The 55,120-nt window shown below is 66.8% G+C and carries 58 protein-coding genes and 2 tRNA genes (1 of these 60 cut by a window edge); 30 read left to right on the top strand and 30 right to left on the bottom strand.

Translation table 11 applies throughout. The features are described from left to right. From B4L36_RS07045 to der, 7 genes are all read left to right on the top strand, one after another. A protein-coding gene (locus B4L36_RS07045) for a sarcosine oxidase subunit alpha family protein (RefSeq protein ID WP_292954406.1) crosses the window boundary here: on the top strand, positions 1–1,768 show its 3' portion. 1,160 nt of this gene lie to the left of the window's left edge; only the last 1,768 of its 2,928 coding nucleotides appear in the window; its start codon lies beyond the left edge, outside the window; it ends in the stop codon at positions 1,766–1,768. After that, positions 1,761–2,279 (top strand): sarcosine oxidase subunit gamma, encoded by a 519-nt coding sequence (locus B4L36_RS07040; protein ID WP_292954403.1) that lies wholly within the window; start codon positions 1,761–1,763, stop codon positions 2,277–2,279. Before B4L36_RS07045 ends, B4L36_RS07040 begins: the two co-directional genes overlap by 8 nt. A gap of 152 nt (positions 2,280–2,431) precedes the next feature. Then, complete coding sequence (locus B4L36_RS07035) at positions 2,432–3,031, top strand: superoxide dismutase (protein WP_292954400.1); 600 nt, start codon at positions 2,432–2,434, stop codon at positions 3,029–3,031. Positions 3,032–3,117: 86 nt separating this feature from the next. Beyond that, positions 3,118–4,128: a metallophosphoesterase gene (locus B4L36_RS07030; protein WP_292954397.1), complete on the top strand. Its 1,011-nt coding sequence runs from the start codon at positions 3,118–3,120 to the stop codon at positions 4,126–4,128. Positions 4,129–4,251: 123 nt separating this feature from the next. Beyond that, positions 4,252–4,953 (top strand): tetratricopeptide repeat protein, encoded by a 702-nt coding sequence (locus B4L36_RS07025; protein ID WP_292954394.1) that lies wholly within the window; start codon positions 4,252–4,254, stop codon positions 4,951–4,953. Between the two features lie 39 nt (positions 4,954–4,992). Next, complete coding sequence (locus B4L36_RS07020; RefSeq protein ID WP_292954391.1) at positions 4,993–6,315, top strand: PQQ-binding-like beta-propeller repeat protein; 1,323 nt, start codon at positions 4,993–4,995, stop codon at positions 6,313–6,315. Next, positions 6,312–7,796, top strand: a complete 1,485-nt coding sequence (gene der, locus B4L36_RS07015; protein ID WP_292954388.1) for a ribosome biogenesis GTPase Der — start codon at positions 6,312–6,314, stop codon at positions 7,794–7,796. The genes B4L36_RS07020 and der overlap by 4 nt, the downstream gene beginning before the upstream one ends. Before the next feature lie 2 nt (positions 7,797–7,798). Here der and B4L36_RS07010 read toward each other — a convergent pair whose 3' ends face one another. Both B4L36_RS07010 and serS read right to left on the bottom strand, forming a co-directional pair. Beyond that, a complete protein-coding gene (locus B4L36_RS07010; RefSeq protein WP_292954385.1) occupies positions 7,799–8,572 on the bottom strand; it encodes a hypothetical protein in 774 nt (257 codons plus the stop codon). An 83-nt stretch (positions 8,573–8,655) separates the two neighbouring features. Then, positions 8,656–9,948 (bottom strand): serine--tRNA ligase, encoded by a 1,293-nt coding sequence (gene serS / locus B4L36_RS07005; RefSeq protein ID WP_292954382.1) that lies wholly within the window; start codon positions 9,946–9,948, stop codon positions 8,656–8,658. Between the two features lie 217 nt (positions 9,949–10,165). Between serS and meaB the strand changes: the two genes are divergently transcribed. The 3 genes from meaB to rpmB all read left to right on the top strand — a co-directional run bounded on the left by meaB (position 10,166) and on the right by rpmB (position 12,862). Further along, complete coding sequence (meaB, locus tag B4L36_RS07000) at positions 10,166–11,140, top strand: methylmalonyl Co-A mutase-associated GTPase MeaB (RefSeq protein ID WP_292954379.1); 975 nt, start codon at positions 10,166–10,168, stop codon at positions 11,138–11,140. 67 nt (positions 11,141–11,207) lie between these two features. After that, entirely contained in the window at positions 11,208–12,254 is a 1,047-nt protein-coding gene (locus B4L36_RS06995) for a bifunctional transcriptional activator/DNA repair enzyme AdaA (RefSeq protein ID WP_292954376.1), read from the top strand. 308 nt (positions 12,255–12,562) lie between these two features. Continuing rightward, positions 12,563–12,862 (top strand): 50S ribosomal protein L28, encoded by a 300-nt coding sequence (gene rpmB, locus B4L36_RS06990; protein ID WP_292954373.1) that lies wholly within the window; start codon positions 12,563–12,565, stop codon positions 12,860–12,862. A gap of 131 nt (positions 12,863–12,993) precedes the next feature. Here the strand turns inward: rpmB and B4L36_RS06985 are convergent, their stop codons facing one another. Next, the gene (locus tag B4L36_RS06985) at positions 12,994–13,680 is read right to left on the bottom strand and encodes an arylesterase (RefSeq protein ID WP_292954370.1); all 687 of its coding nucleotides are present in this window, start codon (positions 13,678–13,680) and stop codon (positions 12,994–12,996) included. Between the two features lie 141 nt (positions 13,681–13,821). Between B4L36_RS06985 and B4L36_RS06980 the strand changes: the two genes are divergently transcribed. Both B4L36_RS06980 and mnmH read left to right on the top strand, forming a co-directional pair. Continuing rightward, on the top strand, positions 13,822–14,385 hold the full coding sequence (locus tag B4L36_RS06980; protein ID WP_292954580.1) for a L,D-transpeptidase: 564 nt from the start codon (positions 13,822–13,824) through the stop codon (positions 14,383–14,385). Between the two features lies 1 nt (position 14,386). Further along, positions 14,387–15,439, top strand: a complete 1,053-nt coding sequence (mnmH, locus tag B4L36_RS06975; protein WP_414692151.1) for a tRNA 2-selenouridine(34) synthase MnmH — start codon at positions 14,387–14,389, stop codon at positions 15,437–15,439. 104 nt (positions 15,440–15,543) lie between these two features. Here mnmH and B4L36_RS06970 read toward each other — a convergent pair whose 3' ends face one another. The 9 genes from B4L36_RS06970 to B4L36_RS06930 form a co-directional block, all read right to left on the bottom strand. Beyond that, positions 15,544–16,350 (bottom strand): purine-nucleoside phosphorylase, encoded by an 807-nt coding sequence (locus B4L36_RS06970; RefSeq protein WP_292954367.1) that lies wholly within the window; start codon positions 16,348–16,350, stop codon positions 15,544–15,546. Next, positions 16,334–17,299: an ABC transporter permease gene (locus tag B4L36_RS06965; RefSeq protein ID WP_292954575.1), complete on the bottom strand. Its 966-nt coding sequence runs from the start codon at positions 17,297–17,299 to the stop codon at positions 16,334–16,336. Before B4L36_RS06965 ends, B4L36_RS06970 begins: the two co-directional genes overlap by 17 nt. After that, positions 17,299–18,396, bottom strand: a complete 1,098-nt coding sequence (locus tag B4L36_RS06960; protein WP_292954364.1) for an ABC transporter permease — start codon at positions 18,394–18,396, stop codon at positions 17,299–17,301. Before B4L36_RS06960 ends, B4L36_RS06965 begins: the two co-directional genes overlap by 1 nt. Continuing rightward, positions 18,396–20,054 (bottom strand): ABC transporter ATP-binding protein, encoded by a 1,659-nt coding sequence (locus B4L36_RS06955; RefSeq protein WP_292954361.1) that lies wholly within the window; start codon positions 20,052–20,054, stop codon positions 18,396–18,398. Before B4L36_RS06955 ends, B4L36_RS06960 begins: the two co-directional genes overlap by 1 nt. Positions 20,055–20,062: 8 nt before the next feature. Then, positions 20,063–21,052, bottom strand: a complete 990-nt coding sequence (locus tag B4L36_RS06950; protein ID WP_292954358.1) for a BMP family lipoprotein — start codon at positions 21,050–21,052, stop codon at positions 20,063–20,065. Positions 21,053–21,132: 80 nt separating this feature from the next. Then, a complete protein-coding gene (locus tag B4L36_RS06945; protein ID WP_292954355.1) occupies positions 21,133–21,552 on the bottom strand; it encodes a GNAT family N-acetyltransferase in 420 nt (139 codons plus the stop codon). Next, on the bottom strand, positions 21,549–22,160 hold the full coding sequence (gene tsaB, locus B4L36_RS06940; protein ID WP_292954352.1) for a tRNA (adenosine(37)-N6)-threonylcarbamoyltransferase complex dimerization subunit type 1 TsaB: 612 nt from the start codon (positions 22,158–22,160) through the stop codon (positions 21,549–21,551). The genes B4L36_RS06945 and tsaB overlap by 4 nt, the downstream gene beginning before the upstream one ends. Next, positions 22,153–22,713: a NifU family protein gene (locus B4L36_RS06935; RefSeq protein WP_292954349.1), complete on the bottom strand. Its 561-nt coding sequence runs from the start codon at positions 22,711–22,713 to the stop codon at positions 22,153–22,155. Before B4L36_RS06935 ends, tsaB begins: the two co-directional genes overlap by 8 nt. A 60-nt stretch (positions 22,714–22,773) precedes the next feature. Further along, positions 22,774–23,229: a universal stress protein gene (locus tag B4L36_RS06930; protein WP_292954572.1), complete on the bottom strand. Its 456-nt coding sequence runs from the start codon at positions 23,227–23,229 to the stop codon at positions 22,774–22,776. 261 nt (positions 23,230–23,490) lie between these two features. On the opposite strand from B4L36_RS06930, the gene B4L36_RS06925 reads away from it, so the two are divergent. Beyond that, positions 23,491–24,132, top strand: a complete 642-nt coding sequence (locus tag B4L36_RS06925) for a sugar transferase (protein ID WP_414692153.1) — start codon at positions 23,491–23,493, stop codon at positions 24,130–24,132. On the opposite strand, the gene truA is transcribed toward B4L36_RS06925, so the two are convergent. The 9 genes from truA to tsaD form a co-directional block, all read right to left on the bottom strand. Beyond that, on the bottom strand, positions 24,129–24,911 hold the full coding sequence (gene truA, locus B4L36_RS06920) for a tRNA pseudouridine(38-40) synthase TruA (protein ID WP_292954343.1): 783 nt from the start codon (positions 24,909–24,911) through the stop codon (positions 24,129–24,131). The two genes, B4L36_RS06925 and truA, sit on opposite strands and share 4 nt — an antisense overlap. A gap of 6 nt (positions 24,912–24,917) precedes the next feature. After that, on the bottom strand, positions 24,918–25,874 hold the full coding sequence (locus tag B4L36_RS06915) for a 5-bromo-4-chloroindolyl phosphate hydrolysis family protein (protein WP_292954340.1): 957 nt from the start codon (positions 25,872–25,874) through the stop codon (positions 24,918–24,920). Between the two features lie 180 nt (positions 25,875–26,054). Continuing rightward, a complete protein-coding gene (lpxK, locus tag B4L36_RS06910; protein ID WP_292954337.1) occupies positions 26,055–27,038 on the bottom strand; it encodes a tetraacyldisaccharide 4'-kinase in 984 nt (327 codons plus the stop codon). After that, positions 27,035–28,252, bottom strand: coding sequence for a 3-deoxy-D-manno-octulosonic acid transferase (locus tag B4L36_RS06905; protein WP_292954334.1), 1,218 nt, complete (start codon positions 28,250–28,252; stop codon positions 27,035–27,037). The genes lpxK and B4L36_RS06905 overlap by 4 nt, the downstream gene beginning before the upstream one ends. Continuing rightward, positions 28,252–28,497 (bottom strand): DUF4170 domain-containing protein, encoded by a 246-nt coding sequence (locus tag B4L36_RS06900; RefSeq protein WP_292954331.1) that lies wholly within the window; start codon positions 28,495–28,497, stop codon positions 28,252–28,254. Before B4L36_RS06900 ends, B4L36_RS06905 begins: the two co-directional genes overlap by 1 nt. Before the next feature lie 315 nt (positions 28,498–28,812). Further along, complete coding sequence (locus B4L36_RS06895; protein WP_292954328.1) at positions 28,813–29,226, bottom strand: EVE domain-containing protein; 414 nt, start codon at positions 29,224–29,226, stop codon at positions 28,813–28,815. Then, a complete protein-coding gene (locus tag B4L36_RS06890; protein WP_414692149.1) occupies positions 29,226–29,498 on the bottom strand; it encodes a YciI family protein in 273 nt (90 codons plus the stop codon). The genes B4L36_RS06895 and B4L36_RS06890 overlap by 1 nt, the downstream gene beginning before the upstream one ends. Further along, a complete protein-coding gene (locus tag B4L36_RS06885) occupies positions 29,498–30,439 on the bottom strand; it encodes an NAD(P)H-dependent glycerol-3-phosphate dehydrogenase (protein WP_292954322.1) in 942 nt (313 codons plus the stop codon). The genes B4L36_RS06890 and B4L36_RS06885 overlap by 1 nt, the downstream gene beginning before the upstream one ends. After that, the gene (tsaD, locus tag B4L36_RS06880) at positions 30,436–31,503 is read right to left on the bottom strand and encodes a tRNA (adenosine(37)-N6)-threonylcarbamoyltransferase complex transferase subunit TsaD (protein WP_292954319.1); all 1,068 of its coding nucleotides are present in this window, start codon (positions 31,501–31,503) and stop codon (positions 30,436–30,438) included. The genes B4L36_RS06885 and tsaD overlap by 4 nt, the downstream gene beginning before the upstream one ends. 65 nt (positions 31,504–31,568) lie before the next feature. On the opposite strand from tsaD, the gene B4L36_RS06875 reads away from it, so the two are divergent. From B4L36_RS06875 to B4L36_RS06855, 5 genes are all read left to right on the top strand, one after another. Beyond that, positions 31,569–32,234, top strand: coding sequence for a uroporphyrinogen-III synthase (locus B4L36_RS06875; protein WP_292954316.1), 666 nt, complete (start codon positions 31,569–31,571; stop codon positions 32,232–32,234). A 98-nt stretch (positions 32,235–32,332) separates the two neighbouring features. Further along, positions 32,333–33,691: a COG4223 family protein gene (locus tag B4L36_RS06870; RefSeq protein WP_292954313.1), complete on the top strand. Its 1,359-nt coding sequence runs from the start codon at positions 32,333–32,335 to the stop codon at positions 33,689–33,691. A 9-nt stretch (positions 33,692–33,700) separates the two neighbouring features. Further along, positions 33,701–35,416, top strand: a complete 1,716-nt coding sequence (locus tag B4L36_RS06865) for a heme biosynthesis protein HemY (protein ID WP_292954310.1) — start codon at positions 33,701–33,703, stop codon at positions 35,414–35,416. Positions 35,417–35,503: 87 nt separating this feature from the next. After that, positions 35,504–35,579 (top strand) — tRNA-Thr (locus B4L36_RS06860). 233 nt (positions 35,580–35,812) lie between these two features. Continuing rightward, a complete protein-coding gene (locus B4L36_RS06855) occupies positions 35,813–36,457 on the top strand; it encodes a PEP-CTERM sorting domain-containing protein (protein ID WP_292954306.1) in 645 nt (214 codons plus the stop codon). 68 nt (positions 36,458–36,525) lie between these two features. Here the strand turns inward: B4L36_RS06855 and B4L36_RS06850 are convergent. The 3 genes from B4L36_RS06850 to metG all read right to left on the bottom strand — a co-directional run bounded on the left by B4L36_RS06850 (position 36,526) and on the right by metG (position 39,358). Continuing rightward, positions 36,526–36,610, bottom strand: a tRNA-Leu gene (locus B4L36_RS06850). 77 nt (positions 36,611–36,687) lie between these two features. Next, on the bottom strand, positions 36,688–37,611 hold the full coding sequence (rocF, locus tag B4L36_RS06845) for an arginase (protein WP_292954303.1): 924 nt from the start codon (positions 37,609–37,611) through the stop codon (positions 36,688–36,690). Positions 37,612–37,639: 28 nt separating this feature from the next. Beyond that, on the bottom strand, positions 37,640–39,358 hold the full coding sequence (metG, locus tag B4L36_RS06840; protein ID WP_292954300.1) for a methionine--tRNA ligase: 1,719 nt from the start codon (positions 39,356–39,358) through the stop codon (positions 37,640–37,642). A 442-nt stretch (positions 39,359–39,800) separates the two neighbouring features. Between metG and nudC the strand changes: the two genes are divergently transcribed. Next, positions 39,801–40,763, top strand: coding sequence for an NAD(+) diphosphatase (nudC, locus tag B4L36_RS06835; RefSeq protein ID WP_292954297.1), 963 nt, complete (start codon positions 39,801–39,803; stop codon positions 40,761–40,763). On the opposite strand, the gene B4L36_RS06830 is transcribed toward nudC, so the two are convergent. Then, on the bottom strand, positions 40,760–41,104 hold the full coding sequence (locus tag B4L36_RS06830; RefSeq protein ID WP_292954294.1) for an MliC family protein: 345 nt from the start codon (positions 41,102–41,104) through the stop codon (positions 40,760–40,762). The two genes, nudC and B4L36_RS06830, sit on opposite strands and share 4 nt — an antisense overlap. A 147-nt stretch (positions 41,105–41,251) precedes the next feature. Between B4L36_RS06830 and B4L36_RS06825 the strand changes: the two genes are divergently transcribed. After that, the gene (locus B4L36_RS06825; RefSeq protein ID WP_292954291.1) at positions 41,252–42,313 is read left to right on the top strand and encodes a mechanosensitive ion channel family protein; all 1,062 of its coding nucleotides are present in this window, start codon (positions 41,252–41,254) and stop codon (positions 42,311–42,313) included. A gap of 197 nt (positions 42,314–42,510) precedes the next feature. Here B4L36_RS06825 and B4L36_RS06820 read toward each other — a convergent pair whose 3' ends face one another. Further along, entirely contained in the window at positions 42,511–43,095 is a 585-nt protein-coding gene (locus B4L36_RS06820) for a GcrA family cell cycle regulator (RefSeq protein ID WP_292954288.1), read from the bottom strand. Between the two features lie 117 nt (positions 43,096–43,212). On the opposite strand from B4L36_RS06820, the gene B4L36_RS06815 reads away from it, so the two are divergent. The 4 genes from B4L36_RS06815 to argF all read left to right on the top strand — a co-directional run bounded on the left by B4L36_RS06815 (position 43,213) and on the right by argF (position 46,871). Further along, positions 43,213–44,031, top strand: a complete 819-nt coding sequence (locus tag B4L36_RS06815; protein ID WP_292954285.1) for an ABC transporter permease — start codon at positions 43,213–43,215, stop codon at positions 44,029–44,031. 156 nt (positions 44,032–44,187) lie between these two features. Beyond that, a complete protein-coding gene (locus B4L36_RS06810) occupies positions 44,188–45,357 on the top strand; it encodes an aspartate aminotransferase family protein (RefSeq protein ID WP_292954282.1) in 1,170 nt (389 codons plus the stop codon). Beyond that, complete coding sequence (locus B4L36_RS06805; protein ID WP_292954279.1) at positions 45,350–45,826, top strand: GNAT family N-acetyltransferase; 477 nt, start codon at positions 45,350–45,352, stop codon at positions 45,824–45,826. The genes B4L36_RS06810 and B4L36_RS06805 overlap by 8 nt, the downstream gene beginning before the upstream one ends. Positions 45,827–45,944: 118 nt before the next feature. Then, positions 45,945–46,871, top strand: a complete 927-nt coding sequence (gene argF, locus B4L36_RS06800) for an ornithine carbamoyltransferase (RefSeq protein WP_292954276.1) — start codon at positions 45,945–45,947, stop codon at positions 46,869–46,871. A 220-nt stretch (positions 46,872–47,091) separates the two neighbouring features. On the opposite strand, the gene B4L36_RS06795 is transcribed toward argF, so the two are convergent. Continuing rightward, positions 47,092–48,687, bottom strand: a complete 1,596-nt coding sequence (locus B4L36_RS06795; RefSeq protein WP_292954273.1) for a phosphoenolpyruvate carboxykinase — start codon at positions 48,685–48,687, stop codon at positions 47,092–47,094. Positions 48,688–48,894: 207 nt separating this feature from the next. Here B4L36_RS06795 and B4L36_RS06790 point away from each other — a divergent pair, with 207 nt between their 5' ends. The 6 genes from B4L36_RS06790 (at position 48,895) to B4L36_RS06765 (ending at position 52,133) form a co-directional block, all read left to right on the top strand. Next, on the top strand, positions 48,895–49,308 hold the full coding sequence (locus B4L36_RS06790) for an HPr kinase/phosphorylase (RefSeq protein ID WP_292954270.1): 414 nt from the start codon (positions 48,895–48,897) through the stop codon (positions 49,306–49,308). Between the two features lie 27 nt (positions 49,309–49,335). Continuing rightward, positions 49,336–50,331, top strand: coding sequence for an RNase adapter RapZ (gene rapZ / locus B4L36_RS06785; protein WP_292954267.1), 996 nt, complete (start codon positions 49,336–49,338; stop codon positions 50,329–50,331). Beyond that, entirely contained in the window at positions 50,328–50,738 is a 411-nt protein-coding gene (locus tag B4L36_RS06780; RefSeq protein ID WP_292954264.1) for a PTS sugar transporter subunit IIA, read from the top strand. The genes rapZ and B4L36_RS06780 overlap by 4 nt, the downstream gene beginning before the upstream one ends. Continuing rightward, on the top strand, positions 50,735–51,013 hold the full coding sequence (locus tag B4L36_RS06775) for an HPr family phosphocarrier protein (protein WP_292954261.1): 279 nt from the start codon (positions 50,735–50,737) through the stop codon (positions 51,011–51,013). Before B4L36_RS06780 ends, B4L36_RS06775 begins: the two co-directional genes overlap by 4 nt. Positions 51,014–51,022: 9 nt before the next feature. Then, positions 51,023–51,637 carry a TetR/AcrR family transcriptional regulator gene (locus B4L36_RS06770; RefSeq protein ID WP_292954258.1) on the top strand — a complete coding sequence of 205 codons (615 nt, stop codon included), beginning with the start codon at positions 51,023–51,025 and terminating at the stop codon, positions 51,635–51,637. 85 nt (positions 51,638–51,722) lie between these two features. Continuing rightward, entirely contained in the window at positions 51,723–52,133 is a 411-nt protein-coding gene (locus B4L36_RS06765) for a DUF2852 domain-containing protein (RefSeq protein WP_414692146.1), read from the top strand. A gap of 69 nt (positions 52,134–52,202) precedes the next feature. Here B4L36_RS06765 and betC read toward each other — a convergent pair whose 3' ends face one another. From betC to B4L36_RS06750, 3 genes are all read right to left on the bottom strand, one after another. After that, a complete protein-coding gene (gene betC / locus B4L36_RS06760; RefSeq protein WP_292954255.1) occupies positions 52,203–53,696 on the bottom strand; it encodes a choline-sulfatase in 1,494 nt (497 codons plus the stop codon). Further along, complete coding sequence (gene choX, locus B4L36_RS06755; RefSeq protein ID WP_292954252.1) at positions 53,693–54,634, bottom strand: choline ABC transporter substrate-binding protein; 942 nt, start codon at positions 54,632–54,634, stop codon at positions 53,693–53,695. The genes betC and choX overlap by 4 nt, the downstream gene beginning before the upstream one ends. An 81-nt stretch (positions 54,635–54,715) precedes the next feature. Then, positions 54,716–55,120 (bottom strand): 3-hydroxyacyl-CoA dehydrogenase family protein (locus B4L36_RS06750; RefSeq protein WP_292954249.1); only part of this gene is annotated, 405 nt, incomplete at its 5' end.

Genomic DNA, 55,120 nt, shown 5'->3' with positions numbered 1-55,120 from the left:
GGTCCTGTGCGATCAGGCGGGTGACGGCACACCGATCGGGTCGCTCGATTGCGACGTGGTCGCGATGTCAGGCGGCTGGTCGCCGGTCGTCCACCTCTACAGCCATTGCGGCGGCAAGCTGATCTGGGACGAAGGCCAGGCCATGTTCCGCCCCGATCCCGACCGTCCGCCGCTGGGTGCCGACGGTCAGGGCAATGTCACCGCCACCGGCGCCGCAAACGGCGATCTGCGCTGCGCCGGCGATCCGGAGCGCGAGGAAAGCGCCACCCTTCCGGTCTGGTGCATGCCCCAGGAGGCGCCCTACAAGCTGCGATCGAAGATGTGGCTGGATTTCCAGAACGACGTGAAGGTCAGCGACGTCGAACTGGCCGCGCGCGAAGGCTATGCCAGTGTCGAACATACCAAGCGATACACCACGCTCGGGATGGCGACGGATCAGGGTAAAGTCAGTAATATCAATGGACTTGCCGTTCTTTCCAATGCGTTGCGACAACCCGTTCCGGCAACCGGAACGACAACCTTCCGCCCGCCCTACACGCCGCTGACGCTGGCCACGATCGCCGCCGAGGCGCGGGGCGAGGCGTTTCAGCCGCTGCGCAAGACGCCGATGCATGACTGGCACCAGCGTCACGGTGCCTCGTGGGAGCCCGTCGGCCACTGGCGCCGACCCTATTGCTATCCGCAGGTGGGCGAGGACCGCCACGCCGCCGTCAACCGCGAAATCAGGATGGTGCGCGGCGGGGTGGGCACTCTCGATGCCTCGACTCTCGGGAAAATCCTTGTGAAAGGGGCGGATGCGGGCCGCTTCCTCGACATGCTCTATACCAACATGATGTCCACGCTGCCGGTCGGAAAATGCCGCTATGGCCTGATGTGCAGCGAGAACGGATTTCTCATCGACGATGGCGTCGTCGCGCGGCTGACCGAAGATAGCTGGTTGTGCCACACCACCACCGGCGGGGCCGAACGGATCCATGGTCACATGGAGGACTGGCTGCAATGCGAATGGTGGGATTGGCAGGTCCATACCGTCAATCTCACCGAACAATTCGCCCAGATTGCCGTGGCCGGCCCCAGGGCGCGCGACCTGTTGCAGCGGCTGCCCGGCAGCATCGATCTGTCGCAGGACGCACTGGCCTTCATGCAATGGACCGAGGGCGATATTGCCGGCATTCCGGCGCGCATCTATCGCATCAGCTTTTCGGGCGAATTGTCCTATGAGATCGCCGTGCCGGCCGGGCGCGGGCTGGAATTGTGGACCAAGCTGCACGAGGCCGGCCGCGATCTGGGTATCACCCCCTATGGCACCGAGGCGATGCATGTGATGCGCGCGGAAAAAGGTTTCATCATGATCGGGGACGAGACCGACGGCACCGTGATCCCGCAGGACCTGGGTCTGGACTGGGCGATCTCGAAGAAGAAGTCCGACTATATCGGCAAGCGGGCGCAGGCTCGCAGCCACATGACCGACGGCGCGCGCTGGAAACTGGTCGGGCTGGAAAGCCTTGACGGCCGGGTCATCCCGGATGGCGCCCATGCGGTGGACGAAGGCAGGAACGCGAATGGCCAGCGCAAGATGCAGGGGCGTGTAACCTCCAGCTATCATTCGCCGACGCTGGACCGCCCGATCGCGATGGCGCTGGTGCGCCATGGCCCCTCGCGGATGGGGCAGGTGCTGGAATTTCCCATGCCCTCGGGCGAGGTGATGAAGGGCCGGATCGTCGAGCCGGTCTTTTACGACAAGGAAGGGAGCCGTCTGAATGGCTGAGCCGCTTGCGAATGTGGCCCGCGTGGACGGGCTGGGCATGATCGCCATCCGCGCGGATCTGGCGCGGTCGGGCGATGCCATCGCCGAGGCCGCGGGCCTTGCGATTCCCTTGACCACGCGCATCGTCACCGATGGCGACCGCGCCCTGGGATGGATGTCGCCCGACGAATTGCTGCTGGTCCTGCCCGGCGCGGATCTGGCCTCGGCACTGACCGCGCTGAGGGATGCGTTGACCGGCGAACACGCGCTGGTCGTCGATCTGTCCGACGCGCGCGCGGTCTTCGACGTGACCGGGCCCCATGCCGGCGACGTGATCGCCAAGCTGAGCCCCGCCAACCTGGACGCGATGCCTGGCGACGGGCTGCGGCGGTCGCGGGCGGCCCAGGTGGCCGCCGCATTCTGGCGCATCGACGGCGGCTTTCGCGTCATCGGCTTTCGTTCGACCGCCGATTATCTTGGCCTGGTGCTGCGGAACGCGGCCATACCGGGAAGCGGGCTTGCGCCGCGCTGATCGGCTGTCGATCGGCGCCGGCTTTCCGCGACGATCGGGCGGGCATTTCTCAGCCTTTGCAGGAACCTGCCCGCACCCCTTGCGTTGATCCGGCGAATGCGGGACGGTGCGCCCCGACCTGCAAGCTCAACCCTTTCAGAAAGGAGAGGAAAATGGCTTTCACGCTTCCCGATCTTCCCTATTCCCACGACGCGCTGGCGGGCGCGGGCATGTCCAGAGAGACGCTGGAATACCACCACGACAAGCACCACAATGCCTATGTCGAAAAGCTGAACGAACTGATTGCCGGTTCCGAATGGGAGGGCAAGTCGCTTGAGGAGATCGTCAAGGGCACCTATCAGAAGGGTGCCGTGGCGCAGAACGGCATCTTCAACAATGCCAGCCAGCATTGGAATCACAGCCAGTTCTGGGAAATGATGGCGCCGTCGTCGTCGTCGATGCCTTCCGAGGTGGAAAAGGCGCTGACCGACAGCTTCGGCTCGGTCGATGAATTCAAGAAACAATTCGCGGCCAAGGGCGGCGGGCAATTCGGCTCGGGCTGGGCGTGGCTGGTCAAGAAATCTGACGGTTCGCTGGACGTCACGTCGACCGAGAACGGCGTCAACCCGCTGTGCTTCGGACAGACGGCGCTTCTGGGCTGCGATGTGTGGGAACACAGCTACTATATCGATTTCCGCAATGCGCGCCCGAAATATCTGTCGAACTTCCTCGACAATCTTGTGAACTGGGAAAACGTCGCTTCGCGCATGTAGCCGGCGGGACGATGATGATATAGGGAAAATCCCGCCGGAGATGATCCGGCGGGATTTTCTCTGTCGATTCGGACAAGGAGGAGAGGATGGTCAAACGGCGCCGCCTTCCGGACCGCCAGCGCCCGCTGGCTGTCGGATCTCTGGCTCTGGCCGGTCTGGCGGGCCTGGCGGCCTATGCCCTGTGGTACGAACCCGCCATGTGCCTGCGTCTTGTCCGGTGGCGGGTCGCATTGCCCGGCTGGCACGGCCGGCGGCCGTTCCGGCTGGTCATCATATCGGATCTTCACGCGGGCGCGCCGCATATCGGACTGCGCCGGGTCCGTCGGATCGTGCGCCGGGCCAACGCTTTGCAGCCGGATCTGGCGATCCTGCTGGGCGATTATGCCGCAGCCCATCCCTTTACCTGGAGCGGCACCGGCAAGCGCGACATCATCGAGAGGCTGCGGGATTTCACCTCTCCCAACGGTCTTTATGCGGTGCTGGGCAATCACGATTGGTGGCAGGATGCCGATGCCCAGGCACGCCGCGCCGGTCCGACCCAGGCGCATCGCGAACTGGCGCGGGTGGGGATACCCTGTCTGGAAAACCGCGCCGTGCGGATCGGACGGGGCGATGAAGCGTTCTGGCTGGCCGGTCTGGGCGATCAGCGCCCCTTCCAGGAGGGGCCGCAAAGCGATGGCATGGACGACCTGCCGGCGGCCTTGCGCGATGTGACCGACGACGCGCCCGTCGTCCTGCTGGCCCATGAACCGGATATCTTCGGATTGCTGGGCGCGGCGGACCGCCATGTCGCACTGACGATTTCGGGACATACCCATGGCGGTCAGGTCCGGATCATGGGCGGGGCGCCGCTGATCAATGCCTCGGACAACGAGACCTGGAGCTGGGGACGCTATGACGACGATGCCGGGCGCAGCCTGATCGTGTCCGGCGGCATCGGCTGTTCGGTCCTGCCGATGCGGCTGGGTGTGCCGCCCGAACTGACCGTGATCGACCTGGTGCCGCCGGACGAGGATGCCAGCCGCGAAAAGAGAGAGGCACGCAAACGCTACGAGGCCATGCGCCGCGCGGGGCAGCTGGTGCCGGAAGGCGGCTGATCGAACCGGTCCGACGCCGGTCCTTGCGGCTGGCGCGGCCCGGCGATCCGCCCGCCCGGCATTGGCATTCCCATCGCCGTCGTTATAAGACGGGCGGCAAGAACGACAGCGCGGAAGACGGCCATGGCCAACCAGAATGACAGTTTCATCGACGAAGTGACCGAGGAGTTGCGGCGCGACCGGCTGTTCCGGCTGTTCCGCCGCTGGGGCTGGGTTGCTGTCGTCCTGATCGTGGCGCTGGTGGCGGGCGTGACCTGGCGCGAATACGCGCAGTCGCGCGACCAGGCCGAGGCCCGCGCCTGGGGCGATGCGATCCTGTCGGCCGAGACTTCGGGCGATCCGGCGGCGATCATGAAGGTCGATCCCGACGGGTCGAAAAGCCGCAAGGCGCTGGCGGCGCTGCTGGCCGCGGGCGCCTGGGCCGAGAACGGTGGCAATGATGCCGCGGCCGAGGCCTTGCGCAATGCGGCAGGCGACAATGCGGGCGACAGCGTGCTGGGCGATCTGGCCGATCTGAAACTGGTCATGATGGCGGGGCAGGACATGGACCCCGCCATCCGCGACCAGATCCTGTCGCGGCTGTCGCGGGCAGGGGCGCCGTTCGAATTGCTGGCGCTGGAACAGAAGGCCGTGGCGCTGATCGAGGCCGGGCGCAACGACGACGCGATCACGCTGATCCGGCAAATCCAGGCCAAGAACGGGCTTAGCGAAGCCTTGCGCCGCCGGCTTTCGGAGATGATGATCGCCCTGGGCGTCGAGCCCCAGCCGGCCGAGACCATGCCGAACGAAGCCATGCCGACGGAAACCACGCCCAATGCGGGCTGATCGCCCGCGGCCGAGATGCGAAACGAGGGAGAGGCGAGGATGGATGCCACGCTGCGACTGACCATGGCCCTTGCTGCTGCGCTGAGCCTTGCCGCCTGCCAGCGCGAGATCATCCTGCCCGGCGAACGGCTGGACCCGCTTGCGGTGACCTCGCCCGACGGACCCGCTGTCCAGGGCCCGGCGCCCGTCACCTCGACCGCGCTGTCGCTGGCGCCGCCGCGTCTCAACTCCGAATGGACCCATCGTGGCGGCAACGCCGCCCACCAGCCGGGCCATGTCGCGCTTGGCGGCGGCACCAGCCGTGTCTGGACCGCCGATATCGGCGAGGGCAATGACCGCCGCCACCGGATCGCCGCCGATCCCATCGTGGGTGGTGGTCGCGTCTTCACGCTGGACAGCCGCGCCCGCGTCACCGCGACGGCGCTTTCGGGCGGCCGCGCATGGTCAACCGATGTGACACCGGCGCTGGAAAACCGCGACAGCGCCTCGGGCGGCGGGCTGGCCTATGAGGGCGGCCGCGTCTATGTCACCACCGGCTTCGGCGAACTGGTCGCGCTGGACGCGACCAGCGGTGCGGTGCTGTGGCGGCAGCGCGTCGGTGCGCCCATCGGCGGCGGCCCGGCGGTCGCGAACGGCGTCGTCTATGTGGCCGCGCGCGACAATGTCGGCTGGGCCGTCCGCGCCGCGGACGGCAAGGTCCTGTGGCAGACATCGGGGATCGTGTCCGAGGCAGGCGTCATGGGCGTCTCGGTGCCCGCGGTGCAGGGCGACACCGTCGTCTTTCCCTTCTCGTCGGGCCAGTTGACCGCCGCCGACACGCAGACCGGCGCGACCAGATGGAACGCGCAGATCGCCGGCACGCGCACCGGGCGCGCCATCGCCGTGATCCGCGACGTGACCGGCGATCCGGTGATTTCGGACGGCACGGTCTATGGCGGCACCTCGTCCGGACGGATCGACGCGGTCGATCTTGGTTCGGGCATTCAGGACTGGTCCGCGAAGGACGGCGCCAACAGCCCGGTCGCGGTCGCGGGCGGGTCGGTTTTCGCGGTCACCGACGAGGCCGATCTGGTTCGACTCGATGCCGCGACCGGCGGCGTCATCTGGCGCGTCGATCTGCCCTATTATACCGATTCCCGCGTGAAGAAGCAGGACCGCATCTATTCCCATTTCGGCCCGGTGCTTGCCGGGGGGCGGCTGTTCGTCGCCTCGTCGGACGGCGTCCTGCGCGCCTTCGACCCGGCCTCGGGCCGTCTGGTCGGACAGGGCGACATTCCGGGCGGAGCGGCTTCGGCCCCGGTCGTGGCGGGACAGACGCTGTATGTCGTCTCGCGCGCGGGACAGTTGCACGCCTTCCGATGAGCTTTACCCTCGCCATCGTCGGTCGGCCCAATGTCGGCAAATCAACCCTGTTCAACCGGCTGGTCGGCAAGCGCCTGGCGCTGGTCGACAACCAGCCCGGCGTGACCCGCGATCTGCGCGAAGGCGCCGGCCGCCTGGGCGATCTGCGGTTCGTCGTGATCGACAGCGCGGGGCTGGAAATGGCCGATGACGACAGCCTTCAAGGCCGGATGCGCCGTCTGACCGAGCGCGCCGTGGACGAGGCCGATATCTGCCTTTTCGTGGTCGATGCCCGCGTCGGTGTGACGGCCGCGGATGAATACTTCGCCGAAATCCTGCGCAAGCGCGCGCGCCATGTCATCGTGGCCGCCAACAAGGCCGAGGGGATGGCGGGCGAAGCCGGCGCACTCGAGGCCTGGTCGCTGGGTCTGGGCGAACCCTTGCGCATCTCGGCGGAACATGGCGAGGGGATGGATGATCTCTATCGGGTGCTGATGCCGCTGGCCGACCGGGTCGAGGCCGAGCGGCCCGAACCCGTCGCCGCGCTGACCGATGTGGACCTGTCCGAAGCCGATGCCGCAAGTGGTGAAGGCGCCGAAGAATGGCGCCCCTCCGATGCGCGTCCGCTGCAATTGGCGGTGATCGGGCGTCCCAATGCAGGCAAGTCCACGCTGATCAACAAGATCATTGGCGAGACTCGTCTGCTGACCGGCCCCGAAGCCGGGATTACCCGCGATTCGATCAGCGTGGCGACGACGTTCATGGGCACGCCCATGCGGATCTTCGACACCGCCGGGATGCGCAAGCGTGCCAGAATTACCGACAAGATCGAGAAGCTCTCGGTCGCCGACGGCTTGCGCGCGGTGCGGTTCGCCGAAGTGGTGGTCGTCCTGCTGGACGTGGCGATTCCCTTCGAGCAGCAGGATCTGCGCATTGCCGATTTCGCCGAAACCGAAGGCCGCGCCGTCGTCGTTGCCGCCAACAAATGGGATCTGGAAGACGACAAGCCCCACAAGCTGAACGAACTGCGCGCCAGTTTCGAACGTCTGCTGCCACAATTGAAGGGGGCACCGCTGGTCACCGTCTCGGCCAGGACCGGCAAGGGACTGGACCGGTTGCACGCGGCGGTCATCAAGGCACACGAGGTCTGGAACCGTCGCGTTTCCACCGCGAAGCTGAATCGCTGGCTGGAGGCGATGACCGAAAGCCATCCGCCCCCCGCGCCCGGTGGGCGGCGGATCAGGCTGCGCTACATGACCCAGGTGAAGACCCGCCCCCCCGCCTTCATCGTCAAGGCCACGCATACCGACAAGCTGCCCGACAGCTATCAGCGCTATCTGGTCAACGGCTTGCGCGTCGATTTCGACATGCCCGGCACGCCGATCCGGCTGTTCTTCCGAGATCAGGGCGGCGACAACCCCTATCGCGCAAAGGCCGGCAAGATCAGCCAGTCCGGCGCGCTTTCGAAACACAGGGTGCGGCAGAAACCCAAGGGCGGCTGATCCTAGCTGGCGGCCTCGATCAGCACCATCGCCATCGCCGAGACGCCCACGATCGCGGCCATGGCGATCATCGGGCTGGAACCCATGGTCGTGGTCGCCAGCGCAACGAAGGCCCAGATAAGCGCCGTCGGATAGGTGATTGACGGTCCGATCCTGCCCTGCGCCGCAAGGCCGATCAGCACGCCCGGCAAAATCGCCAGAACCGCGGCCTGGGCGATGGTCAGGCCGAGGCGTTCGGCCAGGATGGCGGCCAGGGCCGCGATGCCGGTCGCGGTGCTCCACCCCGCCAGAAAGCCGATCGCTGGCCGGTTCGAACGTCGCGCGCGCCTGGCCGCGATGACCGTGGCCAGCACCATGAACAGCGCGCCCAGCAGGACGGGCTCGTTCTGCCGGTCCACCATCCAGGGCCAGGCTGCGCCTGCAAGCAGCGCCAGCGACAGGGCCGGCCAGACGACATTCGGTCCCGCTGCGGCGGCGAAAGAATAATCCTCGGACGATTCGCGAAGCTGCGTGATCGCGTCCAGGGCGAGGCTGAGCCACAGAACGATCAGCAGCGCCCACATCAGCGGATTTTCGGGGCTCATGTACAATTGCGGCAACGCAAGCGTTTGGGCGGCGTCGCTTGCTGCCGGCACGCCCGGCAGTACCACCGCGCCGTCCGAGCCCTGAAACGCTGCCAGCAGCGGCGCGGGACGGGATTGCACCGCATAGGCGAAGCTGCTGCCGACGAATAGCAGCGTGGCGGAGCCGTGAATGATCTGGCCGAAGCGTTTCATGGCGGCAGAACGCGGCGGCGGGCGAATTTGTTTCGCTGCCGCCGCTTTGCCGCCCGGCACCGCCCTCGCGCCGGGAAGACCGCTCAGGCCAACGTGCCGTCGGCGCTCAGCCGGCTCGCCCCGCCCAGATAGGGATGAAGCGCGGCGGGCAGATCGACGGATCCATCGGGCTGCTGACCGTTTTCCAGCACGGCGATCAGTGTCCGGCCCACGGCCAGACCCGACCCATTCAGCGTGTGGACGAATTCCGGCTTCCCGCCGCCCTCCGGGCGATAGCGGGCATTCATCCGGCGCGCCTGGAAATCGCCGCAATAGCTGACGCTGCTGATTTCGCGATAGCGATCCTGGCCGGGCAGCCAGACCTCGATGTCGTGGGTAATGCGGGCACTGAAACCCATGTCTCCGGTGCACAGCACGATGGTCCGATAGGGCAGGTCCAGCGCCTCCAGCACCGATTCGGCACAGCGCGTCATGCGGGCATGTTCGGCCAGACCGCTGTCGGCATCGGTGATCGAGACCATCTCGACCTTCTCGAACTGGTGCTGGCGCAGCATCCCCGTGGTGTCGCGGCCTGCGCTGCCCGCCTCGGACCGGAAACACTGGCTGTGGGCGACCATGCGGCGCGGCAGGCTGGCCTGATCGACCAGATCGCCGTGGACAATGTTCGTCAGCGTCACCTCGGCCGTGGGAATCAGCCAATAGCCGTCGCGCGTCTGATAGCTGTCGTCGCCGAATTTGGGCAGTTGGCCGGTGCCGACCATCATGTCCTCCAGCACCAGGACCGGCGTCCAGGTCTCTTGCAGGGCGTTTCTGGTCACATGCAGATCCAGCATGAATTGGGCCAGCGCACGATGCAGGCGCGCCACCGCGCCCTTCAGCATCACGAAGCGGCTGCCCGACAACTTCGCCGCCGTCTCGAAATCCATGCCGGGCCGGACACCGGCGATCTCGAAATGCTCGACCGGGCCAAAGTCGAACCGGCGCGGCGTCCCGCGACGATGCAGTTCGACATTGTCATTTTCGTCGGCGCCATCGGGCACATTCTCCAGCGGCAGGTTCGGCACCCCCAGAAGCATGTCCCGCAGGCGCCCGTCCAGCGCCGCGGCCTCGGCCTGCATTCGTGCCACATCGGTCTTCTTTTCGGCCACCAGCGCGCGCAGGCGTTCGAATTCGGTCGTCTCGCCGCGGCTTTTGGCGGCGCCCACTTCCTTGCTGGCGCGGTTCTGTTCGGCCTGCGCTGTCTCGGCCTCGGCGATCTTGGCCCTGCGCTCGCCATCGAGGGCCAGGATGGCCTCGGTCACGCCTGACAGGCCGCGTCGTTGCAGCGCGGCTTCGAAACCGTCGGGATTGTCGCGAATGGCGCGAATGTCATGCATGGGACTCACCGTGGCAAAATGTCTGAGATTTGCCTAACCCAAGCCCGCGCCGGACAAAAGCCCGTCGCCTGATCCGGTCTTCGAATACCTCCCGCAGGCCACCGCCAGCCGCTGCATCATCCCATGCCCGGCGCGTTGCGCGCGCTTGGCATTTTGCCTTGGTGCAAATATCCACGGGGGTGCGGGGGCAGTCGGCCCCCGCCTGCCACGGTGCTGCATGGACGAACTTCTCGACGGATTGACAGGCGGAGACCGGCGCGCCTTGTCACGCGCGATCACCCTGATCGAATCGACGCGCGCGGATCATCGCGCGCAGGCTACGGATCTGATTGCGCGGCTGCCCGAACGAACGGCCTTGCGGATCGGACTGTCGGGCACGCCCGGCGTCGGAAAATCCACCTTCATCGAGGCTTTCGGCACGATGCTGACCGGACAGGGGATGAAGGTCGCGGTTCTCGCCGTCGATCCTTCTTCGGCGCGTTCGGGCGGCTCGATCCTTGGCGACAAGACCCGGATGGAACGTCTGTCACGCGACCCGAAAGCCTTCATCCGGCCCACGCCCGCCAGTCGCGAGCTGGGCGGCGTCGCGCGCCGCACGCGCGAGGCGATCCGGCTTTGCGAGGCCGCAGGTTACGATCTGGTCCTGATCGAGACGGTCGGCGTGGGCCAGTCCGAGACGATGGTGGCCGAGATGTCGGATCTGTTCGTGCTGCTGCTGGCGCCCGCCGGCGGCGACGAATTGCAGGGCGTCAAGCGCGGCATCATGGAGATGGCCGACCTGATCCTTGTCAACAAGGCGGATGGCGACCTGCTGGCCACGGCGCGACGCACCGTCGCCGACTACGCGGGCGCCCTGCGCCTGCTGCGCAAGCGACCGCAGGATCCCGAGGGTTTTCCCAAGGCGCTGCCCGTCTCGGCCGCGACGGGCGACGGGCTGGACGAAGCCTGGGCGCAAATCCGGCAACTTGCCGATTGGCGGCGCAAGAACGGGCATTTCGACCGGAACCGGGCGCAGCAGGCCCGTCACTGGTTCATGGCCGATGTGCGCGCCGGCCTTCTGGCGCGGTTGAATCAGCCCCGGTTGCGAAAGGAACTGGACAGGCTGGGCGAGGCGGTTGCCGCGGGCGATCTGCCGCCGGGTCTGGCGGCGGCGCGGATGCTGGATCGTCTGCACCGGGAGGACGGGAAATAGACGCCCGTTTTGGTGTCCCGAAGCCGCGCCGAATCGGCTAGAAGAAAGTAGGGGAAAGGATGTCGCCATGCTGGATCTGCCCGAAGCCGATACGCTCTATGCCGCGCTGATCGCGCGCGATGCGACCTTCGAGGGACGCGCCCTGGTCGGCGTTACCACGACCGGGATCTTCTGCCGGCTGACCTGCCCGGCGCGCAAGCCTCTGGCGCGCAATTGCCGCTGGTTCAGCCGGCCCGAGGACGCGATGGCGGCGGGTTTCCGTCCCTGCCGGCGCTGCCACCCCGCAGGTCTGAGCGCCGAGGGCGAACCGCTGGTCCGAGATCTGGTGGCGCGGCTTGGCGCCGATCCGGGACGGCGCTGGTCCGAGGGCGATCTGGTATCACTGGGGTTCGACCCCTCGACCGTGCGTCGGGCCTTCAAGCGGCATTTCGGGCAGAGTTTTCTGGCCATGGCCCGCGAGCGGCGGATCCTGGGCGGGATGCAGGCGTTGAAGGAGGGATCGCCGATGATCGAGGCACAGCTTGATGCCGGATTCGAATCGGCTTCCGGGTTCCGCAATGCCTTTGCCCGGCTTTTCGGCCATTCACCGCATCGCTGGCGCGGGCCTGCGGATCTGCGCGCCGATTGGATCGAGACGCCGCTGGGCGGCATGATCGCCATTGCCGACGACCGGTCCCTGCATCTGCTGGAATTCACCGATCGCAAGGCGCTGCGCCAGGGGCTGCGCCGCCTGTCGGCCCATGTCGGCGGTCGGATCGGTCTGGGCCGGAACGCCGTTATCGACCAGACCCAGGCCCAGCTTGCCGCCTATTTCGAGGGCCGCGATCCGCGCTTCTCGATACCCGTCCATCTGCACGGCACCGATTTCCAGCAGCAGGTCTGGCGCGGCTTGCAGAGAATACCGGCCGGCGAGACTCGCAGCTATGCGGCGCTGGCCGGGCAGATCGGTCGCCCTTCGGCCGTTCGCGCCGTGGCCCGTGCCAACGCGACCAACCGGCTGGCCCTGATCGTGCCCTGCCACCGCGTCATCGGTGCCGACGGCCGCATGACCGGCTATGCGGGCGGATTGTGGCGCAAGGAAAAGCTGATCCGGATCGAGGCCGCCTATGCCTGATTCAAGGCTTTTTCCGCGTCCCATCCCGGCCGGCGCGCCGCCGGTGCCGTTCGGTCTTCGGGATGCCGCAAGCGCCCGGTATTCCCGGTCCGATCGGTCAGCTGCGACATGCCTGCAAGGACGCAGACCCTTGACCGATCCGGACCGATCGCGTCGCGGCCGATGTCTCAGGGGGGTTGACGAAGGCGGGGCGTCGCTGTAATCACCCGCGAACGGAATTTCCGGGCGCTGCCTCGCGGCGCCCTTGTCAATTGGGCCGGACCCATCCGTCGGGAACGCCCGCCAAGCTGAGACGAAGGATCAACATCATGTCGCGCGTCTGCGAACTGACCGGCAAAGGCCCGATGACCGGCAACAATGTCAGCCACGCCAACAACAGAACCCGTCGCCGGTTCCTGCCGAACCTGAACGACGTCACGCTGACCTCGGAGAAGATGGGCCGCAGCTATTCTCTGCGGATCTCGGCCGCGGCCCTGCGCTCGGTCGATCATCGCGGCGGGCTGGACGAATTCCTGGCCCGCGCGAAGGATGGCGATCTGTCGGCCCGCGCGCTGAAGCTGAAGCGCGAGATTGCCAAGAAGGACGGCCCGGCGGAACTGCAGGCCTGAGCCCTGGCCATTGTGGCCCGATCGGCCCCGCTTCGGCGGGGCTTTTGACTGTGCGCCAGCTAATAGGGCGTCCTCACGCCTTCCGTAGTCCTGGCCTGTGATGCAGACGCGGATGCCCGCGGATCCTGGCGCTAGCCCGGGGCCTGTGCGGCGCGCGTCGCCGCCACCAGATCCTGCACCTTCGGTCCCAGGTGATCGACGATCAGCCTGATACCCTGTGACGACGGGTGGATGCCGTCGCGCTGCAACAGCGGCGCCCGGTCGTCGCGGGCGATCGCAGCCAGCGGTGCATAGAGATCGGGCAGCAACAGCGTGCCGTGACGGCGGGCGAGGCGCGGCCACAGCCCGGCCCAGGCCCGTCGCCATTCGCGCGCCCCGGCCGGGGCGCTGATGCCGATCAGAAGAACGGGACGGCCGCGCGCCGTGGCCTTCGAGAGGATCGCATCCAGATTGGCCTCGGCCCGCGCGGCGGTCCAGCCCAGAAGCATGTCATTGCCGCCCAACTCGACCATCACCGCATCGGCGCCACCGCGCAGCGCCCAGTTGATCCGCACCCGGCCGCCATAAGTCGTCTCGCCCGATAGCCCGGCATTGGTCAGCCGCGCGGGCGTTCCGCGCCGCGCCAGCCAGTCCGACAGCACGGGAACCAACCCCTCTTCGGGCGGCAGACCGAAGCCCGCGGTCAGGCTGTCCCCGAAGGCGAGGATGCTTGGACCGGCAGGCCGAGCCGACAGGCGCGCGGGCATTGCGACCGCGCCCGCAGCCGCCATGGCAAGGACGCGGCGGCGATCGGGGCGGGGGAGGTGGCGTGATGTCATGACAGCGGAATGTCGCCCGGCGGGCCGCGAATCAAGCCACGAATACGTCAGATGCGTGCAGATCAGTTGCAGGATGCCCCTCTTTTGCTGTATTCAGACAAGGAAAAGACGAACCCGAGCAGCCTGCAGGAAATGATCGCCATGAACCGCCGTCAGTTGATGTCGCTGGCCTTGCCGCTGATCGCCGCCCCGTCGCTGGGACTGGCGCAGGCTGTCACCGCGCCGGCTTCGACCCGCGACCCCTATGCGCCGACAGAAGTCGCCATCCGCAACGATTTCGAGGTCGGCAGCATCGTCGTCGTCAGTGACGACTTCTTTCTTTATCATGTGATCGCGCCGGGACGGGCGATCCGCTATGGCGTGGCCGTCGGCAAGGCCGAACTGGTCTGGAAGGGCCGTGCCCGTATCGGCCGCAAGGTCGAATGGCCCAGCTGGACGCCCACGCAGGACATGATCAAGCGCAATCCGGGTCAATATGCCAGATGGGCGGGCGGCATGCCGGGCGGGCCCACCAATCCGCTTGGGGCGCGCGCGCTGTATCTCTATAACGCGAAGGGTCAGGATACCGCGATCCGCATCCACGGCACGACCGAGCCGGGCTCGATCGGTCGCGCGGTCTCCAACGGATGTATCCGGATGCGCAACGAATCGGTGATGAGCCTGTTCGATCGGGTTCCGGTGGGAACACCCGTTTACGTCTACTGACTTGATACTGAAGCCCGCTTGCGTTGCCGATCCGGCTTTTGCCGGGTTTGACAACATCATCGATGTCCGCGCCCCCGCCGAATATGCCGAGGATCATCTGCCCGGCGCGATCAACCTGCCGGTTCTGGACGATGCCGAAAGGATCGAGGTCGGCACGATCTACAAGCAGGTATCACCCTTTGACGCGCGCAGGATGGGTGCGGCCCTGGTCGCCGCCAACGCCGCGAGGCATCTGGCGGGTCCGCTGTCCGATCGCGGCGGCGGCTGGCGGCCGCTGGTCTATTGCTGGCGCGGCGGGCAGCGTTCAGGCAGCTTTCAGACGATCCTGTCGCAGATCGGCTGGCGCGTGGCGCGCCTGGAAGGCGGCTACAAGGCGTGGCGCGGGCTGGTCGTGGATCGCGTGCAGAACGGGCCGGTCGCCGCGCCTGTCGTGGTTCTGGACGGCAATACCGGCAGCGCCAAGACGGCAATCCTGCACCGGCTGGCCATGCGCGGCGTTCAGGTGATCGATCTGGAAGGTCTGGCGCGCCACCGCGGCAGCCTGTTCGGGGCGATCGAGGGCGGTCAGCCCAGCCAGAAATGGTTCGAGAGCCGTCTGGCCATCGCGATCGAGGGGCTGGATCCCGGCCGCCCTGTGATGGTCGAGGCCGAAAGCAGCCGGATCGGACAGATCTCGGTCCCGAAGGCGATGTGGCAGGCGATCTGCGCGGCGCCCCGCATTAGGCTGGATGTCCCGGTCGCGGCGCGGGCAGCCTATTCGGCCCGCGACTATGCCGATGTGGTCGCCGATTCCGAACGGCTGGCGGCGATCATCGCGGCCTTGTCCCGGCAGCATCCGGCCGAACGCATCGCGACATGGCAGGCGCTGGCAGAGGCCGGTGCCTGGGTGGAACTGGCCGAGGGGCTGATGCGCGACCATTACGATCCGCGCTATCGGAAACACCGTTCGCGCTATGCGCAGCGCGAACGGGCGGTCGTTGCGCTGGATGATCTGCGCGACACGGATGCGGCGGCGGCGGCGGTCGAGGCTGCCCTGGCCGGTCTTCGCCTCTGAAAGAGCGTTTGGTCCTGGCAGGGCGACGGGGATATGAAAGCCGCCGCGACCCCTGCCGTTGTGCCGGCGCAGAACGTCGCGCCCGGAACCGGAATGGCAAAATGTCATCCGTGCCGATCGCGCAGGAAGCGGCGCAGCACCGCCTCCAGTTTCGCGGCGCCCTGCGGGGCCATGGCCTTGGTGTGTTCGTGGCTGATCGCCTCGTCCGACAGGCCCGCGCCCATATTGGTGATGACCGAAATCGCCGCGCAGCGCAGCCCGAGAAACCGTCCCAGGATGATTTCCGGCACCGTGGACATGCCGACTGCGTCGGCGCCCAGCGTCCGCGCGGCGCGGATTTCCGCGGGGGTTTCGAAGCTGGGGCCCGAGAACCAGCAATAGACGCCCTCGGGCAGATCGACACCCTCGTCGCGCGCCGCGGCGCCAAGTCCGGCGCGGATTTCGGGATCATGCGCCCGGGTCATGGGCACGAAGCGGGCATCGGTGCCTTCTCCGATCAGTGGGTTGGTTCCGGCAAAGGCGATATGGTCGTTCAGCAGCATCAACCCGCCGGGCGGAATGTCGGCGCGCAGCGATCCGGCCGCGTTGGTCAAGATCAGCCGGTCGCAGCCAAGCTCGGCCAGCACCTCCAGCGGCAGACGCATCGCATCCGCGCGGCCCGATTCGTAGTAATGGGCGCGTCCCCCGAAGACCGCGACGCGGCGCCCCTCGAGATCGCCGATCACCAGGTGCGGGACATGGCCCGATACGCCCGCATGGGGAAAGCCCGGCAGTTCGTCATAGGGAATGGCGGTGCCGTCTACCTGCGCCGACAGGTGGCCGAGGCCAGAGCCCAGGATGAAGCCGTATTCGGGCGCCGCCGCACCGGCGCGCGACCGGATCAGGGCGGCAAGTTCAGCGTTCCTTGACATAGGGTTCTCCGCCCGCGCGGGGCGGGATGGCGCGACCGACAAAGCCCGCGAGGATGATCACGGTCAGGATATAGGGCAGCGCGTTCATGAACATCGACGGCACCGTGACGATGCCGAGATCCAGATTGGGATAGCGGTTGGCGATGGCTTCCAGAAGCCCGAACAGGAAGGTCGCGCCAAGCGCCCCCCAGGGCCGCCATTTGGCAAAGATCAGCGCCGCCAGCGCGATGAACCCCCGCCCCGCCGTCATTTCCTTGACGAAGCCCGCCGAGAGGCTGGTGGCAAGATAGGCGCCGGCGATGCCGGTCAGGACGCCGCAGATGCCGATGGCGGCATAGCGCAGCCGCGTCACCGACACGCCGGCCGTATCGACCGAGGCGGGGTTTTCGCCCACCGCGCGCAGGCGCAGGCCGAAACGGGTGCGAAACAGCACCCACCAGGTCAGCGGCACTGCCAGGAAGGCCACATAGACCAGGATCGAGTGTCCCGAAATGAGCTGCGCATAGATCGGTCCGATGACCGGCACCTGACCAAGCGTATCGGCCAGCGGCAGGGTGATTTCCTGAAAGCGGGCGGCGCCTTGCAGCGACGGCGTCCGTCCGCCGAGGCCGAAAATCTTCTGGCCCAGCAGAACGGTCATCCCCGAAGCCAGGAAATTGATCGCCACACCGGAAATCAGCTGGTTTCCCATGAAGGTGATCGAGGCGAGGCCGTGGATCAGCGACATCGCCATCGACCCGCCGATACCGGCCAGAAGGCCCAGCCATGCGCTGCCCGTCGCATAGGCGACCGAGGCGGCGGTGAAGGCGGCCATCAGCATCTTCCCTTCAAGGCCGATATCGAACACGCCGGATCGTTCGGAATAAAGCCCCGCCAGGCAGGCCAGCAGCAGCGGCGTCATCAGCCGCACGGCGCTGTCGAGGATCTGCAGGACGGTGTTGAAATCCATCATGCAGCCCTCCGCTTGCGCAGCGCGAGGAACATCCGCTCCAGCGGCATCCGCACCATGTTGTCCAGCGCGCCGGTGAACAGGATCACCAGCGCCTGGATGACGACAATCAATTCGCGCGGGATACTGGTCCACAGCGCCAGCTCCCCTCCGCCCTGATAAAGAAAGCCGAAGAGAAGCGCGGCCAGAAAGACACCGAAAGGATGGTTGCGGCCCATCAGGGCCACGGCGATGCCGATGAAGCCCGCACCCTCGACCGCGTTCAACACCAGCCTTTCGCTTTCGCCCATGACGTTGTTGATCGCCATCAGTCCCGCCAGACCGCCCGAGATCAGCATCGCGATCACGATGATGCGCACCGGGCTGATGCCGGCATAGAGCGCGCCCGGCTCGGACCGGCCGAGGGCGCGGATCTCGTATCCCAGGCGCGTCCGCCAGATCAGCAGCCAGACCAGCAGGCAGGCCAGGATCGCGATCAGGAAGGTGATGTTGACCGGCGTGTTCTTGCCCCATTGGATTCCGATCGCCGCGGCGATGTCGGTCAGCGCCGGAAGATAGGTGCTTTCGGGGAACCGGGCCGAGGCCGGGTCCATGCTGCCGACCGGCCGCAGGATGTTGACCAGGACATAATTCAGCAGGGCCGCGGCGATGAAGTTGAACATGATCGTGGTGATCACGATATGACTGCCGCGCTTCGCCTGAAGCCATGCCGGGATCAGCGCCCATGCCGCGCCGAACAGGGCCGCGCCGATCATCGCGGCGGGCAGGGCCAGCAGCCAGTGAGGCAGCGGCACCGACAGCAGGACCAGCGCGACGCCCAGCCCCCCCATCATCGCCTGACCTTCGCCGCCGATATTGAACAGGCGCGCGTGATAGGCCACCGCGACGGCAAGGCCGGTGAAGATGAAATTCGTCGTGTAATACAGCGTGAAGCCCCAGCCATAGCTGGATCCAAGCGCGCCATCGACCATCGTCTTCAGGGCCGCGGCGGGGCTTTCGCCGATGGCCAGGATCACGAGGGCCGAAATCGCCATGGCCAGAACCAGCGAAATCAGCGGCGTCAGGATCACGTCGGCCCATTTCGGCATCTTGTCCATCAGCGCGGCCCCCCGTTCGCGGTCTCGTCCGGCAGGTCATCGACATGCCTGTGTTCAGGCGGGATGCCATCTTCGGCGGCGTGATGTTCGGTATCGGTCACGCCGGCCATCAGCAGGCCAAGCTCGCCCGTCGTGGTCTGATCGGGCAGCCGCTCGCCCATGATGCGGCCATCGAACATGACTGCGATGCGGTCGGACAGCGACAGGATCTCGTCCAATTCGACGCTGACCAGCAAGACCGCCTTGCCCGCGTCGCGCAACTCGATGATCCGCTTGTGAATGAATTCGATGGCGCCGATATCGACGCCGCGCGTGGGCTGGCCGATCAGCAGCAGGTCGGGATTGCGCTCGAGCTCGCGGGCCACCACCAGTTTTTGCTGGTTGCCGCCGGAAAAATCGCGTGCGGCCAGGTCGCAATTGCGCGGGCGGCAGTCGAAATCTTCCATGTATTTCTTGGCATCGCGGCGGATGGCGTCATTGTCCATCAGCCACCCCTTCTGGTATTCGGCTTTGTCGTGATAGCCGAAGGCGATGTTCTCCCAGGCGGTGAAATCCATGATCAGACCCTCGGTCTGCCGATCCTCGGGCACATGGCCGATGCCGCGCCTGCGCCGCGTCCGCGCGTCGGAACCGGCACCCGTCAGGTCCAGCGCCTCTCCGTTCATGCGGATCGCGCCGCTGACCCTGGCGCCCTTTTCGGGATAGCCGCCCAGCAATTCCAGAAGCTGGGTCTGGCCGTTGCCGGACACGCCCGCGATCCCCAGGATCTCGCCTGCACGGATGTCGAAGCTGATGCCGCGAAGACGCTCCACGCCCTCGTGGTCGATCAGGTGCAGATCGCGCACTTCCAGCACCGGGGCGCCGGGCCGGGCAGGGGTCTTGTCCACGTTCAGCAGCACCTTGCGGCCCACCATCAGTTCGGCCAGCGCCTCGGGGCTGGTCTCGGCGGTGCTGACCGAGGCCACCATCTCGCCGCGCCGCATGACCGAGACGGTGTCGGTGATGTCCATGATCTCGCGCAGTTTGTGGGTGATCAGGATGATCGTCTTGCCCTCGGCCTTCAGTCCCTCGAGGATGCGGAACAGATGGTCCGCCTCGGCCGGGGTCAGAACGCCGGTCGGTTCGTCCAGGATCAGGATATCGGCCTGGCGATACAGCGCCTTCAGGATCTCGACCCGTTGCTGATGGCCGACCGACAATTCCTCGATTGTTTCGTCTGGATCGACGTTCAGTTCGTATTCGTGGGCCAGTTGCTTCAGCACGCCGCGCGCCTTGGCCAGCGAAGGGCGCAGCAGGCGGCCGTCCTCGACGCCGAGGATGATGTTTTCCAGAACCGTGAAATTCTGCACCAGTTTGAAATGCTGGAACACCATGCCGATGCCGGCACGGATGGCGGTCTGGCTGTCGGCGATGGCGATCGGTTCGCCATTGACCAGAATCCGGCCCCGGTCGGGCTTGTAGAAGCCGTAAAGGATCGACATCAGCGTCGATTTCCCGGCGCCGTTCTCGCCGATGATGCCGTGGATCGAGCCCTTGGCAACGCGCAGATCGATATCCTTGTTCGCCTGCACCGGACCGAAGGCTTTCGAAATCCCCTTCAGCTCGATGGCGTAGGGGGCAGCCGTCTCCGGCCGCCCCCCTGCGTCTTGTGCCGTCATGGCCATTGCTACTCGACCGGGCAGGCGTTGTCGGTCATGTAGTCGTGGACCTTGATCTCGCCCGAGGCGATCTTGGCCGTTGCGTCGTCCACCGCGGCCTGCATCTCGGCGGTGACCAGATCCTTGTTGTTGTCGTCGATGGCGACGCCCACGCCATTGGCCTTGAGATCCATGACCTTGACGCCGGGCTCCAGATCGGGTCCGGCGGTGAAGGCGTCGTAGACGGCGTTGTCCACGCGCTTGACCATCGAGGTCAGCATCGAACCCGGATGCAGGTAGTTCTGGTTGCTGTCCACGCCGATGCCCAGCTTGCCGTCATCCGCCGTCGCCTGCAGCACGCCGATGCCGGTTCCGCCGGCGGCAGCATAGATCACGTCCGCGCCCTGGCTGATCTGCGCCTTGGCCAGTTCGCCGCCCTTCACCGGGTCGTTCCATGCCGCAGGCGTTGTGCCGGTATAGTTGATCAGCACCTTGCCATCGGGCTTCACGGCCTTGAAGCCCTGGGCATAGCCGCATTCGAACTTGTGGATCAGCGGAATGTCCATGCCGCCGATAAAGCCCACGATGTCGGATTTCGAGGCCATCCCGGCCATCATCCCGGCCAGATAGCTGCCCTGTTCCTCGGTGAAGACGACCGATTGCACGTTGGGCTGATCCACGACCATGTCGATGATCGCGAATTTCGTGTCGGGATAATCGGGCGCGACCTTGTTCAGCACGTCGCCGAAGGCAAAGCCGGTCATCACGATCGGATTGGCGCCGGTTTCGGCCAGCCGGCGCAGCGCCTGTTCGCGCTGCGCCTCGGACTGCATCTCCAGTTCCTTGTAGGAGCCGCCGGTTTCCTCGACCCAGCGTTTGGCGCCGTTATAGGCGGCCTCGTTGAACGACTTGTCGAATTTGCCGCCCAGATCGTAGATCAGGGCCGGTTCGGCCAGGGCCGCGCCCGCAGTCAAGGCCATGACGGCCGAGCCCGCCATCAGCGTTTTCATCAGATTCATGCCAGAACCTCTTCCTGTTGGGGCAGGCGATTCAAGCCGCCCGCCGAATGGGCCGATTAGGGCGCATCGGGCAGAGCCGGTCAACCGGGTTCTTGGGGCGCGGCAAGGTCGAGACGCATCACGATCGCATCCAGGCCCGGCGCGTAATAGCCGCGCCTGCGCCCCGCATCACGCCAGCCTGACGCATGATACAGTGCGCGGGCGGCGATGTTGTCATGGGCCACTTCCAGAAAGGCGGTGCCGGCGCCCAGGCGGCGTGACGTTGCGGCAAAATCCTGCGTCAGGGCGCGTCCCACGCCCCGCTGCCGCGCCTCGGGCGCGACTGCGAGGGTCAGCAATTCGGCCTCGCCCGCGATGCTGCGACCCAGAAGGAACGCATCGGGCCGAAGCAGAAGGAAGGCGCCCGGCATGTCCAGCAGAGCGCGGAACTCGGTTTCCGACCAGGGGCGCGGGGCGACGAAGCAGCGCGCGTGCAGCGCGGCAAGCCGGTCGGGTGTCATTCTCTTTCCAGAATGACCAATCCCGCCTCGCGCGGGGGGGCGGCATCGGCCGGACGCAGATAGATCGGCGCGGGGCGCGGCTGGGCGGGACTGTCGCGGCGCTCCAGCGCCAGACGCGCAATGGCCTCGGCCAGCGGGATTGCCGGCGCAGCCGGCGCGGGGCCGGGCGGCAGCGCGCCGGCCGCAGCTTGCTGCGGCCGGCCCCCCGCATCATCCGCCGCGCCGGTGCCGAAATCCTGCCAGATCACCTGCTCGCGCCGCGCAGGGATCACGACGCGGCAGGGTCGGGGCAGGCCATGGGCCGCAGCCTCGGTCACGGCGACGCCCAGGGCCGGAATGCCCAGCGACAGGGCCAGTCCGCGCGCCGCCGCAACCGCCACCCGGATTCCAGTGAAGTTGCCGGGCCCGGTGCCGACGCCGATGACATCCAGATCGTGCCAGTTCAGTCCCGCCTCGGCCAGCAGCTGTTCCAGCAGCGGAAACAGCCGTTCGGCCTGTCCCCTGGCCATCGCTTCATGATGCTGGACCAGCACCCGGTCGCCCCGAAGCAAAGCGGCCGCGCAATGCGCGGCCGATGTGTCGAAGCCCAGGGCAATCCCCTCAGGCAACGGGCCTGACCTCGATCACCTCGGGGATATAGTGGCGCAGCAGGTTCTCGATCCCCATCTTCAGCGTCAGGGTCGAGGACGGGCAACCCGCGCAAGCCCCCTGCATGTGCAGATAGACCACGCCCCGGTCGAATCCGTGAAAGGTGATGTCGCCGCCATCCTGCGCCACCGCCGGGCGGACACGGGTATCCAGCAATTCCTTGATCTGGACCACGATCTCGGAATCCGGGCCGTCATGCGCGGCATGACCGGCGCTTTCGGGGGCCTCACCCTCGATCACCGGGGCGCCGGACTGGAAATGCTCCATGATCGCGCCCAGGATCGAGGGTTTGAGATGATCCCAGGGCTGATCCTCGACCTTGGTGACGGTCACGAAATCCCGGCCCAGGAAAACGCCGGCGATACCCTCGATGGCGAAGATGCGGCGGGCCAAAGGCGATTTCGCGCCGGATTCAGGCGTCGGGAAATCCGCGGTGCCGCTGCCCAGGACGGTTTCGCCGGGCAGGAATTTCAGGGTCGCCGGGTTGGGCGTGGTTTCGGTCTGGATGAACATGGGGCGCGCTCCTTTCCGCATGATATGGCGATGCGGCCTGTCCGGGTCAAGCAAGCCGGCTCAGGTGATCGCCTCCAGCCGCTCCTTGGAGATGTCGCCGGGCACGATGGTGATCGGGCAGGGCAGGTTGCTGGCCTCGCGCAAAAGCCTGTTCAGCACCGGGTTCGGCCCCGCCTTGTCCGGGTTCAGGCCCAGCACGACGATGCCGATCTCGGGATCATCCGCAAGCTGGGCGATCAGTTCGTCGGCCGGATCGCCCTCGCGGATGACCAGTTCCGGCTCGACCTTGGGGCGCGAGCGCATCCATTTGGCGAAGACCTCGAAATGGGCTTCGATCCGCTCGTGCGCCTCGGCGCGCATGACATCGGCGACGCCGAATCCGTGCTGGATATCGGCCGCCGGAATGACCGAAAGGATCACCACGGCACCGCCGGTATGAGCGGCGCGCATCGCCGCGAAACGCATCGCGTTCAGGCATTCGCGGCTGTCATCGAGAAGGACAAGGAACTTGCGCATGGGGCTCTGATCGGTGGCTCTCTGGGCGGACAGTGGCCGAACTGCCATGCTAGTGCAAGTCATTCGGCGGGAATGCGTCAGTCTGGTTTCCTTGTCCGGAAGGATGTGTTACCGCGGACCGATTGAGGCAATCCGACGGGCAGGCGCGTTGTGACGATCCATCACGACTGGGACAAGGCAGAAGCGGCCCAGCTTGCGACGCTGACCGGGTCCAAGATGGCCTGGTTCCTGGGTCAGGCCCGCGACAGCGGCATGAAGCCCATGCCGCGCCGCAAGCGTCTGTTCGATGTGACACTGGCGCTGATGCTGATGATTCCGCTGTCCGTGGTGATGGCCGTCATGGCCTTTCTTCTGCTGATCGTGCAGGGGCGTCCGATTTTCTATACCGCGCACCGGATGCGCGCGCCGGGCCAGTCCTTCACGCAGTTGAAATTCCGCACCATGACCACGGAAGAGGACGATTTCGGCGCCACCGGCGCGCACAAGCACTGGCGCATCACGCCCCTGGGCCATTTCCTGCGCCGCACGCGGATCGACGAATTGCCGCAGTTGTTCAACATCCTGCGCGGCGACATGAGCTTCGTCGGCCCGCGCCCGCCGCTGCGCGAATATGTCGAACGTTTCCCCGCAGTTTACGCGCAGGTGCTGAAAAGCCGTCCGGGCGTGACCGGGTTGGCGACGCTTATCTATCATCGGCACGAGGACCGGATCCTCGCACGCTGCAAATCCGCCGCCGCGACCGAGGCCGCCTATTATCGCCGCTGCCTGCCGGTCAAGCTGAAGATCGACCTGATCTACCAGCGCCACCGCGATTTCGGCCTGGATCTGTGGATCCTGTGGTCCACGGTCAAGATCGTGCTGACCAGGAAGGACGAGCGCCCGCGCCGGCGCGGTCGCGCCTAGATCCCGAACAGGGGATCGCCGGGATAGCCGACGCCCGTCAGATACAATCCATGGGGCGGACAGACAGGCCCGCAGGCCGCGCGGTCGCGCGCCGCCAATGCCCGGGCCACGCGCTCCGGCTGCCATGAACCCGCGCCCACCCGTTCCAGCGTGCCGACAATGGAGCGCACCTGGTTATGCAGGAAAGACCGCGCCCGCAGGGTGAAACGGTATTCCCGGCCATGGGGGATCGCGATTTCGTCGATGCCGATCGCGTCCAGCGTTTTCAGTGGGCTCTTGGCCTGACAGATCGAGGACCGGAATGTGGTGAAATCGTGCTGACCGATCAGATGCGCGGCGGCCTCGCGCATGGCCCGCGTGTCCAGCGGTTTCAGGACGCGCCAGGCAAGGCCCTGGTCATGCGTCATCGGTGCCCGGCGGGCGATCAGTCTGAACAGATAGCGCCGTTCCGTGGCCGAGAACCGGGCATGAAAATCCTCGGCCACCCGCTTTGCCGCCAGCACCGCCACGGGGGCGGGCTTGAGGTGGAAATTCAGCGCCTCGGCCAGACGGAAAGCGTCCCAGTCGCGCAGCAGTTCGGCATGGGCGACCTGTCCGGTCGCATGAACGCCGGCATCGGTGCGGCCTGCCGCCGCGATCCGCGCGCCCGTGGCAAAGCCGGCATCCAGCTTGGCCAGCGCGGCTTCGACGGCGCCCTGGACCGAGGGCTGGTCGGCCTGCGCCTGCCAGCCGGCGAAGGGGCCTCCGTCATATTCGATCAGCAGGGCAAAGCGGGGCATCGGCAGTCAGCGCGTCCTGTCGGCCGGATCGCGCAGCAGGTCGTCCAGAAACTGCGCCGAGTCGGTCAGGTTCGGGCGATCCGGGCTGGCCACGCCTTCGCGGGCCAGCCGGTCGCGCAAAACCGAGATCTCGATTTCCAGATCGGCGCGGTCGCCCTCCAGCAGCTTGCGGGCCTTGGCGCTGAAATCGCGTTCCAGATCGTCGAGAAACGCCTCATAGGCGGTGCGCGTGGCGGGGTCGCGGCTGCGGGCATAGAGAGCCGCGAATTTCTCGGTCGCGTCGCGCGCGCCCATCAGATAGACGCCCAGATAGCGCCGCGCTGCCGACAGATCGCCGGGATTGCTGCGCACCCGGTCGAACAGATCGCGCACCGTCCCCGCAAAGCGCGCCACGCGCGATTGAAGTCCGCGATCACCAAGGCGCAGCATGGCCTGGTCGATCTGCGCCAGATAGGCTTCGCCTTCCTCGATCATCCGCTCGGCGCGGGTCTGCTGGAAATCCTCGCCCTCGGACATGCCCTTGTCGCGCATCGGGTCGGCCCCAAAGGCCAGCCAGTGCAGCGCCAGCCCGGTGACGCCGATCAGCGCAGCGCCGGCCCCGGCGCCCGGTTCGGCCGCGCCCAGGCCCAGGCCCAGGCCGGCCAGGACGCCCCCGAACAGCTTGCGCGGGATGGCGGGCCGGCGTGCCTTGCGACGCACGTCATAGGCGGCTTCGGCGCGCAGCCCCTCGCGCGTCAGCCACATCGCGCAGGCGATCAGGCCAAAGGCGGCGAGCCCGGCGACCATCTGGACCGGGGGCTGGAAGAATGCGGTGATCAGAAATGGTGCGGCGCCGATCGTGACCCATTTCGGCCGCGATTCCAGCCGGTGCCGCATCGCGCCGCGCGGCTGATCCGGCCGGTCGCCCTGGCGGTCGCGCCGCTGCCCGTCCGGCGAAAACCGCCCCCCGAAATTCCGCGCCATGTTCCGCCCTCCTCAGGCCGCGCCGGCCAGTGAGGCGTATAGCGCCAGAAGCACCAGCAGGTAGAAGCTGAGCCGTTGCATCGCGTTGCGGGACATGCGGTTCCTTTCCTCGGAAGGCCCGTTCCGGGCGTTCGCATCCTATATCGGCATCCTCGCGGGAATTGCAAAGGCGGGCCGGGCTCAGCCGGGAAACAGGCGCGTCAACGCCGTGTCCAGCAAGGCCGGATCCTGCAACGCCAGTCGCACCGGCAGCGCCATGACCCGGGGCCGGAAATCGCGCGGCAGCCGGGCGGCATCCTTTTCCGTCGTGACCAGTTGCGCGCCGCGCATCCGCGCCTCGGTTTCCAGCCGGGTCAGCAGGGCCGGTGTGAAAGGCTGATGATCGTCCAGTGCCTCGGCCCGCAGGATGGAGGCGCCAAGAGAGGCCAGCGTGGCAAAGAATTTCTCGGGATGACCGATTCCGGCGAAGGCCACGACGCGGTGTCCCTGCCAGTCGATCCCGGTCTGCAGCGGCGCCAGCGTTCCGCGCAGATGGGGCGGAGCATCCGGCGGCGGGACAAAGCGGTCCTGTGCCGCGGCATCGCCGATGGAAAGCAGCAGATCGGCGCGGGCAAGACCCCGGACCACGGGTTCGCGCAGGGGGCCGGCGGGCAGGCAAAGCCCGTTGCCGAAACCTCGTGCCGCATCGACCACGACGATGGCCAGGTCATGCGCCAGCGCCGGATCCTGGAAGCCGTCATCGAGAATGATCGCCTGCGCCCCTGCCGCGCAGGCCGCCCGCCCGCCTGCCTGCCGGTCATCGGCCACCCAGACCGGGCCGAAGGCCGCCATCAGCAGCGGCTCGTCGCCGGTCAGGGCGGCATCGTGACGCCGCTCGTCAACCCTCAGCGGTCCTTTGGCCCGGCCGCCATGGCCGCGCGAGACGACATGGGCGTCGATCCCCAGTCCCAGAAGATGCTGTTGCAGGTGAATGACGGTCGGCGTCTTGCCGGTGCCGCCCGCGTTCAGGTTGCCGACGCAGATTACCGGGATGTCAAGGCGCATGCGCGCCTTGCCCGCCAGCCTGCGCCGGGTTTCGCGTGCGTAAACCGCGCCCAGCGGCGAAAGCAGCCGCGCAAGCGGCGTTGGCGGGCGCAGATACCAGAAGTCCGGTGCGCGGCTCATGGTGCGGTCGCCCGGGCCGGCCGGTCTGCCGTGCCTTCCGGCGCCGCGTCGAGGGCTGCCAGGACGGGCTGGCAGATGCGCAGCGTCACGTCCGCGCCGCCGGTGCTGACGGTCCAGGCATTCCGGGCCAGCGCCGCGATCAGTTCGGGCTGCGACAATTCCGCCATCGCCGCCGCCAGACCGGCCGCATTCGCGACCTGCCGCGCCGCGCCGGCCCCGTCCAGTTGCTGCCATTCGGTCGGATGCCGCCCCGTGACCGGGCCGTGGACAATGGCCGAACCAAGGGCTGCGGGTTCGAACGGATGTCGTGCGGCGGCGTCGTCGCCGTGCAGCGTGCCGCCCAGATAGGAGACCGGGGCAAGGCGATACCACAGGCCCATCTCGGCCAGCCCGTCGGTCAGCATCACATGGATTTCGTCGGTCGGGTCCTCGTCCTGGTCGCGGCGGGCGACATTGAGGCCCGCCGCCTCGATCCGTTCGGCCAGCGCCCCGGCGCGGCGCGGATCGCGCGGGGCCCAGAACAGCAGCGCCCGATGCGATTGCCGCAGCGCAGCCAGATGCGCCTGCAACACGGCCTCATCCTCGTTTTCGGGGATTGCGGCGGCCAGCCATGAATGCCGCCCGCGCACCAGCTGCGCGATGGCCTCGCGTTCGGATTCGGCGCAGGGCAGGGGTTCGTGGATCGCCGCCACCGGCCCGGTCATCGTCAGCCGCGCCGGATCAAGCCCCATCTCTCTGGCAATCTCGTGGCTGCCGGGATCGGTCAGCAGGATCGTCTGCATTCGACGCAGAAGTTCACGCCGCATCGCCGCGCGCAGCGTCCAGCCCATATCCTGCGGGTCCAGTCTTGCCTCGCCCAGGATGACCGGGACGCCGTCGCGTGCCGCGGCGGTGATCAATGCGCCCGGCAGATCCGGACCCAGAAGCAGCAGGCAGCCCGGCCTTGCCGCCGCGATCAGCGCCTCGGCGGCGCCGCGATCACGGCCGGGATCGGCGATCCCGTCCTGGCCGATGGTCAGGATCCGGACATCGCGCCGCGTCGCGTTCAGCCGGGTGCGGATCTGCTGGGCGGCGTTTTGGTGTCCCTCCGAGACGTGCAGGATCAGTGCCTGGCCTTCTGTCAGGGGCGGCAGCGATGGGGAGTCGGTGGTCCGCCGGGACGGGCCACGCAGATGCAGCCACAGACCCAGCCCGCCTAGCCCCGGACCCCGCATCAGCCGCCAAGTTCCTCGGTCGGGCTGACCGGCGTTTCCTCGTCGCGAAGCCGGTGCAGATGGGCGATGAAATAGCGTGTCTCGGCGCTGTCCACGGTGCGCTGAGCCTCGGCTTTCCAGGCGTTGTAGGCGCGTTCGTAGTTCGGAAAGATGCCGACGACGTGAATGTCGTCGGTGTCGCGGAACTGCGTGCTTTGCGGGTCGATCAGTTCGCCGCCAAAGACGAGATGAAGACGCTGGACCATGAGACCTCCTTGTCGTGACCGGAATGTCCGAACCTAGCGCGGCCCGCAGAGGAGATGAAGCGGGTTCGGCTAAAATGCAGGGCAATCGGGCTTTGCCTTGCCGCGGCCTGCCGGGCTATCAGTGGCGCGACACGGCCAGAAGGCCGGATCCTGATCCCGTGGGGCGCGCGATGGTGTGGCGCTGCGCTTGCCGGGAAAGAGGGGTTCCGGCGTTCGCCTGCGCTGGAACCCCTCATGGCTTCGCGGCTGCTTTCCGGCCGGCGGATGCGGCACGGGCGGCTGGCCAGGGCTGCGGGCTGGCGCCGGGATGCGTCATCAGCGGCCGGCAAGTTCCATCATCACGGCCCACTCGGCCTCGGTGACGGGCTGGACCGACAGGCGGCTGTTGCCCGCCAGGGCCATGTCCTTCAATCGCGGCTCGGCCTTGACCACGGCCAGCGGGACGGGTCTGGGCAGTCTCTCGACCGCCTTCACGTCCACGCATTCCCAGCGGGCGTCATCGGTGGTGCTGTCGGGGTGGGCCTCGGCGACGATCTCGACGATTCCGACGGCCTCTTTTCCGACATTCGAATGATAGAACAGCCCCCGATCGCCCTTCTTCATCTCGCGCATGTTGTTGCGCGCCTGATAGTTGCGCACACCGTCCCATTCCTCGCCCGCCTCGCCCCTGGCGACCAGGTCGTCCCATCCGAACACGTCGGGTTCGGATTTGAACAGCCAGTATTGCATCAACCGATCACCTTGTTCCATTCGGTCACGTCCACGCTGTGGAAAAGACCCGCCTTCTTGTAGGGATCGCGCGCGGCCCAGTCGCGCGCGGCGTCCAGATCGCGGGCCTCCAGCACGATCAGCGAACCGCACATGTCGCCATTTTCGATCAGCGGACCGGCCATGCGGACGATGCCCGAATCGCGGATGAAGCCCAGGTGGGCCTGGCGGCTGTCCAGTCGGGTCTGCAACTGGCCGGGCTTGTCGCGGCAGATGACGGCGAACAGGGGCATCATTCCTCCTTCAACGGTCGGTTCATCAGGATATCGGCGGCCTTTTCGACCGATACGGCGCCGCTGGCAAGGGCCGCGACCATGCCGGCGATGGGCATGTCGGTTCCCTCGCGAGAGGCAAGGGCCGAGACCGCGCGGGCGGTGGCGGCACCTTCGACGGTAATCGTCGGATCGAAATCCTCGCCGCGTCCCATCGCCTGACCAAAGCGGAAGTTGCGCGATTGCGGCGATGTGCAGGTCAGGATCAGGTCGCCCAGTCCGGACAGGCCGGTCAGCGTCTCGGAGCGGGCGCCGAGGGCGGTGGCAAAGCGGGTCATTTCGGCAAAGCCGCGTGTGACGATGGCCGCGCGGGCGCTGTCGCCAAGACCCGCCCCGATTACCACGCCCGCGGCGATGGCAACCACGTTCTTCAGCGCCCCGCCCAGTTCGGCACCGGTCAGGTCGGCACTGCGATAGAGGCGCAGGACGCGGGTGGACAGCGCCCGCTGCAATTCCGCGCCCGCAGAGTCGCGGGGGCAGGCCAGCGTCAGCGCCGTGGGCAGCCCGCGCGCGATATCGGCCGCGAAAGAGGGCCCGGTCAGCGTCGCGACGGTGCTGGCAGGACAGGCATCCGCGATGATGCGCGAGGGGCCGGTCAGCCGGTCGAGGTCGATTCCCTTGGCAGTGTTGACCAGCATCCTGCCGTCCAGCGCGGCGCCGTGATCGGCCATGAACGGGCGCAATGCCTGCGCGGGCAGGGCCAGCAGCACGGTCCGGGCGCCCAGGGCGCACGCCAGATCATCGGTGACGGTGACGGCCTCGGGCAGGCTGACCCCCGGCAATCTGGGGTTTTCGCACCGCCATCGGGTATCACGGCCCCACAGGACGACCGGGCCATTCGCCGACAGCGCCACCGCCAGCGCCGTGCCAAAGGCGCCCGCGCCGAGGATCGACACCTTCATGCCTTGGCGCCTTTCCTGCCGCCGCCCAGCATCGGTGCCGCCGCAGGGTCCAGGGGCCAGCGAGGCCGGGCGGCAAGGTCCATGCCGTCGCGCTGGCCCAGCCGGAACTGCTCGATCCCCGCCCAGGCGATCATGGCGCCATTGTCGGTGCAAAGCCGCAGCGGCGGGGCCAGGAAACGTGCGCCTGCCTCGAGCGCGGTCCGTTCCAGCGCGGCGCGGATCGCGCCGTTCGCGGCGACACCGCCGGCCACCGCCAGCAACGGAACCGGGCTGACCGACAGCGCGCGGCGGGCCTTTTCGGCCAGGGTCTCGGTGACGGCCTGTTGAAAGGCGGCGCAAAGGTCGCTGCGGTCCGTTTGCCGCAGCCCGCCCTGTTCGCCGATCAGACCGTCGCGCAGACGCAGGGCGGCGGTCTTCAACCCCGAGAAGGACAGGTCGCAGCCCGGCCGGTCCAGCAGCGGTCGGGGCAGATCGAAGCGGTCAGGATCGCCCAGGGCTGCCTCGGCCTCGACCGAGGGTCCGCCGGGCTGGGGAAGGGCCAAGAGCCTGGCCAGCTTGTCGAAGGCCTCGCCCGGCGCGTCGTCGATGGTGCCGCCCAGACGGGTGAAATCCTGTGGTCCCTTGACGAGCAGGAACTGGCAATGTCCGCCCGATACCAGCAGCATCAGATAGGGAAAGTCCACGCCGTCGGTCAGGCGCGGGGTCAGGGCGTGGCCGGCCAGATGGTTCACGCCGACCAGCGGCAGACCCGCCCCCGCGACGATGCCCTTGGCGCACATGACACCGGCCATCACGCCGCCGATCAGGCCCGGCCCGGCGGTCACGGCGACGCCGGACAGATCGCGCAGGCCAAGGCGGGATCGGGCCAGCGCCTGTTCCACCACCAGATCCAGCCGTTCGGCATGGGCGCGCGCGGCGATTTCGGGAACGACGCCGCCGAAATCCGCGTGCAGGGCGGTCTGGCTGCTGACGATCGAGGACAGGATGCGCCGGTCGCCGGTCACGATCGCGGCGGCGGTGTCGTCGCAGCTGCTTTCGATGCCGAGAAAAATCAGGTCGTCCATGCTCTTGCCGGGCGGGGAAATGACGCTTACGCCTGCTGGCCTAGCACCGACCAGAGGGGTTGCCAATGCCGGCGCGCATCCGGCCCACGCTTCTTCTGACCCGACCGCGCGCGGATTCGCTGCGGTTTGCGAGGCTGCTGCCGGGCTGGCAGGCGGTGATCGCCCCCATCTTGCGGATCGTTCCGGTCGATCACGACGCCGCCCGCTTGCGCGCGGCCGGGGCGCTGCTGTTTACCTCGGCCCATGCGGTCGCAGCGGCCGGGCCGGGCGCGGGCCGCGCGGCGTTATGCGTGGGCGGGCGGACCGCAGAGGCCGCGCGGAAGGCGGGTTTCGATGTGACCGAAGGGCCTGGCGATGCCGCGGGGTTGCTGCCGCTGATCGCCAGGTGGCGCGGGGCGCCGCTGCTGCATCCGCATGGCCGGCACCTTGCCCGCGAATTGCCGGTTCCGGGAATGGTCGTCTATGAACAGAAAAGCTGCGATCTGACGGATGAGGCGCGCGATCTTCTGGCGCGGGGCGGTGATGTGGTGCTGCCGCTTTTCTCGGCACGATCGGCCGCACTGGCGGCTGCGGCGGTCCGTGGTTCGATGTCGCGGTTGTGGCCGGTGGCGATCAGCGCGACGGTGATGCAGGCCTGGGACGGACCGCGGGCGGGGTCGGCGATTGCGCAACAGCCGACGCAGGAGGGCATGGTCCAGGCGATCCGCTGCCTCGGCATCGCGGAACTATGATGTTCACGGCGGGTTGAGCCGGGGGCCACGGCTGATTACTCTGGCGGCGACGCTTCGCCGATGGCAGGCAGGGCGGCACGCGAGGACGGGGACGACACGTGAAAAAACCAGAAGAATCCAAAGCCACGAAATCCGACAAGCCCAGCACCCGGAAGGCCGCAGAGACATCACAGCCCGATCAGACCCCCGACACGGCGACGTCGCAGCCTGCCGACAAGCCAGACGACACGCCAGATGGCGGCGCGGCCGGTAGCGCACGCAAGGCCGCCGCGACGCCCGGCACGCTGAAATCCACCGACACCGGCAAGGGGGACGGATCGTCCGCCGCCGCCGCTGGCAGCACGGCCGGGCCGGTTGCCTCGCAGCTTGTCGGCGATGGCTCGTCCGATACTCCGGCTGCGCAGCCGAAGCGGAAACAGAGTGATCCGGGTCCGACCGGCGCGCTGAAGGATGTGCCGCCCGAGGCGATCCTGCGCGACACGCCGGTGGCCGACCCGACCCCGACGCAGAATGTCACCGTCCGGAAGACGGGGTTCTGGCAAATGCTGCTGGGCGGGGCCTGCGCAGCCGCCCTCGGCGCGCTTGCCGCGATCTGGGTCTGGCCGCAGACGCCCGCTGAAGCCGTCGATACGGCCTCGATTCGCGCCGAGGCCGTTGCCGCCGCGAAAGAGGCCGCCGGTACGGAAATCGCGGCTCTGCGCGACGAACTGGCCAGTGCTGCGCCCGCCCCCGACACGAATGCGCAGGCGGCTGTCGAGGCCCTGCAACAGCAGCTTGACGAACAGGCGCAGCGGCTCGATGAACTGGCGGCGCGACCGGCACTGGATCCCGGCATGGCGCAGCGGATTCAGGATCTGGCCGCGCAGGCCCAGGCGCTGGAAGGGCAAATTCAGGCCGCCGCCGAACAGGCGCAATCCCGGATCACCGCCGCCCAGAGCGAGGCGGAGAAGATGCAGGCCGCCGCCACCGACAGCACCAGACGCGCCGAGGCGGTCGCGGCGATCGCGTCGCTGCAGGCGGCTCTGGACCGCGGCGTCACGCCGGACGAGGCGCGGCAAACGCTGGAGGGTGCGGGGATGGATGCGCCCGAGCCGCTGACCCGCGAGGTGCCCAGTCTCGTCAGTCTTCAGTCCGATTTTCCGCAGGCCGCGCGCGCTGCGCTGCGCGACAGCCTGCGCGAAGCCGGTGCCGATGGCGGCAATGCGCTGACCCGTTTCTTCAGGGCGCAGACCGGCGCGCGTTCGGTCGCGCCGCGCGCGGGCGACGATCCCGATGCGATCCTTTCGCGCGCGAATGCCGAGGTCGAGAAGGGCCGCATCGACGCCGCCCTGACCGAGATGGCGGCTTTGCCCGAATCGGCGAAATCCGCACCCGCGATGGCCGGCTGGCTGACGCGCGCGCAAACCTATGCCGATGCCAAGGCCGCGTTGAACGCTCTGTCCGCGCCGTCGAACTGAGGAACCGTGATGATCCTGTCCCTGCTGAAAATCCTGTTCTTCTTCGCGGTGGTGCTGGCGGTCGCGCTTGGTGCGATCCAGTTGTCCGATACCGGCCAGACACTGTTGCTGGAATATGGCGGCAGGGAATATGCCCTGACGCCCCTCAAGGCGCTGATCGCGCTGATCCTGCTGATGATCACGGCCTGGATCCTGTTCAGGCTGCTTGGCCTGGTGCTGGCCTTCCTGCGTTTCCTGGCGGGGGACGAGACGGCGATCAGCCGCTATTTCGACCGCTCGCGCGAACGCAGGGGTTATGCCGCGCTTGGCGAGGGGATGCTGGCCGTCGCCTCGGGCGAGGGGAAGCTGGCGCAGGCCAAGGCCGCGAAAGCCGCGAAATATCTGGACCAGCCGCATCTGACCGATCTTCTTTCGGCGCAGGCGGCCGACGTTGCGGGTGATCGCGCCCGCGCCGAGCGCGCCTATCGCAAGTTGCTGGGCGACGACCGCACCCGCTTTGTCGGCGTTCGCGGACTGATGCGGCAGAAGCTGGACGAGGGCGATACGGCGACCGCGATGCTGCTGGCGCAGAAAGCCTATGCCCTGAAACCGCGGCACAAGGAAATCCAGGATACGCTGCTGGACCTGGAGATGAAGCAGGGCGACTGGAAGGGCGCGCGCCTGATGCTGAAGGAAAAGCGCCGCCAAGGCGAATTGCCTCAGGACGTGCATATCCGCCGCGATGCGGTTATGGCGCTGCAAGAGGCCAGTGCGGTGCTGGCACAGGGCAATTCGATCAGCGCCCGCGAGGCGGCGATCTCGGCCAACAGGGCCTCGCCCGACCTGATCCCGGCCGCTGTGCTGGCCGCGCGCAGCTATATCGCGCAGAAGGACGGCCGCAATGCCGCGCGCGTGCTGGAAAAGACCTGGTCGGTCAGGCCGCATCCCGACATCGCCGCCACCTATGCAGAAATTGCCCCCGACGAGACGGCTGCCGCCCGGCTGAAACGGTTCGAGCGGCTGATCGGGAAGAACCCCGATCACGAGGAATCGCGACTTCTGAAGGCCGAATTGCTGCTGTCGGCCGAGGATTTTCCGGGCGCGCGGCGGGCCCTTGGCGATCTGGCCGAGGTCCACCCCACAGTGCGCACCCTGTCGATCATGGCTGCGGTCGAACGCGGCGAGGGCGCCGATGACAGCGTGGTTCGGGGCTGGCTGGCGCGGGCGCTGACCGCCTCGCGCGGGCCGCAATGGGTCTGCGACAAGTGTCACAACGTGATGCGCGACTGGGCGCCGACCTGCGACAGTTGCGGCGGTTTCGACACGCTGACCTGGCGCGAGCCGGATGACCGCGATCGGGGCGTTTCGCCCGGTTCCGGGGCCGAGATGCTGCCGCTTCTGGTCGGCGCGCCAAAGCCGCAGCCCGAAACGCCGGACCCCGCCGCCCCCCTGGCCGGGGCGCAGATCGACGAACCCTCTGCCCCCGCCGCCGATCAGGGCGCCGCCGTCATGTCGCCCAGACCGAAGCGCACCGAGGTCGCTGACGTGGCGCCGGGAATGGTGCCGCGCGAAAGCGATTACGTCGAGGTCGGGCCGGTCAGCACGGTCAATGCCGACGGACCGGCGCCGGCGGCCGCGAAGACGGCTGCCCCCGGTCGGGATGCCGATCGCGAACCCGTCAGGCCCGATGTCGAGCCGCCCGAGGACGCGGAATGGACCGAGGAGCGGCCGGTTCGCAAAAGCTGATTCGATGGCCCGAGGATGGGCGGCGAAAAAACGCGCCGCCCCTCTTTCGCGCCCCGTCGGAACCTGCTATCCGGCCCGCCACCAGATGCCGGTGTAGCTCAGCTGGTAGAGCACGTCATTCGTAATGATGGGGTCGGGGGTTCGAGTCCCTTCACCGGCACCAGAAATCCGCCCGGATCAGGTCGGGCAGGGCCGTAATCCGGTTGCTCCGACCTCGTGCCGAGAGCCGTTTCGCAGATTCCCCGCGCCGCGCGATCCAGCCGGATTTCGGTTGGACATGCCGTTTATGGCGTGATTTGCCACTTTCCTAACAATTCGGAAAAGGTTAACATTCCCGTGAAGCCTGCGGCATGTTGCCGCTCTGCTTTCACCATTTGACCCAGTAGGATGATTACCATGTCGATCAGAACCATTTCCGCCGGTCTTGTCGTGGCCATGCTGTCAGGCGGTGCCGCCTCTGCCGCCACGATTGTCCAGAACGGCAGTTTCGAAGACGTCGCGGGCCTGGCCGGGGGCGGCACCAACAGGGGCGGCTACGGCGTCTATGATGCGATTCCCGGATGGACCCGCGGCGACGGGGCCGGAATCGAACTGCAGAACAATGCCACGCTGGGCACGCATGACGCGCAGGATGGCAACTGGTATGTCGAGCTGGACAGCGATTCCAACTCGTCCATGTATCAGGACATCACCTTCGCCAGCGCCGGTTCCTATCTTCTGTCGTTCTTCTATTCGCCGCGCACCGCGACCCAGAACGACAATGGCATCGGATACAGTCTGGGCGACAAGGTCGATGGCCTGATCGATGCCGTCTATCAATCCCCCGCGACATGGACGCAGGTGACGAAGTCGTTCACCGTGGACGCCGGCGAGGTGCTGCGCCTGTCCTTCTTTGCCGGCGGTCTCAGCAACAGCCTCGGCGGTTTCGTCGACAATGTGTCGATTGCGCCGGTGCCGCTGCCGGGCTCGCTGCTGCTTCTGGGCGGTGCGCTTGCCGGAAGTGGCGCTTTTGCGTCGCGCCGCCGCAAGAAGGCCGCCTGAGCCTGCCACGATCCCGAAAAACAGCGAACGCCCGCCGATCATCCGGCGGGCGTATTCATTGGCTGCCTTGGTGCGGGCGGCGGGAATCGAACCCGCACGAGCCAGGCTCTAGCGATTTTAAGTCGCTTGTGTCTACCGTTCCACCACGCCCGCATCGGCACCGTCGGCCGTGGCTAGCCAAGCGGTCCTGATTAATCAAGCGGAACCTCGGCTTCCGCCGCCGCGCGCCATCAGCCATAGCTGCGGGTGGGACGGTCAAAGACCTTGCGGCCCATCAGCGAGCCGACCAGATCGACCATCAGCTTCGCCGTCCGACCGCGATCGTCGAGGAACGGGTTCAGTTCGACCAGGTCCAGCGAGGTGACAAGGCCGGATTCGTGCAGAAGCTCCATCACCAGATGCGCCTCGCGGAAGGTGGTGCCGCCGGGAACCGTGGTGCCGACGGCGGGTGCGATCGAGGGGTCGAGGAAATCGACATCCAGGCTGACATGCAGCAGGCCGCCGGTGGCCCGGACGCGGTTCAGAAAGGCGCGCAGCGGTGCGACGATGCCCTGTTCGTCCAGAACCCGCATGTCGTTGACGGTGATCTCGGTATCCTGCATTGCCGCATGTTCGGCCGGGTCGACGCTGCGGATGCCGAACATGCAGATGTTCTCGCCCGGTATCGGCGCGGGAAAGGGCGGAAACGGTCCGAATCCCGGCAGCCCGCTGGCATAGGCCATGGGCGTGCCGTGCAGATTGCCCGTGGTCGTGGTCCGAAGGGTATGGAAGTCGCTGTGGGCGTCCAGCCAGATGACGAATTGCGGGCGTTGCGTCTGTGCAGCATGGGCCGCGACCCCCGCGACCGAGCCGAGCGCCAGCGAATGATCACCGCCCATGATGATCGGCATCCCTTCAGGCAGCGCGGCGGCGACCGCCTCGCGCAGCGCATTCGTCCAGGCGATGGTTTCCGGCAGATGGTGAACGGCGGCATTGGCGCAGGTCTCGTTTCCCGGTCGGTCGGGAACGACATCGCCGCGATCTTCGATCGTGTGGCCAAGTGCGGTCAGCGTGCCCGCCAGTCCGGCGGTGCGATAGGCTGCGGGGCCCATCAGGCAGCCGGGGCGCCGCTGGCCCTCGTCCACGGGGGCGCCGATGAGGATGCAATGCGTCATCTCGGTCTCCTGATGCCGGGCGCGGGGTTCAGGCCCGCGCGCCCCTGAAACGATCGGCCCATTCGGCGCGCTGATCGTCGGTGATCTTGGCGAAAAGCACGTCGGGCACGGTGAAGGCATGGCCTGCGGGAAGGGTTTCAAGCGCCTGTGCCACGTCGCCCGGCCAATCGGTCTGGTCCGTCTGCATCGCCTCCAGCATCGCGCGGGCGGCGAAGGGGATGAACGGGGCCGACAGGACCGCATGGAACCGGATCAGGTTCAGCCCCAGACGCACCTGCATCGCGGCCTGTTCGGGATCGGTCTTGAAGCTGGCCCAGGGCGCGGCGGTTTGCAGGTATTCGTTGCCCAGAACCCAGATCGCGCGCAGTTCGGCCGCGGATTTGCGGACCTCCATGCGTGACATGGCGTCCTCGTAGGCGCGCAGGCGCGTGGTCAGCGCGGCGATCAGGTTCTGTTCGGGCTGGCCAAAGCTGCCGCCTCCGGGAACCGCCTCGCCGAACTTTGCCCGACAGAACTTGGTCACGCGGCTGACGAAATTGCCCAGCACGTCGGCCAGATCCTTGTTCACCGATTGCTGGAAATTCTCCCAGGTGAATTCGCTGTCGCCGGATTCGGGGGCATGGGACAGCAGCCACCAGCGCCAGTAATCGGCCGGCAGGATGTCCAGTGCGTGATCCATGAAGACGCCCCGGCCCTGGCTGGTCGAGAACTGGCCGCCGTCATAGGTCAGGTAATTGAACGACTTGATATAGTCGACCATCTTCCACGGCTCACCCGCGCCGATCTGGGTCACCGGAAAGCTGAGAGTGTGGAAAGGCACGTTATCCTTGCCCATGAACTGGGTATAGGTCACGTCGTCGGCGCCCTCGTCGGTGCGCCACCAGGCGCGCCACTCGGCCTCGGTGCGATCATTGGCATCGGCCCATTCGGCAGTCGCGGCGATATATTCGATGGGGGCGTCGAACCAGACATAGAAGACCTTGCCCTCCATACCCGGCCAGTCCTGATCGCCGCGCTTGACCGGCACGCCCCATGACAGGTCGCGGGTGATACCGCGATCCTGCAACCCGTCGCCGTCGTTCAGCCATTTCCTGGCAATCGAGGTCGTCAGGATCGGCCAGTCCTTCTTGCTGTCGATCCATTCGGCAATCTCGCCCTTCAGCGCGGATTGGCGCAGATAGAGGTGCTTGGTCTCGCGCACTTCCAGATTGGTGCTGCCGCTGATGGCGCTGCGCGGCTCGATCAGGTCGGTCGGATCAAGCTGCTTGGTGCAGTTCTCGCACTGGTCGCCACGGGCCTTGTCATAGCCGCAATTGGGGCAGGTACCCTCGATATAGCGGTCGGGCAGGAAGCGGCCGTCATCGATGGAATAGACCTGTTTTTCCGCGACTTCGCGGATATAGCCGTTATCGGCCAGCTTGCCCGCGAAATGCTGTGTCAGGCGTCGGTTCCGGTCGCTGGAGGAGCGGCCGTAATGATCGAAGCTGAGGCCGAAGCCCCTGGCCAGATCCGCCTGGATCCGGTGCATCCGGGCGCAATACCGGGCGACCGGCTCGCCCGTCTTGGCGGCGGCCAATTCGGCCGGCGTGCCGTGTTCGTCGGTGGCGCAGATGAACATCACCTCGTGGCCGCGCGCACGCAGATAGCGGGCATAGAGATCGGCGGGCAGCTGCGATCCGACGAGATTGCCCAGATGCTTGATACCGTTGATATAGGGCAGGGCAGAGGTGATGAGATGGCGGGCCATGGGGTTGCGTCCTTGTCAGTCGGCGCCGTATCTAGCCCCGTTGCAGGACGATTGAAAGCGGCGAGCGCGGCAGCCCGGTCACCGGCAGGGCGTTGCGCGGCGATGGCGCGAACCGGCCAGCATTCGCGGGGTGCCGCACCGCTCAGAGCGCGCACAGGCGGTGCACAGGGCGTACACAGCGGATGCACCGCCTGCGGCGTTGCACGCGGTTCCGGCACAGGGGCGGACATGCGGGCATGACGGGCGCCTTGCGCGGGTGTCGTTCGAAGGCGCGCAAGATCTGCTGCCGGCGCCGTCGCGCGCGGAACGCGCGCATTCGGCCCAGCGGCAGCGACCGGGCCGGGTCTGGCCCGCCCCGCCTTCCCGATCGCCCTGCGTGGCGGGCCGGGCGCGTCGCGACTGTGTTCTTGCGGGGCGCATCCGCAGGGTGCAGGGTCGCGCCATGATCCCCGAATCCGAAGTCACCTTTGCCGGCAGTTTTCTGGATCGCGCCGACCGGCTGCGCGGCGATGGCGCCGGGATCGCCCGGATGCTGTCGCGCACCGATACCCTGGTGCTGCCGTTCTGGCGTGGCAAGCCGCTGTTCGACCTGACACCGACCGGGCCGCGCCTCGCCTGGCTGCCGGCGAGCGATGATCTGGTCGCGGATTGTCCCGAACCGCTGGTGTTCATGGGCCTGGATATGGCCGGGACCGCGCATTTCGCCGCCGATGTCTCATATCTGGCGCCGCCCGACCATCCGCCTGCCGAATTCATCGACCGCCACACTCTGGATCTGTCGCAGACGCGGAAATTCATCGACCTGCGCGCGATCATGGCCGAGATCGACCATCGCGATGCCGGGATCGCGGCGGCCGCCAAGGGCATCTTCGAATGGCGGCTGACGCATGGCTTCTGCGCCCGTTGCGGCGCCCGCAATCGTGTCAGCCATGCCGGCTGGCGGTTCGAGTGCCCCGCCTGCGGTCGGCAGCATTTCCCGCGCACCGATCCGGTGGTGATCATGCTGGTTCTGGACGGCGACCGGGTTCTTCTGGGTCGTCAGTCGCTGTGGCCCGAGCGGATGTATTCGCTGCTGGCGGGCTTTGTCGAGCCGGGCGAGACGGTCGAGGAGGCGGTGCGCCGCGAGGTGATGGAGGAGGCCGGGATCACGGTGGGCGCGGTGCGCTATGTCACCTCGCAGCCCTGGCCCTTTCCGGCCTCGCTGATGATCGGCTGCGTGGCGCGCGCCGAGAGCCGCGCGATCACACTGGATCCGACCGAACTGGAGGACGCGATCTGGGTTCCCCGGAACCAGATCGCCGAGGCGCTGGAGGGCCGCCACGACCGGATCGCGCCGGCCCGCAAGGGGGCGGTTGCGCAGGTCATCCTGCGCGCCTGGGTGCAAGGGCAGATCGAGCCGATCTAGGCGCCATCGCGGGTCCTGCAGCTCCGGGCGTCGCCGTCCCGCATGGCGTTGCGCAGGCTGGCCTGGTCGCCCTTGATCCACCATTCGTATTCGCCCGCGACATAGCGCGCGCCCGAGGCCGATATGACGTTGACGAACAGACGTTCCTCGCCGTCGAGGCGCAGCAGGGCGAGGCGGTTGGGTCCGGCATTGACATATTGCACCGCGATCGTGCCGCCATCGTCGCAGATATAGCGGGCTGGAACGACTTCGGCGTCCTCGCCCAGGGGCAGGGACAAGGCCGGTGCCGCCTGCGCCGGGGCGGCAAGAACCAGCAGCAGAAACAATGCGGGGCGGGGCATGGCGGACTCCGTTCTTCCGGTTCGGGGATGGTGTCCTGCTTTGGCCGGGCGGGCAAGCGGTGCGGATTGCGTCCGGTCGGTCGCCGCGCGGGCCGGGCAGGGTCGGGAACCAGAGCCGTCCCGATCCGCTTTATCCAGGGCAGAAGAATGAACGGGGCGGCGGGGCGGATGGATCAACTGGGTGCGATCGGCACGAATTTCGGTGGTCTCGTCGAAAAGCTGCAAAGCTGGATCAACGGTTTCATCTCGCTGATTCCGAACCTGATCGCCGCCAGCGTCCTGTTTCTCGTGGCCTGGCTTGTCTCGGTCCTGGTGACCTGGTCGATCCGCAAGACGCTGGTCCGCCACGACCGCCCGGCGCTGGCCAATGTCGGCGGCTCGCTGGTCGGCTGGGCGATCATCGTGCTGGGCTTTCTGCTGGCGATGACGGTGGTGCTGCCCTCGCTGAAACCCGGCGACATGCTGGCCGGGCTTGGCATCGGTTCTGTCGCGATCGGTTTTGCCTTCAAGGACATCCTGCAAAACATGCTGTCGGGCATCCTGATCCTGCTGCAGCGCCCTTTCAAGGTCGGCGACCAGATCGAGGCGGGCGGTCACGAAGGCACGGTCGAGGATATCCAGACCCGCGCCACGATGATCCGGACCTATGACAATCGCCGCGTCGTCATTCCCAATTCGCAGGTCTATACGAATTCGGTGGTCGTCAACACGGCCTATGACAAGCGGCGGTCGGATTACGATGTGGGAATCGGCTATGCCGACGACTGGGACCGCGCCAGGGCCGTGATCCTCGAGGCGGTTTCGGTTGTCGAGGGTGTCGCTGACGAACCCGCCGCCGAAGCCCTGCCCTGGGGAATCGACGAAAGCCAGCTGACGATGCGGGTGCGCTGGTGGACCGATCCGGTCCGCACCAACGTGGTTCATACGCAGGCGCGGGTCATTCAGGCGATTTCGACCGCGTTGGACGAGGCCGCCATCGACATGCCCTATCCGACCAATGTCGTGCTGTTGCACGACCAGACCGAGGAAACGGACGGCACGCGAGGCGCGCAGCGCGAGGGCTGGCCCGCCGGGGACAAGCCGCCGCAATCCCGGCAGAAGGTCGAGATGAAGGCCCGCGCAAGGCGCGACCGCGCGATGGCACCGCCACGAAGCGGACATGAGGATGGTGACAGCGGCGCCGCGCCGGAAGACGGCGACGCCATCTGAGCCGTCAGAATCGCTTGCGGCGTGGGCGTCTGCCACCGCGAAGTGCCGCCGCGCAGCGACAGCGGATGCGAGCGCCGCGCCAGGGATCGGAAAAAACCGTCCTTGCCGTGGATCGGCGTTTCTGGGAAAGCCCGTCGATCGGGGAAGGGCCGATCAAGTCACCCAGCCGGAACGGGATTATCCGGGCCGGCCTGGCTTCAGCGACGCCGATCCCGGCGCGAGCTCATCGGCTGGAAGGCAACGCCGACATGCGCCTCGCAATAGGGTTTGCCGGCCTGGGCGGGCAGGCCGCAGAACCAGAATTTCTCGGTCGCGGGATCGCCGATCGGCCATTTGCAGGTCCGCTCGGTCAATTCCATCAGGGTCAGCCTGCGGGCCTTCTTTTCGACCTCGCGGACCGAGGCCAGCGCCTCGGGGCTGATCTCGTTGGCCGAGGGCTGCGGCGGCAGGGGCTGGCCGGCCGGCACGATGGTGCGGCGCGGCTGCGGCGTATAGGCGGGCTGGGTCGAGGGTTCATCGGCCGGTTCGGCCCTTGCCTCTGCGGGTTCCGGCACCGGTTCGGGCCGGGGCGCGGCGGGCTTTTTCTCGGCCTTCCTGTCGGGCTCGGCGGTGGCCGGGGCGGGCTCGGCCTCGTCGATGCGGTTCGACAGCCCGAGGCGATGGACCTTGCCGATCACCGCGTTGCGCGTGACGCCGCCCAGTTCCTTGGCGATGGCGCTGGCCGACTGGCCCTCGCCCCACATGCGCTTGAGCGTCTCGACACGATCATCGGTCCAGGACATGACTGCCTTTCCGGGCGGGTCCGGCCCGCCACCCCATCTTGAAACATCCGGTTGGTCCCGTCACAAACGGGATGCCGAGATTTAGACCCCGGCAGACCGGAATTCAAGGACCGCGCGATGCCCAAGGACATGATGACCACCCGGCCCGCCATGGGCGTGCGCCGTTTCGGGCGTGTCAACTGGCTGGGTTTTCGCACTCTGGCGACCCGCGAAGTGATGCGATTCATGGCGGTCTGGCAGCAGACGATCTTTGCGCCGCTGATGACGGCGGCGCTGTTCGTCCTGGTCTTCGCGCTGGCCCTGGGCCGCGGCCGGAGCGAGATCATGGGGCTGCCCTATCTGGAATTTCTGGGCCCCGGCATCCTGATGATGACGGTGATCCAGAATGCCTTCGCCAATACCTCGTCCTCGATCACCTCGGCCAAGGTGCAGGGAAATATCGTCGATACGCTGATGCCGCCCTTGTCGGCGGGCGAGATGCTGGCGGGCTATCTGGCCGGTTCGGTCGTGCGGGCGGGGCTGGTGGCGCTGGTCATCGGCACCGGGATGGTGATCGTCACCGGTGCCGGGATCGCCCATCCGGCCTGGGCCGCGACCTTCGTCCTGCTGGCGGCGCTGCTGCTGGGGGGCCTGGGCATCCTGGCCGGCATCATGGCACAGAAATTCGACCAGATGGCGGCGATCACCAATTTCGTCATCACGCCGCTGTCCTTCCTGTCGGGCACCTTCTATTCGGTCGAGGCCCTGCCCGAGCCGTTTCGCGGCCTGTCGCACTGGAATCCGATCTTCTATCTGATCGACGGGACGCGCTTCGGCGTCACCGGCGTCAGCGACGCGCCGGTCTGGCGCGGGTTCGCGGTCTGCGTGGTGGTCGTGGCCGCGGTTCTGGCGATCGGCTGGCGCTGGCTGAGAACCGGCTACCGGATGAAACCGTGATTGCGCGGGCCGCGATTCGGGGCTATGCGGTGGCCCATGATCGTCCGGACCGCCCGTTTCGCCCGTCCCCGACGTTGACGCACGGCCTTGCCGGGGTCCCGTCACCGTCCGATCAAGCCTGCCTTCATCTCAGTCATGCCATCCGGGGAATCCGCCATGATTTCGCACGTCCTGCCGACCTACAACCGCGCTGACATCGCCTTCGAAAGGGGTGAGGGTGCCTGGGCCATCGCCACCGACGGCACCCGATATCTGGATCTGGGCGCGGGCATCGCCGTCAACGTGCTGGGCCATGCCAATCCGGATCTGGTCGCCGCGCTGACCGCGCAGGCGGGGCGGATCTGGCATGTCTCGAACCTCTACCAGATCCCCGAACAGGAAGCTCTGGCCGATCTGCTGGTGCAAAACACCTTCGCCGATACGGTCTTCTTCACCAATTCCGGCACCGAGGCGGCGGAACTGGCGATCAAGATGGTGCGCAGATACTGGTATGAGAAGGGCGAGGACCGTCCCGAAATCCTGACCTTCGAGGGGGCCTTCCATGGCCGCTCGACCGGGGCGATCGCGGCGGCGGGGTCGGACAAGATGGTCAAGGGCTTCGGGCCGCTGATGCCCGGCTTCCGGCAACTGCCCTGGGATGACATGGACGCCCTGAGCGCCGCGATCGGCGACCGGACGGCGGCGGTGATGCTGGAGCCGGTCCAGGGCGAGGGTGGCATCCGCCCGCTGCCCGATGCCGACCTGCGCGAGATCCGCGCGCTGTGCGACCGCGCCGGCGCGCTTCTGGTGCTGGACGAGGTGCAATGCGGCATGGGTCGCACGGGGCGGCTGTTCGCGCATGAATATGCCGGCATCGCGCCCGATATCATGATGATCGCCAAGGGCATCGGCGGCGGCTTTCCGCTGGGCGCGGTTCTGGCCACCGAAAACGCCGCATCGGCCATGGTCGCGGGCAGCCATGGCTCGACCTATGGCGGCAATCCCTTGGCCTGCGCGGTCGGTGCGGCGGTGATGCGGATCGTGGCCGATCCGGCCTTTCTGGCCGAGGTCAACCGCAAGGCCGGCCTGTTCCGCCAGAAGCTGGAGGCGCTGGTCGCGGCTCATGCAGACATCTTCGAATCCGTGCGCGGGCAGGGCCTGATGCTGGGTCTGAAATGCAGGATCGCGCCAACCGATCTGGTCAAGGCGGGCTACGCCCGGCGGATCCTGACCGTGCCCGCTGCCGACAACACCCTGCGCCTGCTGCCGCCGCTGAACATCACCGACGACGAGATCGCCGAGGCGGTGACGCGGCTGGACCATGCGGCCGACAGCCTTCATGCCTGACTACGGCTTCCGTCCCGTGACCGCGGCCGATCTGCCGATGCTGGCCGAATGGCTGCGCGTTCCGCAGGTGGCACGATGGTGGCCGGACGCGGAACGCCAGCTTGCGCTGATCCGCGCGGAACGGCGGGCGGCGCCGATGCGGCAGCTGATCGCGCTGAGGGGCGACACCCCGCTTGGCTATGCGCAATGTTATCCGGCATTTCACTGGCCCGCGCCGCATTTTGCCGGCCTGCCCCAGGACAGCATCGCCCTTGACGTGTTCGGCGCGCCGGCGGGGCGGGGGCAGGGCGGGGCATGGCTGCGCGCGCTTGGCGATCTGCTGCTGCAGGACGGCTCGACCCTGGTGATCGACCCGGCCCCCGAAAACCTGCGCGCGATCCGCGCCTATGAAAAGGCCGGATTTTCGGGCCTGCGGATCGCCACCGACAGCGAAGGCCAAAGCGTCCTCGTGATGGCGCGCCGACGATAGGGGGTTTCTTCGTTGCCCCAATACCCCGGGGGGCCGCGCGCCCGCGCGGCGGGGGCGGCGCCCCCTTGACCCCGCCCTCGCAAGCGGGCTTGCTGGCCCAAATCCGAAAGAGTTCACGATGACGCATTTTCTGGACCTGAACACGACCGCCAGGGGCGATCTGCGGTCGATCATCGATCAGGCCATCGCCATGAAGACCGCCAGGGGCGGCCGTCCCAAGGGCACGCCCGACGACGATCTGCCGCTGGCCGGCCGGATGGTGGCGCTGATCTTCGAAAAGCCCTCGACCCGGACCCGCGTCAGCTTTGACATCGGCGCGCGGCAGATGGGCGGGCAGACGATGGTGCTGTCGGGCTCGGAAATGCAGCTTGGTCATGGCGAGACCATCGCGGATACCGCCCGGGTGCTGTCGCGCTATGTCGATCTGATCATGATCCGCACCTTCGAGGAAGCCACGTTGCAGGAAATGGCCGAATACGCCGATGTGCCGGTGATCAACGGGCTGACGAACCGCACCCATCCCTGCCAGATCATGTCCGACGTGATGACCTTCGAGGAGCATCGCGGCCCCATCGCGGGACGCAAGGTGGTCTGGGTGGGCGATGGCAACAACGTCTGCACCAGCGTGATCCATGCAGCCGGCCAGTTCGGCTTCGACTTCACCTTCACCGGACCGCCGCCTCTGGATCCCGATGACGCGGCGCTGGCCTTTGCGCGCGCGCAGGGCGTCGGGGTCAGCATCGAACGCGATCCGATGAAGGCGGTCGAGGGGGCCGATCTCGTCTTTGCCGATACCTGGGTCAGCATGCATGATCCGCAATCGGCGAAAGAGCGGCGTCACAACCAGTTGCGCGGCTATCAGGTGAACGAGGCGCTGATGGCACGGGCGAAACCCGATTCGCTGTTCATGCATTGCCTGCCTGCCCATCGCGAAGACGAGGTGACGAGCGCCGTCATGGACGGGCCGCATTCGGTGATCTGGGACGAGGCCGAAAACCGGCTGCACGCGCAGAAGGCGATCATGCGCTGGTGTCTGGGGGTCTGACGGCGCCGGCGCTTGCGAACCGGCGATTGCTGGATCGCGATCCGAACCGGGCTTCGGTGCCGGTGGCGGGAACGGATTTCCGGGGCGGATCCGGAAGATCCGTCAGCCGCGCGGGCAGAAGCGGGCCGCCCGGCGCGCTGCGAAAACCCCGCGCGAAGGCGCGGGGTCCGGCTTCTGCCCGCTTCTGCCGCGGATGGATCGGTGCCGGGCGCCGTTCGGATCAGCCGATGGCGGCGGCGCGCACATCCTCGTCGATGCCGGGCAGGTATTGCGCGAAATTGTCGCTGAACATCTGCACCAGTTTCGCGGCCTGCCGGTCATAGGCCGTGCCGTCCGCCCAGGTCTGGCGCGGATCCAGCAGGCTGTCCCTGACGCCGGGGACCGAGACCGGCACGTCGAAGCCGAAATTGGGATCCTTGCGGAATTGCGCCGTATTCAGGCTGCCATCCAGCGCCGCCGCCAGCAATGCGCGCGTCGCGGCGATGGGCATCCGCGATCCGGTGCCGAAGGCGCCGCCCGTCCAGCCCGTATTGACCAGCCAGCAGCTGGCGCCGTGCCGGCCGATCCTGTCGGCCAGTAGCCTGCCATAGACCTCGGGGCGGCGCGGCATGAACGGCGCGCCGAAGCAGGTCGAGAAGGTCGGGATCGGCTCGGTCACGCCGACCTCGGTGCCGGGGGTCTTGGCGGTGAAACCCGACAGGAAATGATACATCGCCTGCGCCGGGCTCAGCCGCGCGATCGGCGGCAGCACGCCATAGGCGTCGCAGGTCAGCATGATGACGTTCTTCGGATGCCCGCCAAGGCTGGTCTTCGAGGCGTTCGAGATCGCCTCCAGCGGATAGGCGCAGCGCATGTTGTCGGTGATCGAATTGTCCTGGAAATCCAGTTCCAGCGTGAGGGGATCGAAAACCATGTTCTCGATCACCGTGCCGAAGCGCGCGGTGGTGGCGTGGATCTCGGGTTCGGCCTCGGGGGACAGGTTGATCGTCTTGGCGTAGCACCCGCCCTCGAAATTGAAGATGCCGCGATCCGACCAGCCATGTTCGTCGTCGCCGATCAGGGCCCGCGACGGGTCGGCCGACAGCGTGGTCTTGCCGGTGCCCGACAGGCCGAAGAAGATCGCGCTGTCGGTGGGATCGCCCGGCGCGTGATTGGCGCTGCAATGCATCGGCATGATGCCCTTTTCGGGCAGCAGGTAGTTCAGCAGCGTGAAGACCGACTTCTTGTTCTCGCCCGCATAGGCGGTGCCGCCGATCAGGATCAGTTTCTTGTGAAGGTTCAGCGCGATCACCGTGCCGCCGCGGCAGCCATGCCGATCGGGGTCGGCGGTGAAGCCGGGGCAGTTGATGATGGTGAATTCGGGCGTGAAGCCGTCCAGTTCCGCTGCCTCGGGGCGACGCAGCAGGTGGCGGATGAACAGCCCGTGCCACGCCAGTTCGGTGATCACCCGAACATCCAGACGCAGATCGGGATCGGCGCCGGCGAACAGATCCTGCACGAAATAATCGCGCCCCTGCATATGGGCCAGCATGTCATGGTGCAGCCGGTCGAAGGCGTCAGGCGCCATCGCCGCGTTGTTGTCCCACCAGATCGAGTCCTCGACATCGGGGGTGCGGACCACGAACTTGTCCTTGGGCGAACGTCCGGTATGTGCCCCGGTCGAGACCAGGAACGCGCCGCCAAGGCCCAGGCGGCCTTCGCCGCGCACGACCGCCTCGGTGATCAGCGCCGGTTCCGGCAGGTTGTAGTAAACCCTCCCAAGCCCCTCGATACCCTGATCCTCCAGCCGGCATTTCGGATTGACGCGCGTGGTCATCTTTGGACGCTCCTGCTTTTCCTTGATCCGCGACGCTTTCGTGACGCCGTTCTGACCGGCTATAGCACGCGGTCGAAAGCGGAAAAGACGCGAGCGCAAACGGTTAGCGCAAACGCAAAATGTTATCGCCAACAATGCAGAATATGCAGGACCGGGGACGGAAAATTAACCCTTTCCGAGCCAGAATGACGGAGAGGAGTGATTCGAATGACGCAGATGCACGCCACGACCGTGGCCCTGAGAGGGCGGGGGCTGCTGATCCTGGGGCCGTCCGGCAGCGGAAAATCCACGCTGGCGCTGCAACTGATGGCCGTCGGAGCGCGACTGGTGGCCGACGACCGGACCGATCTGACGGCGCAGGGGGATGATGTCGTGGCAAGTTGCCCCGCCGCGCTGGTCGGCACGATCGAGGCACGCGGCGTGGGGCTGCTGGCGGCCCCGCCGCATGGTCCCGTCCGGCTGTCGCTGGTCGTCGATCTGGCGCAGGAGGGCGTGGCACGCTTGCCAGACTGCACGACCTATCCGCTGCTTGGCAGGGCCTTGCCACTTGTGCCGGGGCCCTATCGATCGCATCTTTATGCTGCATTGCGGCAGTATCTGCTGTTCGGACGGCGGCAATGACGCGACGGAAAGGAAGTCTGACACCCGATGGCTGAGGATCTCGATCTGGCGGAAGACCGCGACGGCCCCCGGACAGCCGACGCGCAGAGGCTGGTTCTGGTGACCGGTCCGTCCGGGGCCGGTCGCTCGACCGCGATCAACGCGCTTGAGGATATGGGCTTCGAGGCGATCGACAACCTGCCGCTGTCGCTGATCCCGCGTCTGCTTGACGGTCCCAGCCGGCCCGAACCTCTGGCCCTGGGGCTGGATGTCCGAAATCGCGATTTCTCATCGGCCAACGTGATCGAACTGATCGACCGGCTGACCCGCGATCCGCGCTATGCGCCCGAGGTTCTCTATCTGGATTGCGACCCCGACGTGCTGGTGCGCCGCTATAACGAAACCCGCCGCCGCCATCCGCTGACGCCGGACAGCGCGCCGCTGGGCGGGGTCACGGCCGAGGTCGATCTGTTGCAGCCGATCCGGGCGCGGGCCGATGTCCTGGTCGATACCTCGGAATTGTCTCCCCATGACCTGAAGGCCGAACTGACCCGCTGGTTCGATGTGCGGCAGGGGCGGCGGCTCAGCGTGTCGCTGCATTCCTTCAGCTACAAGCGCGGCGTGCCGCGCGGCGTGGACATGATGTTCGATTGCCGGTTCTTGTCCAATCCGCATTGGCAGCCGGAACTGCGCGCGTTGACGGGTCTGGACCGTCAGGTGCAGGATTTCGTCCGGGACGACGAGCGATTCGCAGAGTTCTTCCAGCGCGTGCGCGAGTTGATCCTGTTTCTGCTTCCGGCACATATAGAAGAAGGCAAGACGCACCTGGCGGTGGGTTTCGGATGCACCGGAGGGAAACATCGTTCCGTCACAATGGCTGAATTGATGGCGCTTGCGCTTGCAGAGGCCGGTTGGCCGGTGTCAATAAGACACAGGGAACTGGAACGCCGCAACCCGACGTCTCTCTCCGCCGCCGAGCTTGGCCGTCAGGCCGCGACCGGCGAAGCAGAGACGCAGGCAGCAGAATTTGGTAGGTTGCGTTGATCGGTATTGTCATCGTGGCGCATGGCGGGTTGGCGCGGGAATATCTGTCCGCCGTCGAACATGTGGTCGGGCCGCAGACGGGAATCGCGGCGGTCGCGATCGAGGATAATCACGATCGTGGCGCCAAGATGACCGAAATCCGGCAGGCCGCCGACGCGGTCGATGACGGCAACGGGGTGGTGGTGGTGACCGATCTTTTCGGCGGGTCGCCCTCGAACCTGTCTCTGCCGGCCTGCGCGGTGCATGACCGCACGATCCTTTACGGCGCCAATCTGCCGATGCTGGTCAAGCTGGCCAAGACCCGCCACCTGCCGGTCAGGGATGCGGTGGCCTTTGCCAAGGAGGCCGGACGCAAATACATCAATTCCTACACCGTGCCGCTGGAAGCCGCCCTGGGGACCCGATGAGCGGCAAGGTCACGCGGGAATTGTCGATCATCAACGAAAAGGGCCTTCATGCGCGGGCCAGCGCGAAATTCGTCGATGTGGTCGAACGTTTCGATGCGCAGGCGCAGGTCGAAAAGGACGGGATTTGCGTGGCCGGTGATTCGATCATGGGACTGCTGATGCTGACCGCGCCGCGCGGAAGCCGCATCACCGTGACCACCTCGGGACCGGAGGCGGCGGCGCTGGCCGATGCGCTTGAGGCGCTGATCGGCGATTATTTCGGCGAAGGCATGTAGGCCGCAGCCGTGGCCGACCGCAAAACCTATCACCACGGCAATCTGCGTCAGGCCCTGGTCGAGGCCACCGCCGCCCTGATCGAGGAATTGGGACCGCAGGCCTTTGCCCTGACCGAGGCTGCGCGCCGCGCCGGTGTTTCGCCGGCCGCCCCCTATCGGCATTTCAAGGGCCGCGAAGATCTGCTGGAAGAGGTCGCGCGGCAGGGTTTCGTCGAATTCGCCGGCCGGCTGGAGGCCGCTTTCGACGAAGGCCGGCCCAAGGCGCTGACCGCGTTTCTGCGCATGGGTCAGGCCTATCTGGATTTCGCGGCCGATCGGCCCGGCTATTACATGGCGATGTTCGAATCCGGCATCTCGATTGCCGGCAATGCCGATCTGGCCAAGGCGTCCGAACGGGCGCAGGGGGTGCTGCTGCGCGCCGCCGGCACGCTGGCCGAGCGTCTGCCCGAAGATCGCCGCCCGCCCGCGCGGATGGTGGCGAACCATATCTGGGCGATGAGCCACGGCGTGGTCGAACTGTTCTCGCGCGGCAAGCCCGGCGGACGCAGCCCGGTCGAGCCTTCGGCGATGCTGGAAAGTGGCGTCATCATCTATCTGCGCGGGCTGGGCCTGATCCCCGAGTGATTTTTCCCCAGGCCTCTCTTGACGCCGCGGGTTTCGCGCCCATCTATGTAAATGTGATTAACATTAACATGGAGGGATCACAAAGATGCAGAGCGCATCACCGCAAATCACCGCCTATTCGATGGCGCAGCGTGGCCCCGGTCTCTTGCGACGAGGTCGCGACTGGCTGGATGAACGCGGCCGCGTGGCCTGGATCGTCGCCATGATCCTGGGCTTCGTTGCCTTCTGGCCGATCGGGCTGGCTATCCTCGTCTACATGATCTGGAGCAAACGCATGTTCGGATGCAGTCAACGCAGCCATCGCGGCTATCGCCCGCGCCACTACGCGGCCCCCACCGGAAATTCGGCTTTCGACGCCTATCGCGAAGAAACGCTGAAGCGGCTGGAGGAAGAGCATGGAGAGTTCATGGATTTCCTGCAAAAGCTGCGGGAGGCCAAGGACAAGGCCGAATTCGATCAGTTCATGCAACAGCGCCGTCCGAAGACGGAGGAATGATCCCGCGTGAGGTCGGGGGCCGGGACGTCCGGCCCCTGATCGCCGACAGCGCCTGCGCGGATCGGTGGATCACTCGCCGCGCGGAAAACGCTTGTTCTCTTCCAGCACGTTCAGATCCATGTGGTTGCGCATGTATCGTTCGGAGGCCTGCATCAGCGGCTGGTAGTCCCACGGATAATACGCGCCGTTGCGCAGGGCCTCATAGACGATCCAGCGTCGTGCCTGACTTTGCCGAACCTCGGAATCATAGGCATCCAGATCCCAGCGATCCCGCGCCATCGCCCGCAAGTGCTGCAAGGTTGCGGCATGGGCCGGATCGCCCGCCAGATTGACGCGCTCGTCCGGATCGGTCTGCAGATCGAACAATTGTTCGGGATCGGCCTTGCAGGCGGTGTATTTCCAGCCGCCGTCGCGGATCGCGACCAGCGGGGTTATACTGCCCTCGGCCGCGTATTCGATCGGCACCGGGTTGCGCGACGCGCCGCCATCGGCCAGCGATTCGCCATCGGTCCAGGGCGCGATCTCGTCCATCGGCAGTCCTGCCAGATCGCAAAGAGTCGGCAGCACGTCGATGGTGCTGACCGGGCGATCCACACGCCCCGGCTGCATCGACGGCGCCGCGATCATCAGCGGAACGCGCGCCGAGCCTTCGTAAAAGCTCATCTTGAACCACAGCCCGCGTTCGCCCAGCATGTCGCCATGATCGGACAGGAACAGGATGATCGCCTCCTGTCGCGTGCGTTCCAGCACGTCCAGAACCTCGCCGATCTTGTCGTCGATATAGCTGATATTGGCGAAATAACCCTGGCGCGCGCGGCGGATGTCGCGATCGGTGATGTCGAATTCTCGCCAGTCGCAGGCATCCATCAATCGCTGTGAATGCGCGTCCTGATCCTGATAGGCGATGGCCTCTGGCGCGGCCAGTTCCGGCGCCCCGTCATAGAGATCCCAGTATTTGCGCCGTGCGACATAGGGGTCATGCGGGTGGGTGAAGCTGACGGTCAGACACCACGGCCGGTCATCCTGCCCGCGCGACAGGTCGTAAAGCTTGCGGCAGGCATTATAGGCGACCTCGTCGTCATATTCGTACTGGTTGGTGATCTCGGCCACGCCCGCGCCGGTGACCGAGCCCAGATTGTGATACCACCAATCGATCCGCTCGCCCGGCTTGCGGTAATCCGGCGTCCAGCCGAAATCGGCCGGGTAGATGTCGGTGGTCAGCCGTTCCTCGAACCCGTGCATCTGGTCGGGCCCGACGAAATGCATCTTGCCCGACAGGCAGGTCTGATAGCCCGCCCGCCGCAGATGATGGGCATAGGTCGGAATGTCCGAGGCGAATTCGGCCGCATTGTCGTAGACCCGCGTGCGGCGGGGCAACTGGCCGGACATGAAGCTGGCCCGCCCCGGCGCGCAAAGCGGGCTGCCCGTATAGGCATTGGCAAACCGGGTTGATCTGTCGGCCAGCCGGCGCAGGTGAGGCGTATGCAGGAAATCGGCGGGGCCGTCGGGGAAAAACACCCCCGACAGCTGATCCGCCATCAGGATCAGGATATTGGGCTTCACTTGCTCACCGCAGCCATGACCGCCTTGTCGCCGGGCTGACCATCCAGCGTGGTCACGCCGTCCAGCCATGTCGCCGCGACGTCGGGATTGGCGGCGATCCATTCCTTCGCGGCCTGCCGGCCATCCATCCCGTCGTTCAGGATCTTGCCCATCAGGACATTTTCCATCGGCACGTCGAAGACAAGCTGGCTGAACAGTTTTGCGGCGTTGGGGCAGGCTTCGACCCATTCGGAGCGGGCCAGCGTGTGCACCGTGGCGCCCCCGAAATCCGGTCCGAATTGTTCGTCTCCGCCCGACAGGTAGGTGATGTCGATGGCCTCGTTCATCGGATGGGGCGCCCAGGCCAGGAAGACCGTGGGCTTGCCCGCATTCTCGTTGCGGCCGACCTGAGCCAGCATGGCCTGTTCGCCCGATTCGACCAGCGTCCAGTCGCCCAGCCCGAATGCGTCGGCGTCAATCATCGCCTGGATCGACTGGTTCGCCGGCGCACCGGGCTCGATGCCATAGATCTTGCCGTCGAATTCGTCCTTGCGGGCATCGAGATCGGCAAAATCCTTTACGCCGGCGGCGGCGCCGGGCTTGTTCACCGCCAGGGTGAACTTGGCGCCTTCGAGGTTCCGGGCCAGTTCCTCGATCTGGCCGGTCTGGTCCAGATCGTCGCGGAATTTCTGCTGCGCGGGCATCCAGTTGCCCAGGAACAGGTCGGTGTCGCCGTTCTTCAGCGCCTCATAGCCAACCGGCACCGACAGCGTGGCGATCTTGGGCGTATAGCCCAATGCCTCCAGCAGCACCGCCGCGACGCCGTTGGTGGCGGTAATGTCGGTCCAGCCGGGATCGGAATAGCGCACCGTCTTGCAGGTCGCGGGGTCGTCGGCCAGAACAGGCGTGGCCACGGCCGCCAGCAGCAGCGCGAGGGTGGTTGTCTTCGGAATCGTCATGGGTTTGCCTTCCTGTCAGGTTTCTGATTGTCTGCGCAGTCCAGCGTCAGCCGAGACTTCTTGCGCGTCAGGAAACGACGCTCAGCGTGTCGGAACGGGCGTTTCGCCGCGATAGTCGTAAAAGCCGCGGCCGGTCTTGCGGCCCAGCCAGCCGGCCTCGACATATTTCGTCAGCAGAGGGCAGGGACGGTATTTCGTGTCGGCCAGCCCGTCATGCAGCACATTCATGATCGCAAGGCAGGTATCCAGCCCGATGAAATCGGCCAGTTCCAGCGGTCCCATCGGATGGTTCGCGCCCAGTTTCATCGATTCGTCGATGGATTTGACCGATCCCACCCCCTCGTACAGCGTATAGACCGCCTCGTTGATCATCGGCATCAGGATGCGGTTGACGATGAAGGCGGGAAAATCCTCGGCGCTGGCGGCGGTCTTGCCCAGCGTCCTGACGACCTCGTGCAGCAGATCGAAAGTGGCCTGGTCGGTGGC

Source organism: Paracoccus sp. UBA889 (assembly GCA_002294185.1).
Classification (GTDB): domain Bacteria; phylum Pseudomonadota; class Alphaproteobacteria; order Rhodobacterales; family Rhodobacteraceae; genus Paracoccus.
The sequence above is the reverse complement of the archived record's forward strand: the minus strand, read 5'-3'. Positions and strand labels throughout refer to the sequence as shown.

Bases quoted from the DNA above. Each gene is read 5' to 3' on its own strand.
- B4L36_RS06790 (WP_292954270.1), top strand. From the start codon at position 48,895: ATGACGCAGATGCACGCCACGACCGTGGCCCTGAGAGGGCGGGGGCTG.
- B4L36_RS06915 (WP_292954340.1), bottom strand. From the start codon at position 25,874: ATGGCGCGGAATTTCGGGGGGCGGTTTTCGCCGGACGGGCAGCGGCGC.
- rocF (WP_292954303.1), bottom strand. From the start codon at position 37,611: ATGACGCATTGCATCCTCATCGGCGCCCCCGTGGACGAGGGCCAGCGG.
- B4L36_RS06995 (WP_292954376.1), top strand. From the start codon at position 11,208: ATGCTGGATCTGCCCGAAGCCGATACGCTCTATGCCGCGCTGATCGCG.
- B4L36_RS06765 (WP_414692146.1), top strand. From the start codon at position 51,723: ATGCAGAGCGCATCACCGCAAATCACCGCCTATTCGATGGCGCAGCGT.
- choX (WP_292954252.1), bottom strand. From the start codon at position 54,634: ATGACGATTCCGAAGACAACCACCCTCGCGCTGCTGCTGGCGGCCGTG.
- B4L36_RS06830 (WP_292954294.1), bottom strand. From the start codon at position 41,104: ATGCCCCGCCCCGCATTGTTTCTGCTGCTGGTTCTTGCCGCCCCGGCG.
- B4L36_RS06885 (WP_292954322.1), bottom strand. From the start codon at position 30,439: ATGAAGGTGTCGATCCTCGGCGCGGGCGCCTTTGGCACGGCGCTGGCG.
- B4L36_RS06970 (WP_292954367.1), bottom strand. From the start codon at position 16,350: ATGTCAAGGAACGCTGAACTTGCCGCCCTGATCCGGTCGCGCGCCGGT.
- B4L36_RS06930 (WP_292954572.1), bottom strand. From the start codon at position 23,229: ATGCGCAAGTTCCTTGTCCTTCTCGATGACAGCCGCGAATGCCTGAAC.
- meaB (WP_292954379.1), top strand. From the start codon at position 10,166: ATGGACGAACTTCTCGACGGATTGACAGGCGGAGACCGGCGCGCCTTG.
- B4L36_RS06895 (WP_292954328.1), bottom strand. From the start codon at position 29,226: ATGCAATACTGGCTGTTCAAATCCGAACCCGACGTGTTCGGATGGGAC.
- B4L36_RS06965 (WP_292954575.1), bottom strand. From the start codon at position 17,299: ATGGATTTCAACACCGTCCTGCAGATCCTCGACAGCGCCGTGCGGCTG.
- B4L36_RS06945 (WP_292954355.1), bottom strand. From the start codon at position 21,552: ATGACACCCGACCGGCTTGCCGCGCTGCACGCGCGCTGCTTCGTCGCC.
- serS (WP_292954382.1), bottom strand. From the start codon at position 9,948: ATGCATGACATTCGCGCCATTCGCGACAATCCCGACGGTTTCGAAGCC.
- B4L36_RS06985 (WP_292954370.1), bottom strand. From the start codon at position 13,680: ATGACATCACGCCACCTCCCCCGCCCCGATCGCCGCCGCGTCCTTGCC.
- B4L36_RS07035 (WP_292954400.1), top strand. From the start codon at position 2,432: ATGGCTTTCACGCTTCCCGATCTTCCCTATTCCCACGACGCGCTGGCG.
- B4L36_RS07025 (WP_292954394.1), top strand. From the start codon at position 4,252: ATGGCCAACCAGAATGACAGTTTCATCGACGAAGTGACCGAGGAGTTG.
- B4L36_RS06980 (WP_292954580.1), top strand. From the start codon at position 13,822: ATGAACCGCCGTCAGTTGATGTCGCTGGCCTTGCCGCTGATCGCCGCC.
- B4L36_RS07010 (WP_292954385.1), bottom strand. From the start codon at position 8,572: ATGAAACGCTTCGGCCAGATCATTCACGGCTCCGCCACGCTGCTATTC.
- B4L36_RS06890 (WP_414692149.1), bottom strand. From the start codon at position 29,498: ATGCCCCTGTTCGCCGTCATCTGCCGCGACAAGCCCGGCCAGTTGCAG.
- nudC (WP_292954297.1), top strand. From the start codon at position 39,801: ATGATCCCCGAATCCGAAGTCACCTTTGCCGGCAGTTTTCTGGATCGC.
- B4L36_RS06825 (WP_292954291.1), top strand. From the start codon at position 41,252: ATGAACGGGGCGGCGGGGCGGATGGATCAACTGGGTGCGATCGGCACG.
- tsaD (WP_292954319.1), bottom strand. From the start codon at position 31,503: ATGGACGACCTGATTTTTCTCGGCATCGAAAGCAGCTGCGACGACACC.
- B4L36_RS06815 (WP_292954285.1), top strand. From the start codon at position 43,213: ATGCCCAAGGACATGATGACCACCCGGCCCGCCATGGGCGTGCGCCGT.
- B4L36_RS06935 (WP_292954349.1), bottom strand. From the start codon at position 22,713: ATGTTCATCCAGACCGAAACCACGCCCAACCCGGCGACCCTGAAATTC.
- rpmB (WP_292954373.1), top strand. From the start codon at position 12,563: ATGTCGCGCGTCTGCGAACTGACCGGCAAAGGCCCGATGACCGGCAAC.
- B4L36_RS06875 (WP_292954316.1), top strand. From the start codon at position 31,569: ATGCCGGCGCGCATCCGGCCCACGCTTCTTCTGACCCGACCGCGCGCG.
- B4L36_RS06950 (WP_292954358.1), bottom strand. From the start codon at position 21,052: ATGAATCTGATGAAAACGCTGATGGCGGGCTCGGCCGTCATGGCCTTG.
- B4L36_RS06805 (WP_292954279.1), top strand. From the start codon at position 45,350: ATGCCTGACTACGGCTTCCGTCCCGTGACCGCGGCCGATCTGCCGATG.
- argF (WP_292954276.1), top strand. From the start codon at position 45,945: ATGACGCATTTTCTGGACCTGAACACGACCGCCAGGGGCGATCTGCGG.
- B4L36_RS06960 (WP_292954364.1), bottom strand. From the start codon at position 18,396: ATGGACAAGATGCCGAAATGGGCCGACGTGATCCTGACGCCGCTGATT.
- B4L36_RS06925 (WP_414692153.1), top strand. From the start codon at position 23,491: ATGCCGCGCCGCAAGCGTCTGTTCGATGTGACACTGGCGCTGATGCTG.
- B4L36_RS06820 (WP_292954288.1), bottom strand. From the start codon at position 43,095: ATGTCCTGGACCGATGATCGTGTCGAGACGCTCAAGCGCATGTGGGGC.
- B4L36_RS07030 (WP_292954397.1), top strand. From the start codon at position 3,118: ATGGTCAAACGGCGCCGCCTTCCGGACCGCCAGCGCCCGCTGGCTGTC.
- truA (WP_292954343.1), bottom strand. From the start codon at position 24,911: ATGCCCCGCTTTGCCCTGCTGATCGAATATGACGGAGGCCCCTTCGCC.
- metG (WP_292954300.1), bottom strand. From the start codon at position 39,358: ATGGCCCGCCATCTCATCACCTCTGCCCTGCCCTATATCAACGGTATC.
- B4L36_RS06810 (WP_292954282.1), top strand. From the start codon at position 44,188: ATGATTTCGCACGTCCTGCCGACCTACAACCGCGCTGACATCGCCTTC.
- B4L36_RS06905 (WP_292954334.1), bottom strand. From the start codon at position 28,252: ATGCGGGGTCCGGGGCTAGGCGGGCTGGGTCTGTGGCTGCATCTGCGT.
- B4L36_RS06775 (WP_292954261.1), top strand. From the start codon at position 50,735: ATGAGCGGCAAGGTCACGCGGGAATTGTCGATCATCAACGAAAAGGGC.
- lpxK (WP_292954337.1), bottom strand. From the start codon at position 27,038: ATGAGCCGCGCACCGGACTTCTGGTATCTGCGCCCGCCAACGCCGCTT.
- B4L36_RS06795 (WP_292954273.1), bottom strand. From the start codon at position 48,687: ATGACCACGCGCGTCAATCCGAAATGCCGGCTGGAGGATCAGGGTATC.
- B4L36_RS06955 (WP_292954361.1), bottom strand. From the start codon at position 20,054: ATGACGGCACAAGACGCAGGGGGGCGGCCGGAGACGGCTGCCCCCTAC.
- B4L36_RS06855 (WP_292954306.1), top strand. From the start codon at position 35,813: ATGTCGATCAGAACCATTTCCGCCGGTCTTGTCGTGGCCATGCTGTCA.
- rapZ (WP_292954267.1), top strand. From the start codon at position 49,336: ATGGCTGAGGATCTCGATCTGGCGGAAGACCGCGACGGCCCCCGGACA.
- B4L36_RS06900 (WP_292954331.1), bottom strand. From the start codon at position 28,497: ATGGTCCAGCGTCTTCATCTCGTCTTTGGCGGCGAACTGATCGACCCG.
- B4L36_RS07040 (WP_292954403.1), top strand. From the start codon at position 1,761: ATGGCTGAGCCGCTTGCGAATGTGGCCCGCGTGGACGGGCTGGGCATG.
- der (WP_292954388.1), top strand. From the start codon at position 6,312: ATGAGCTTTACCCTCGCCATCGTCGGTCGGCCCAATGTCGGCAAATCA.
- B4L36_RS07020 (WP_292954391.1), top strand. From the start codon at position 4,993: ATGGATGCCACGCTGCGACTGACCATGGCCCTTGCTGCTGCGCTGAGC.
- B4L36_RS06865 (WP_292954310.1), top strand. From the start codon at position 33,701: ATGATCCTGTCCCTGCTGAAAATCCTGTTCTTCTTCGCGGTGGTGCTG.